The organism is Oerskovia rustica (assembly GCF_014836555.1).
Lineage (GTDB): Bacteria > Actinomycetota > Actinomycetes > Actinomycetales > Cellulomonadaceae > Oerskovia > Oerskovia rustica.
Genome location: NZ_JACSQQ010000001.1, coordinates 186,842 through 238,634 on the forward strand (window position 1 = coordinate 186,842; position 51,793 = coordinate 238,634).

The 51,793-nt window shown below is 72.9% G+C and carries 46 protein-coding genes; 21 read left to right on the forward strand and 25 right to left on the reverse strand.

Going from position 1 to position 51,793, the window contains the following annotated elements; translation table 11 throughout:
- Positions 1-76: 76 nt before the first annotated feature.
- The 4 genes from H9652_RS00770 to H9652_RS00785 are packed head-to-tail and all read left to right on the forward strand — an operon-like array spanning position 77 to position 4,652.
- On the forward strand, positions 77-1,204 hold the full coding sequence (locus H9652_RS00770) for a carbohydrate ABC transporter permease (RefSeq protein ID WP_191794195.1): 1,128 nt from the start codon (positions 77-79) through the stop codon (positions 1,202-1,204).
- Positions 1,201-2,130 carry a carbohydrate ABC transporter permease gene (locus tag H9652_RS00775; protein WP_138823337.1) on the forward strand — a complete coding sequence of 310 codons (930 nt, stop codon included), beginning with the start codon at positions 1,201-1,203 and terminating at the stop codon, positions 2,128-2,130. Before H9652_RS00770 ends, H9652_RS00775 begins: the two co-directional genes overlap by 4 nt.
- Positions 2,127-3,578 carry a GH1 family beta-glucosidase gene (locus H9652_RS00780; RefSeq protein ID WP_191794196.1) on the forward strand — a complete coding sequence of 484 codons (1,452 nt, stop codon included), beginning with the start codon at positions 2,127-2,129 and terminating at the stop codon, positions 3,576-3,578. The genes H9652_RS00775 and H9652_RS00780 overlap by 4 nt, the downstream gene beginning before the upstream one ends.
- 57 nt (positions 3,579-3,635) lie before the next feature.
- Entirely contained in the window at positions 3,636-4,652 is a 1,017-nt protein-coding gene (locus H9652_RS00785) for a LacI family DNA-binding transcriptional regulator (RefSeq protein ID WP_191794197.1), read from the forward strand.
- A 10-nt stretch (positions 4,653-4,662) separates the two neighbouring features.
- Here the strand turns inward: H9652_RS00785 and H9652_RS00790 are convergent, their stop codons facing one another.
- A complete protein-coding gene (locus tag H9652_RS00790) occupies positions 4,663-5,037 on the reverse strand; it encodes an SdpI family protein (RefSeq protein WP_191794198.1) in 375 nt (124 codons plus the stop codon).
- Positions 5,038-5,315: 278 nt separating this feature from the next.
- On the opposite strand from H9652_RS00790, the gene H9652_RS00795 reads away from it, so the two are divergent.
- A complete protein-coding gene (locus H9652_RS00795) occupies positions 5,316-6,044 on the forward strand; it encodes an anaerobic ribonucleoside-triphosphate reductase activating protein (RefSeq protein ID WP_191794199.1) in 729 nt (242 codons plus the stop codon).
- A gap of 73 nt (positions 6,045-6,117) precedes the next feature.
- Here the strand turns inward: H9652_RS00795 and H9652_RS00800 are convergent, their stop codons facing one another.
- The gene (locus H9652_RS00800) at positions 6,118-9,651 is read right to left on the reverse strand and encodes a bifunctional proline dehydrogenase/L-glutamate gamma-semialdehyde dehydrogenase (protein WP_191794200.1); all 3,534 of its coding nucleotides are present in this window, start codon (positions 9,649-9,651) and stop codon (positions 6,118-6,120) included.
- Positions 9,652-9,704: 53 nt separating this feature from the next.
- Here H9652_RS00800 and H9652_RS00805 point away from each other — a divergent pair, with 53 nt between their 5' ends.
- The 3 genes from H9652_RS00805 (at position 9,705) to H9652_RS00815 (ending at position 12,710) form a co-directional block, all read left to right on the forward strand.
- The gene (locus H9652_RS00805; RefSeq protein ID WP_191794201.1) at positions 9,705-10,472 is read left to right on the forward strand and encodes an AraC family transcriptional regulator; all 768 of its coding nucleotides are present in this window, start codon (positions 9,705-9,707) and stop codon (positions 10,470-10,472) included.
- Positions 10,473-10,523: 51 nt separating this feature from the next.
- Positions 10,524-11,294: an aldo/keto reductase gene (locus H9652_RS00810; protein ID WP_191794202.1), complete on the forward strand. Its 771-nt coding sequence runs from the start codon at positions 10,524-10,526 to the stop codon at positions 11,292-11,294.
- A 102-nt stretch (positions 11,295-11,396) separates the two neighbouring features.
- The gene (locus tag H9652_RS00815; protein ID WP_191794203.1) at positions 11,397-12,710 is read left to right on the forward strand and encodes a Glu/Leu/Phe/Val family dehydrogenase; all 1,314 of its coding nucleotides are present in this window, start codon (positions 11,397-11,399) and stop codon (positions 12,708-12,710) included.
- A gap of 115 nt (positions 12,711-12,825) precedes the next feature.
- On the opposite strand, the gene H9652_RS00820 is transcribed toward H9652_RS00815, so the two are convergent.
- Positions 12,826-13,662, reverse strand: coding sequence for a tryptophan-rich sensory protein (locus tag H9652_RS00820; protein ID WP_191794204.1), 837 nt, complete (start codon positions 13,660-13,662; stop codon positions 12,826-12,828).
- 128 nt (positions 13,663-13,790) lie between these two features.
- On the opposite strand from H9652_RS00820, the gene H9652_RS00825 reads away from it, so the two are divergent.
- On the forward strand, positions 13,791-14,081 hold the full coding sequence (locus H9652_RS00825) for a hypothetical protein (RefSeq protein WP_191794205.1): 291 nt from the start codon (positions 13,791-13,793) through the stop codon (positions 14,079-14,081).
- Here H9652_RS00825 and hemQ read toward each other — a convergent pair.
- The 8 genes from hemQ to H9652_RS00865 form a co-directional block, all read right to left on the reverse strand.
- Positions 14,066-14,800 (reverse strand): hydrogen peroxide-dependent heme synthase, encoded by a 735-nt coding sequence (hemQ, locus tag H9652_RS00830; protein ID WP_191794206.1) that lies wholly within the window; start codon positions 14,798-14,800, stop codon positions 14,066-14,068. The genes H9652_RS00825 and hemQ overlap by 16 nt on opposite strands.
- Positions 14,801-14,867: 67 nt before the next feature.
- On the reverse strand, positions 14,868-16,064 hold the full coding sequence (locus H9652_RS00835) for a ferrochelatase (protein WP_191794207.1): 1,197 nt from the start codon (positions 16,062-16,064) through the stop codon (positions 14,868-14,870).
- A gap of 128 nt (positions 16,065-16,192) precedes the next feature.
- Positions 16,193-17,080, reverse strand: a complete 888-nt coding sequence (locus H9652_RS00840; RefSeq protein WP_225227556.1) for a carbohydrate ABC transporter permease — start codon at positions 17,078-17,080, stop codon at positions 16,193-16,195.
- 221 nt (positions 17,081-17,301) lie between these two features.
- Positions 17,302-18,258: a carbohydrate ABC transporter permease gene (locus tag H9652_RS00845; RefSeq protein WP_318243920.1), complete on the reverse strand. Its 957-nt coding sequence runs from the start codon at positions 18,256-18,258 to the stop codon at positions 17,302-17,304.
- Between the two features lie 260 nt (positions 18,259-18,518).
- A complete protein-coding gene (locus H9652_RS00850; protein ID WP_191794208.1) occupies positions 18,519-19,904 on the reverse strand; it encodes an extracellular solute-binding protein in 1,386 nt (461 codons plus the stop codon).
- A gap of 50 nt (positions 19,905-19,954) precedes the next feature.
- Complete coding sequence (locus tag H9652_RS00855) at positions 19,955-21,658, reverse strand: glycoside hydrolase family 13 protein (protein ID WP_191794209.1); 1,704 nt, start codon at positions 21,656-21,658, stop codon at positions 19,955-19,957.
- Positions 21,659-21,964: 306 nt separating this feature from the next.
- Positions 21,965-22,984 carry a LacI family DNA-binding transcriptional regulator gene (locus tag H9652_RS00860; RefSeq protein ID WP_191794210.1) on the reverse strand — a complete coding sequence of 340 codons (1,020 nt, stop codon included), beginning with the start codon at positions 22,982-22,984 and terminating at the stop codon, positions 21,965-21,967.
- Positions 22,985-23,078: 94 nt separating this feature from the next.
- Complete coding sequence (locus H9652_RS00865) at positions 23,079-23,444, reverse strand: ACT domain-containing protein (protein ID WP_191794211.1); 366 nt, start codon at positions 23,442-23,444, stop codon at positions 23,079-23,081.
- 119 nt (positions 23,445-23,563) lie between these two features.
- Here H9652_RS00865 and H9652_RS00870 point away from each other — a divergent pair, with 119 nt between their 5' ends.
- The 6 genes from H9652_RS00870 (at position 23,564) to H9652_RS00895 (ending at position 30,987) form a co-directional block, all read left to right on the forward strand.
- Positions 23,564-25,327 carry a beta-N-acetylhexosaminidase gene (locus H9652_RS00870; protein ID WP_191794212.1) on the forward strand — a complete coding sequence of 588 codons (1,764 nt, stop codon included), beginning with the start codon at positions 23,564-23,566 and terminating at the stop codon, positions 25,325-25,327.
- Entirely contained in the window at positions 25,324-26,937 is a 1,614-nt protein-coding gene (locus H9652_RS00875; protein ID WP_191794213.1) for an N-acyl-D-amino-acid deacylase family protein, read from the forward strand. The genes H9652_RS00870 and H9652_RS00875 overlap by 4 nt, the downstream gene beginning before the upstream one ends.
- Positions 26,934-27,779 carry an IclR family transcriptional regulator gene (locus tag H9652_RS00880; RefSeq protein ID WP_191794214.1) on the forward strand — a complete coding sequence of 282 codons (846 nt, stop codon included), beginning with the start codon at positions 26,934-26,936 and terminating at the stop codon, positions 27,777-27,779. Before H9652_RS00875 ends, H9652_RS00880 begins: the two co-directional genes overlap by 4 nt.
- Positions 27,776-29,176: a type III PLP-dependent enzyme domain-containing protein gene (locus H9652_RS00885; protein ID WP_191794215.1), complete on the forward strand. Its 1,401-nt coding sequence runs from the start codon at positions 27,776-27,778 to the stop codon at positions 29,174-29,176. The genes H9652_RS00880 and H9652_RS00885 overlap by 4 nt, the downstream gene beginning before the upstream one ends.
- A 45-nt stretch (positions 29,177-29,221) precedes the next feature.
- Positions 29,222-29,629 carry a RidA family protein gene (locus H9652_RS00890; protein ID WP_138823291.1) on the forward strand — a complete coding sequence of 136 codons (408 nt, stop codon included), beginning with the start codon at positions 29,222-29,224 and terminating at the stop codon, positions 29,627-29,629.
- A gap of 113 nt (positions 29,630-29,742) precedes the next feature.
- Positions 29,743-30,987: an AAA family ATPase gene (locus H9652_RS00895; protein ID WP_191794216.1), complete on the forward strand. Its 1,245-nt coding sequence runs from the start codon at positions 29,743-29,745 to the stop codon at positions 30,985-30,987.
- 64 nt (positions 30,988-31,051) lie between these two features.
- On the opposite strand, the gene H9652_RS00900 is transcribed toward H9652_RS00895, so the two are convergent.
- From H9652_RS00900 to H9652_RS00925, 6 genes are all read right to left on the reverse strand, one after another.
- The gene (locus tag H9652_RS00900; protein WP_191794217.1) at positions 31,052-32,296 is read right to left on the reverse strand and encodes a glycerate kinase; all 1,245 of its coding nucleotides are present in this window, start codon (positions 32,294-32,296) and stop codon (positions 31,052-31,054) included.
- Positions 32,297-32,345: 49 nt separating this feature from the next.
- Positions 32,346-33,443, reverse strand: a complete 1,098-nt coding sequence (locus H9652_RS00905; protein WP_191794218.1) for a COG1470 family protein — start codon at positions 33,441-33,443, stop codon at positions 32,346-32,348.
- 179 nt (positions 33,444-33,622) lie between these two features.
- Entirely contained in the window at positions 33,623-35,521 is a 1,899-nt protein-coding gene (locus H9652_RS00910) for an alkaline phosphatase (RefSeq protein WP_191794219.1), read from the reverse strand.
- Between the two features lie 196 nt (positions 35,522-35,717).
- The gene (locus H9652_RS00915) at positions 35,718-36,314 is read right to left on the reverse strand and encodes a CE1759 family FMN reductase (protein ID WP_191794220.1); all 597 of its coding nucleotides are present in this window, start codon (positions 36,312-36,314) and stop codon (positions 35,718-35,720) included.
- Positions 36,311-36,817 (reverse strand): MarR family winged helix-turn-helix transcriptional regulator, encoded by a 507-nt coding sequence (locus H9652_RS00920; protein WP_191794221.1) that lies wholly within the window; start codon positions 36,815-36,817, stop codon positions 36,311-36,313. Before H9652_RS00920 ends, H9652_RS00915 begins: the two co-directional genes overlap by 4 nt.
- Positions 36,818-36,969: 152 nt before the next feature.
- Entirely contained in the window at positions 36,970-37,731 is a 762-nt protein-coding gene (locus H9652_RS00925) for an isoprenyl transferase (RefSeq protein WP_191794222.1), read from the reverse strand.
- Positions 37,732-38,053: 322 nt separating this feature from the next.
- Here H9652_RS00925 and trhA point away from each other — a divergent pair, with 322 nt between their 5' ends.
- Positions 38,054-38,791, forward strand: a complete 738-nt coding sequence (gene trhA / locus H9652_RS00930; RefSeq protein ID WP_191794223.1) for a PAQR family membrane homeostasis protein TrhA — start codon at positions 38,054-38,056, stop codon at positions 38,789-38,791.
- Between the two features lie 70 nt (positions 38,792-38,861).
- Here trhA and H9652_RS00935 read toward each other — a convergent pair whose 3' ends face one another.
- Genes H9652_RS00935 through mca form a run of 3 tightly spaced genes read right to left on the reverse strand, consistent with a single transcriptional unit; the run spans position 38,862 to position 40,985 of the window.
- The gene (locus H9652_RS00935; RefSeq protein WP_191794224.1) at positions 38,862-39,716 is read right to left on the reverse strand and encodes a carbon-nitrogen hydrolase family protein; all 855 of its coding nucleotides are present in this window, start codon (positions 39,714-39,716) and stop codon (positions 38,862-38,864) included.
- A 1-nt stretch (position 39,717) separates the two neighbouring features.
- The gene (locus H9652_RS00940) at positions 39,718-40,119 is read right to left on the reverse strand and encodes a hypothetical protein (protein ID WP_191794225.1); all 402 of its coding nucleotides are present in this window, start codon (positions 40,117-40,119) and stop codon (positions 39,718-39,720) included.
- On the reverse strand, positions 40,116-40,985 hold the full coding sequence (gene mca / locus H9652_RS00945; protein WP_191794275.1) for a mycothiol conjugate amidase Mca: 870 nt from the start codon (positions 40,983-40,985) through the stop codon (positions 40,116-40,118). The genes H9652_RS00940 and mca overlap by 4 nt, the downstream gene beginning before the upstream one ends.
- A gap of 166 nt (positions 40,986-41,151) precedes the next feature.
- On the opposite strand from mca, the gene H9652_RS00950 reads away from it, so the two are divergent.
- From H9652_RS00950 to H9652_RS00960, 3 genes are all read left to right on the forward strand, one after another.
- Positions 41,152-41,643, forward strand: a complete 492-nt coding sequence (locus H9652_RS00950; RefSeq protein ID WP_191794226.1) for a DUF4307 domain-containing protein — start codon at positions 41,152-41,154, stop codon at positions 41,641-41,643.
- A gap of 227 nt (positions 41,644-41,870) precedes the next feature.
- The gene (gene greA / locus H9652_RS00955) at positions 41,871-42,353 is read left to right on the forward strand and encodes a transcription elongation factor GreA (RefSeq protein ID WP_030150112.1); all 483 of its coding nucleotides are present in this window, start codon (positions 41,871-41,873) and stop codon (positions 42,351-42,353) included.
- 569 nt (positions 42,354-42,922) lie between these two features.
- Positions 42,923-43,828 carry an endonuclease domain-containing protein gene (locus H9652_RS00960; protein ID WP_191794227.1) on the forward strand — a complete coding sequence of 302 codons (906 nt, stop codon included), beginning with the start codon at positions 42,923-42,925 and terminating at the stop codon, positions 43,826-43,828.
- 162 nt (positions 43,829-43,990) lie between these two features.
- On the opposite strand, the gene ilvA is transcribed toward H9652_RS00960, so the two are convergent.
- From ilvA to H9652_RS00975, 3 genes are read right to left on the reverse strand one after another with little or no spacing between them, the layout of a single operon-like run.
- The gene (ilvA, locus tag H9652_RS00965) at positions 43,991-45,157 is read right to left on the reverse strand and encodes a threonine ammonia-lyase (protein ID WP_191794276.1); all 1,167 of its coding nucleotides are present in this window, start codon (positions 45,155-45,157) and stop codon (positions 43,991-43,993) included.
- A 50-nt stretch (positions 45,158-45,207) separates the two neighbouring features.
- Entirely contained in the window at positions 45,208-46,587 is a 1,380-nt protein-coding gene (locus H9652_RS00970) for an AI-2E family transporter (protein WP_318243921.1), read from the reverse strand.
- On the reverse strand, positions 46,584-47,816 hold the full coding sequence (locus H9652_RS00975) for a cystathionine gamma-synthase (protein ID WP_191794228.1): 1,233 nt from the start codon (positions 47,814-47,816) through the stop codon (positions 46,584-46,586). The genes H9652_RS00970 and H9652_RS00975 overlap by 4 nt, the downstream gene beginning before the upstream one ends.
- Positions 47,817-47,989: 173 nt before the next feature.
- On the opposite strand from H9652_RS00975, the gene msrA reads away from it, so the two are divergent.
- Positions 47,990-48,652 carry a peptide-methionine (S)-S-oxide reductase MsrA gene (msrA, locus tag H9652_RS00980; protein ID WP_191794229.1) on the forward strand — a complete coding sequence of 221 codons (663 nt, stop codon included), beginning with the start codon at positions 47,990-47,992 and terminating at the stop codon, positions 48,650-48,652.
- Positions 48,653-48,703: 51 nt separating this feature from the next.
- Here msrA and H9652_RS00985 read toward each other — a convergent pair whose 3' ends face one another.
- Both H9652_RS00985 and H9652_RS00990 read right to left on the reverse strand, forming a co-directional pair.
- The gene (locus tag H9652_RS00985) at positions 48,704-49,594 is read right to left on the reverse strand and encodes a glycoside hydrolase family 19 protein (RefSeq protein WP_318243922.1); all 891 of its coding nucleotides are present in this window, start codon (positions 49,592-49,594) and stop codon (positions 48,704-48,706) included.
- A gap of 332 nt (positions 49,595-49,926) precedes the next feature.
- On the reverse strand, positions 49,927-50,700 hold the full coding sequence (locus tag H9652_RS00990; protein ID WP_191794231.1) for a phosphatase PAP2 family protein: 774 nt from the start codon (positions 50,698-50,700) through the stop codon (positions 49,927-49,929).
- A gap of 126 nt (positions 50,701-50,826) precedes the next feature.
- Here H9652_RS00990 and H9652_RS00995 point away from each other — a divergent pair, with 126 nt between their 5' ends.
- Entirely contained in the window at positions 50,827-51,663 is an 837-nt protein-coding gene (locus H9652_RS00995; RefSeq protein ID WP_318243923.1) for a type II CAAX endopeptidase family protein, read from the forward strand.
- The last annotated feature ends 130 nt before the right edge of the window (positions 51,664-51,793 follow it).

The window sequence follows — 51,793 nt, forward strand, 5'->3', positions numbered from 1 at the left end:
CCCCCCCCCCCCGCTCCCCCGTCCCAGCCCGCCGTCGGGCATCGCGTCCCCGCTCGACCCAGCACAGGAAAGTCGGATGAGCGTCCTCACTCCCACCCAGCCCAACCAGGGCCTCGACGGACCGGCACCACGCCCCCAGCGGCGCGTCGGCTTCTCCCAGCGCCTCGGCCGCTGGGACGTCAAGCTCTCCCCCTACCTCTACATCTCCCCGTTCTTCATCCTCTTCGCGATCACCGGGCTCTTCCCCCTCGTCTACACGGCCTTCGTGTCGGTCCACGAGTGGAACCTGCTGGGCGGACAGGGGGACTTCGTCGGTCTCCAGAACTTCTCCGACGTGCTCGCGCAGCCCACCTTCTGGAAGTCGCTGCGCAACACCTTCTCGATCTTCCTGCTCTCCTCCGTGCCCCAGGTCATGTGCGCGATCATCATCGCGGCGCTGCTCGACCAGAACCTGCGCGCGGCGACCTTCTGGCGCATGGGCGTCCTGCTCCCCTACGTCGTGGCCCCCGTCGCGGTCGGCCTCATCTTCGGCCGCCTCTTCGCCGACCAGTACGGCCTCATCAACGGGCTCCTCGGCGTGATCGGGATCGAGCCGATCCGCTGGCACGCCGACGCCCTCGCGAGCCACGTCGCGATCGCCTCGATGGTCAACTTCCGCTGGACCGGCTACAACGCGCTGATCTTCCTCGCCGCGATGCAGGCCGTCCCGCGCGAGCTCTACGAGGCCGCGATCATCGACGGTGCGGGCCGCGTGCGGCAGTTCTTCTCCGTGACCGTGCCCCAGATCCGCGCCACGATCATCTTCGTCATCATCACCTCGACCATCGGCGGGCTACAGATCTTCGACGAGCCGCGCACCTACGACGCGCAGGGCCTCGGTGGCGCCGACCGCCAGTGGATGACGACGGTCCTCTACCTGTACGACGTCGCGTGGGGCAACCAGAAGAACTTCGGCCGTGCGGCCGCGATCGCCTGGATCCTGTTCATCATCATCCTGCTCATCGGGCTCGTGAACTTCGCGATCACGCGCAGCATCTCGACGTCGGGCCCCAGCAAGAAGGCGCCACGAGCCGTCCAGCGCGCACGCCGCAAGGCCGCTGCCGCCGCCCTGCGCGCCCAGAACGCGACCAGCCCGCGCGGAGGCTCCTCCGCCCGTCGACCCAGCGCGCCCACGAGCGCACCCAACGATCGGAAGAAGCGATGAGCTCGATCCCCGTCGTCGCGCAGACCGCCGGAGCGGGTGCCGCCCGCGCCGCCGCCCGACGCCCGAACCGCCGCCCCGTCCGCAAGGGCACGGGCGGTCACACCCGCCGACCGGGCTGGGTCACCTACACGTTCCTCGGCCTCGTGCTGCTGATCTCGATCTTCCCGCTGTACTTCACGCTGATCCTGGGCTCCTCGACCCCGGCCGAGATCTCCAAGGCCGCGCTGCCGCAGCTCCTGCCCGACGCGAGCCTGTTCACGCAGTTCGCCGAGGTCATCGGGTCGAGCGCGATCAACTTCTGGAAGGCGTTCGCGAACTCGGTGATCATCGCGGTCATCACGTCGCTGTCCGTGGTCCTGTTCTCCACGCTCGCGGGCTACTCGTTCGCCAAGCTCCGGTTCCGTGGCCGCGGCCCCCTGCTGGTCTTCGTCATCGCCACCATGGCCGTGCCGACCCAGCTCGGCGTGATCCCCATGTTCATCCTCATGTCCGACCTCGGGTGGATCGGGAAGCTGCAGGCCGTGATCGTGCCCGCGCTCGTCACCGCGTTCGGCGTGTTCTGGATGACGCAGTACCTGTCGGAGTCGCTGCCGTACGAGCTCATCGAGGCCGCACGCGTCGACGGCGCCTCGATGTTCCGGACCTTCTGGTCGATCGCCCTGCCCGCGGCCCGGCCCGCGGCCGCGATGCTCGGCCTGTTCACGTTCGTCCAGCAGTGGACGAACTTCTTCTGGCCGTCCATCGTGTTGAACCAGGAGAACCCGACGCTGCCGCTCGTGGTGCGGTCGCTGCAGGCGAACTACTTCGTGGACTACTCGCTCGTCATGGCGGGCGTGTTCCTCGTGACGCTGCCGCTGATCGTGCTGTTCATCTTCACCGGTCGCCAGCTGGTCGCCGGCATCATGCAAGGAGCTGTCAAGGGATGACCGAGATCATCACCCCCCGCCACCTGGGCGCCACCGACCGCGTCGAGTTCCCCCAGGGTTTCCTCTGGGGCGCCGCGACCGCCGCGTTCCAGATCGAGGGGGCCGCGCACACCGACGGCCGCGAGGACTCCGTCTGGGACACGTTCTGCCGCGTCCCGGGTGCGGTCCTGGGCGGCGACGACGGCGAGGTCGCGTGCGACCACTACCACCGCTACCGCGAGGACGTCGCGCTCCTGTCCGACCTGAACCTGGGCACCTACCGGTTCTCGTCGTCGTGGGCCCGCGTCCAGCCGGGCGGCGGAGCCGTCAACCAGAAGGGGCTGGACTTCTACTCCCGCCTCGTCGACGAGCTGCTCGCCAAGGACCTCCTGCCCTGGATCACGCTCTACCACTGGGACCTGCCGCAGGCGATCGAGGACCAGGGCGGGTGGACGAACCGCGACACGGCCTACCGCTTCGCGGACTACGCGGTGACGATGCACGAGGCGCTCGGCGACCGTGTCGGGGTCTGGACGACCCTCAACGAGCCCTGGTGCTCGGCGTTCCTCGGGTACACGGGCGGCGTCCACGCCCCCGGCCGCCAGAGCCGTCCGGACGGTCTCGCCGCGGCGCACCACCTCCTGCTCGGCCACGGTCTCGCGGTCCAGGCGCTGCGCGAGCGGGCCCCCGAGGCGAACCTCGGGATCACGCTCAACTTCACGGTCGCCGACCCGCTCGACCCGGACGACGCGGGCGACGTCGACGCGGCCCGCCGCATCGACGGCCAGTTCAACCGGATCTTCCTGGACCCCGTCATCAAGGGCGAGTACCCGGCCGACGTCCTGGCGGACGTCGAGGAGTACGGCTTCGCGGAGCACGTCCAGGACGGTGACCTCGCGATCATCTCGTCGCCCATCGACGCGCTCGGCGTGAACTACTACCACGGTGAGCTGGTCTCCTCGCGGCCCGCGTCGACCACGCTGGACGGCTCTGCGCCGGTCGAGCGCCCGTCGTCGAGCCCGTACCCCGCGGCCGACGGCGTGTTCAACCACCCGCGCGGGCTGCCCGTCACGGACCAGAACTGGGAGGTCCAGCCCGAGGGGCTCACGCGCCTGCTCAACCGTCTCCAGGCGGACTACACGGGCCCCGCGGGGGTGCCGCTCTACATCACCGAGAACGGCTGCGCCTACGACGACGTCGTGGAGAAGGACGGGTCGGTCGACGACCAGAACCGTCTCGAGTTCTTCGACGCCCACCTGCGGGCCGTCAAGGACGCGATCGACGACGGCGCCGACGTCCGCGGCTACTTCGCGTGGTCGCTCCTGGACAACTTCGAGTGGTCCTGGGGCTACTCGAAGCGCTTCGGGATCGTCCGGGTCGACTACGAGACCCAGGAGCGCACCGTCAAGGCGAGCGGGCACTGGTTCGCCCAGGTCGCGTCCCAGAACGCGGTCCCGGCCCGCCCCTGAGGGCGAGCCTGCGAACGTGGCAGTTCTCTCATCCAGGCCTGGCAGGATACTGAGACCATGAGCACCCTGAGTTCCGCGCCGACCCTGGACGAGGTCGCACAGACGGCCGGCGTGTCCCGCTCGACGGCGTCCCGTGCCATCAACGGCGGCCTGCGCGTCTCCCCCGAGGCGCAGGCCGCCGTGGACGCAGCCGTCGCCCAGCTCGGGTACACCCCGAACAGGGCGGCACGGTCACTCGTGACACGACGTACCGACTCGATCGCGCTCGTCGTCCCCGAGCCCGACGAGCGCATCCTCACGGACCCGTTCCTGTCGGGGACGCTGCGCGGGGTCAGCGCGGCGCTCGCGCCCACGGACCTGCAGCTGGTGCTGCTCATCGCCCGGCCCGACGAGCACGCGGGACGCATCGTGCGGTACCTGCGTAGCGGTCACGTGGACGGCGCGATCATCACGTCGCACCACCGCGAGGACGACCTCGAGGGCGCGGTGCTCGCCTCCCCGCTCCCCGCGGTCTTCGTCGGCCGCCCCTTCACCGCGATGGACGACCTGGTCTACGTGGACGTCGACAACGTCGAGGGCGGGCGCATCGCGACCCAGCGCCTGATCGACGGCGGCTACCGGCGCATCGCGACGATCACCGGCCCCCAGGACATGACGGCAGGCGTGGACCGCCTCGCGGGGTGGCGCAAGGCGCTGCGCGCGGCGGGCCTGCCCGACGACGCGATCGCCTCGGGCGACTTCGCCGCGGCCGGCGGGGCGGCGGCCATGGAGGAGCTCCTGGACCGCCACCCCGACATCGACGCGGTCTTCGCCGCCTCGGACCTCATGGCCGAGGGCGCGCTGCGCGTCCTGCGCGCACGGGGCAAGTCCGTGCCGGGCGACGTGGCCGTCGTCGGCTTCGACAACCTCGGCGTCGCCGGGGCGACCAGCCCGGCGCTGACGACCGTGCAGAACCCCGTCGTGGAGATGGTCAAGGCCGCGACGGGGATGCTGCTCGACCTCATCGCCGGCCACCCCGTCTCGCGGTCGCCGCGCGTCTTCTCCCCCGAGCTCATCCGCGGGGCGTCGGACTGACCGTGCGCCGCTAGTCGACGTCCCACTGGCCGGGGTGCTCGTCCCCCTGAACGGCGTCCGCACCCCGCGCCGCGACCTCGGCGACCACCGCCGCCGCGATCCCCTCGGTGAGGAGCGCCCCGGCGACGGCGAAGAACACGACGTCCGTGGCGCCGTCGGGACCCATGACGCTGCCGACGACCGCGAGCGCCGTCACGAGCGCCGCCCCCGGCAGCACCACCTTGAGCGCGGCCCGGTGCCCCGCGATCCACCCCGCGTCGCTGGCTTGGGTCGCGGGGGTGCGGATCCCGATCAGACTGTTGCGCGTCATCCGGTCGGTCGCCCCGAGCCAGGCGAGCCACGCGACGAGGAGCGCCACGACGACGATGATCCAGACAGCCAGCACGGGGGCCTCCTCGGCGAGGTCGGTAGTGCGTCGCGGTCGGCGGGCGAGGCCGCGGGTGCACGGCACGAGCCTAGGCCGCACCGCTCGGAGGACGTACGCGCCCGCGCCCGGCGAGACGCTCATGACATACTGACAACCGCTTGTGAAGGTTCTCACAAAGTGGCTCGGTGAGTCGAGCGTCCCCTCCCCGTACCGTCGAGGCACGTCGTGCCGACGCTGACCCGAGCCTGCCCGGGGACCGTTCCACGACCCCTGACGACCGGCCGGAAGGACACGACATGACCGCCACCGCGGGCTCGTCCGCGGAGCGTGCGCTCCCGCCCCTCGTGGTGGCGGGCCTGACCACGCTCTCGACCGTCGACTGGCCCGGCCGGCACGTGGCGACGGTCTTCCTCCAGGGATGCCCGTGGCGCTGCACGTACTGCCACAACCCGGACCTCGTCACCGCCGCGCCGCGCAGCGCGCAGCGAGCGATCCCCTGGACCGACGTCCTGGCGTTCCTCGCGACGCGGCAGGGGCTCCTCGACGGCGTCGTCTTCTCGGGCGGCGAACCGACCCTCCAGGCCGCGCTCCCGTCGGCGATCGCCGACGTGCGCGCCCTGGGCTTCGGCGTCGGGCTGCACACCGGGGGCGCGTGGCCCGCACGCCTCGAGCACGTCCTGCCTCTCGTCGACTGGGTCGGGCTCGACATCAAGGACCTGCCCGACCAGTACGCACGGGTCACGGGCGCTGCTCCCTCGGGCGAGGCCGCGTACCGGTCCCTCGCGACCTTGCAACGCTCGGGCGTCCCTCACGAGGTGCGGACCACGGTCGACCCGACCGTGCACTCGCGCGCCGACGTCCTCGAGCTCTGCGGGCAGCTCTCCGCCATGGGAGTCAGGGGTCACGTGCTCCAGGAGGCGCGCGACCTCGGGACGACCCCCGAGTACGCGGCCGCCCTCGCCGGTCGACGGCTGTCCGACGTCCTGCACGACGACGACCTGCCCCTGACCCGGCGGCGCACCTGACGTGCCTCGGGGCGGCCTCGTGCCAGGACCAGCGTGACCCCTGGGTCACACTGGTCCTGACACGTCCGGAGGGTCAGCGCGTCACGTGCCCGAACCGGTGCATCGTCCGGCTGATCGCCTGCTCGCGCAGGACCGTGAGCAGCTCGCGCCGCCCGCTCGCGAGGACCGGGTGGTCCAGCACCGTCACGTCGCCCACGTGGCCCGCCGCAGCCTCGCGCAGCCCGGGCGCCGAGCCCACGACGCGGACGCGACCCGTGACCTCTCCACGCGCGACGGCCGCGGCGAACGCCTCGTGGCTCACGGCCGACTGCCCGTCGGCGCGGCTCACGACGACCGGCACCCCGGCCGTGCGCGCCGCGGACAGCACGCGCTCGACCTCGACCGGCGCGGCCCCGTCCCCGACGCGGACCGTCAGGACGTCGATCGGCCGGTACCGGAACACGTTCGACTCGACGTGGAGCGCCGACGGGTCGTGCTCGACCGCGAACTCGTGCGCCCACCAGCGGGCGTCGTCGGCCCGGGCCCACGCGAGCCACGCCTCGGGCGAGGTCTCGCGCGCGGGGACGGCTCCGGCGTCCGGCGCCCCGCCTTCCGCACCCGCGGCGACGGCGTCGCTCCACGTGCCCAGCTCGGCCACGTAGTTGGGCCCGCCCGCCTTGGCGCCCGGACCCACGGCCGAGCGCTTCCAGCCGCCGAACGACTGGCGCTGCACGATCGCGCCCGTGATGACGCGGTTGACGTAGGCGTTGCCGACCTGGACGCGGTCGAGCCAGGTGTCGACCTCGGTGTCGTCGAGGCTGTGGATGCCGCCCGTGAGTCCGAACGAGACCGCGTTCTGGAGCTCGATGGCCTCGTCGAGGGTCGCGGCCGTCATGACCCCGAGCACCGGGCCGAACGCCTCGGTGAGGTGGAAGAACGAGCCCGGCGCGACGCCCGAGCGCAGCCCCGGGGTCCACGAGCGACCCGCGGCGTCGAGGCGGCGCGGCGCGACGAGCCACTGCTCGCCCGGTTCGAGCGTCGTCAGGGCGCGCAGCAGCTTGTCGCCGGGCGCCTCGGTGAGCGGGCCCATGGTCGTCGAGACGTCCGTGGCCGGGCCGACCGCGAGCGAACGCACCGCGTCGACGAGCTGCACCGAGAACCGGCGCCCCGTCTCGGTCCGCTGGTCACCGACCGAGCCCACGAGGATCACGAGCGAGGCCGCCGAGCACTTCTGGCCCGCGTGCCCGAACGCAGAGCGCACGACGTCGGCCGCCGCGAGGTCGAGGTCCGCCGAGGGCGTCACGACGATCGCGTTCTTGCCCGACGTCTCGGCGAGCACGTCGAGCCCCGGCCGCCAGGACGCGAACATCTGCGCGGTCTCGATGGCCCCCGTGAGGATGACGCGGGCCACTCCCTCGTGCGTCACGAGGTGGCGACCGAGGTCGCCGTCGGGCACGCGCGAGAGCTGCACGACGTCCCGGACGGACTCCGCGGTCAGGGTGCTCCCGGCGGCTGCATCCGCGACGGCGTCCGCGAGCCCCGCGTGGATCGCGTCGACCGCGACCTCCAGGCAGCGCGGCGTGGCCGGGGCCGGCTTCGCGATCACGGCCGAGCCGGCCGCGAGCGCCGCGACGATCCCGCCCACGGGGATCGCGACGGGGAAGTTCCACGGCGGGGTCACGAGGGTCACGCCGTGGGGCGTGAAGCTCGCGCCGGGGACCTGGTCGAGCGCCTCGGCCGACTGCGCGTAGTAGCTCGCGAAGTCGACGGCCTCGCTGACCTCGGGGTCGGCCTCGCCGACGGTCTTGCCGGGCTCGTGCACCATGGCGGTCACGAGGTCGGTGCGGGCCTCCTCGAGCCGGGCGGCCACGGCGCGCAGCGCACGGGCGCGATCCGCGGGGGCGACCTGCGCCCAGGCCGCGGTGGCCCTGCCGGCGCGCGCGACGACGTCGTCCACCTGGTCCGTGCTCGCCACCTCGGGCGACTGCGCGGGGACGAACCCGGAGTCGGGTCCGACGATCCGCGCGGCCCAGGCGCGGCTGGCGGCGACGGCCGGGTCGGTGTCGGCGGCGTTGGTGAAACGCTCCCCGGCCACATGCCCGACGGCGTCGCGCGCCTGGCGACGCGGCGTCACGTCCGCGGCGGAGTAGCGGGTGCCGAGCTCGACCGAGGCGCGGTAGGCGGCCTCCTGGCGGTCCATCGCGGTGTCCGAGGAGTGGTCCGACGGGTGGTCCGACGGAGCGAACATGGCGTGCAGGAAGTTCTGCTCGGCCGCGTTCTCCTCGAGACGTCGCACGAGGTAGGAGATCGCGACGTCGAAGTCCTCGCGAGCCACGACGGGGGTGTAGAGGACGACGCGGCCCGCGTCCCGAGCGACCTCGTCCCGCACCGCCCGCGCCTCGCCCGGCGCCATGCCCTGCAGCATCTCGACGTCGAGCGCGTGAGCGACCCCGCGCGCACGTGCGACGAGGATCGCGAGCGCGACGTGGAACAGGTTGTGGCTCGCGACGCCGATCCGCACCGCGTCGGTGCGGGGGGCGCGCAGCGCGTGGTCGACGAGGCGCACGTAGTTCGCGTCGACGTCGGGCTTGGTCGGGTAGGGAGCCTGGGCCCAGCCGTGGAGCTCGGCCTCGACCTTCTCCATCGCGAGGTTCGCACCCTTGACGAGGCGCACCTTGACGGGGGCACCGCCCGCCGCGACGCGCTCGGTCGCGAACGCCGTGATGCCGTCGAGCGCGCCGAGCGCGTCGGGCAGGTACGCCTGGAGCACGATCCCGGCCTCCAGACCACGGAACTCCTCTCGCCCCAGGACCGCCCGGAAGACCTCGGTCGTCAGGGCCAGGTCGCGGTACTCCTCCATGTCGAGGTTGAGGAACACCCCGTGGTCGCGCGCGGCGCGGTACAGCGGCAGGAGCCGCTCGACGACGCGGTCGCGCGAGCCCTCGAGGTCCCACGTGACGAGCTGGGACGCGACCGAGGACACCTTGACCGAGACATAGTCGACGTCGGGACGCTCGACGAGCGCGATGGTCCGCGCGAGCCGGGCCTGCGCCTCGTCCTCGCCGAGCACGGCCTCGCCGAGGAGGTTGACGTTGAGCGCGTACCCCTCGGCACGCGTGCGCGCGAGGTGCCTGCCGAGCCCCGGGCCGGCGTCGGCCACGAGGTGACCGACGAGCTGGCGCAGGCGGATCCGCGCGGCGGGCACGACGACCTTCGGCAGGACCGGGGCCATGCGGGCGCCGAGACGCAGCAGCGCGGTGTCGACCGGGCCGAGGAAGCCCTTCGCGCCGCCGGCGAGGTCGCCCAGGAGCCCGAGCTCGTGCGCGGCGACCTGGACGTCCTGGGGGCGGGCGACGTTGTCGACGAAACGCACCGCGAGCTCGAGGCCCGCAGGGTCGGACACGAGGGCGCCGAGGCGCTCGGCGGTCCTGCGCTCGCGCGCCCCCTCCGAGGCCGCGGCCGCGGCGGCGATCCAGCTGCGGGCGAGGCGCGCGGCGTCGTCGGCCAGGGCCTCGATCGGGGTGTCGGTCTGGACGTCGACGCTGGTCAGGGGCGAGGAGGCACCGGCTCGTGACCGGTCGTCCGCGCGTGGAGCACCCGCTGGGGCGCTCGAGTCGTGGCTGCTCATCCTCCTAGCGTGCCTCCGTTGCTGACGCTTCGTCTTGTACGATCCGGGCTGTCATGGCATCGCTTCCGGACAAGTCCACCCCACCACGCACCTGGCCAGACGGCGAGGCGCTGCTCGCTGCCCTCAGCCCCGCGATGGTCGACCTCATGGACGAGCTCTCGTCGACCATGTTCTGCGCCAAGGACGTCACGGGCCGGTACGTGCTGGTCAACCGGGTCTTCGTGGCCCGCACCAACGAGCGCTCGCGCCGCGCGGTCCTCGGCAAGCGCGCCACCGACCTGTTCGTGCCACAGCTCGCCGAGCGCTACGACCAGCAGGACGCCGAAGTCCTGCGCACGGGCCGTCCGCTGCGCAACGAGCTCGAGCTCATCCGCCGCCTGGGCGGCACGCCCGGCTGGTTCCTCACGTCCAAGCTCCCCGTGCACGACGCCGCAGGACACCTCGTGGGGCTCGTCTCGGTCTCGCAGGACCTGCGCGAGGACGACGCCGACGACGCCTCGATGGACTCGATGGCGCGGCTCGTCGCGGGCATCGAGGAGCGCCTGGGGCAGGCGCTCACGGTCGCGGACCTCGCAGCGCTCGCGGGGTGCACGCCCGCGGTGCTCGACCGCCGCGTGCGGCGCGTGTTCTCGCTCAGCCCGCGCCAGCTCGTGCTCCGCGCCCGGGTCGACCGGGCGGCCGAGCTGCTCGTGGGCTCCGACTCCCCCATCGCCGAGATCGCGGTCGTCACGGGCTTCTACGACCAGCCCGCGTTCACCCGGACCTTCGCGCGCCTGACGGGCGAGACGCCGTCGTCGTTCCGGCGCAGGGCTCGGCGGTAGGTCGGCTTTCCGGCTCGCGCTCCCGCGCCGCCCGTGCCAAGACTGGGAACCATGACCTCGATCCCCACCGCCGCCCTGCCCGGCGGCGACATCCCCCTGCTCGGCCTCGGCACCTGGCAGTCCGAGGGCGACGACTGCTACCGCGCGGTGCGCCACGCGCTCGACGTCGGGTACCGGCACATCGACACCGCGACCATGTACGGCAACGAGGAGCAGGTGGGCCGGGCGCTCGCCGCGTCCGGCGTGCCGCGCGGGGACGTGTTCCTCACGACCAAGCTGCGCCCCGCGGACGTCGGGCGTGAGCACGAGACCCTCGCGCAGTCGTTGCGCCTGCTCGGCACCGACTACCTGGACCTGTGGCTGATCCACTGGCCACCGTCGGGCGACGCCTCCCCCTGGGTGTGGGCCGAGATGCTCGGGGCGCGCAACGTGGGACTCGTGCGGTCGGTCGGGGTGTCGAACTACTCGGTGGACCAGCTCGACGTCCTGTCCGAGCAGACGGGCGAGACGCCCGCGGTCAACCAGATCCCCTGGGGCCCGGACGACTACGACGCGCAGGTCGTCGAGCAGCACGCCAAGCGCGGCGTGGTGCTCGAGGGGTACAGCCCGTTCAAGCGCACGAACCTCGACTCACCCGCCCTGCAGGCGGTCGCGAGGGCCCACGGGGTCAGCACCGCACAGGTCGTCGTGCGCTGGCACCTGGACCACGGATTCGTCGTGATCCCCAAGTCGGTGACCCCGGCCCGGATCGAGGCGAACTTCGACGTCACGGGCTTCTCGCTGAGCCCCGACGAGCTCGCGAGCATCGACACGCTCGGGTGACGATCCGGCGGGCGACGTGAAACGGGCCCCGACCTGGCGGTACGTTGGACGGGCACGGTCCCTCACCTCGGGACCGGAAAACCCTCATCACCCGGAGGAAGAGTGACGACGACGTCAACGCCGCCCACCAGCGGTCCCACCCAGGCCGGATCCACCGCCGAGCCCCCCCACCAGAAGGCCTCGGCCCTCGCGACGGCCCACAGCCAGCTCGCGAACGCGGTCGAGATCCTCGGGTACGACCCGGGCCTGCACGAGATGCTCGCGACCCCGCGCCGCGAGGTCAACGTCTCGGTCCCGCTGCGTCGCGACAGCGGCGAGATCGTGCTGTTCCGCGGCTACCGCGTGCAGCACAACGTCTCGCGCGGCCCCGGCAAGGGCGGGCTGCGGTACCACCCGAGCGTCGACATCGACGAGGTGCGCGCGCTCGCCATGTGGATGACCTGGAAGTGTGCCGTCGTGGACCTGCCGTACGGCGGCGCCAAGGGGGGCGTGTCGATCGACCCGCGCCAGTACACGCAGGCCGAGCTCGAGCGCGTGACCCGCCGGTACACGAGCGAGATCATGCCCGTGATCGGCCCCGAGCGGGACATCATGGCCCCCGACATGGGGACCAACGAGCAGACCATGGCATGGGTCATGGACACCTACTCGGTCAACCAGGGGTACACGATCCCGGGCGTCGTGACGGGCAAGCCGATCCCCGTGGGCGGCTCGCTCGGGCGCACCACGGCGACGTCGCAGGGCGTGGTCCACACGACCAAGGCCGCGCTCGCCGAGGCGGGGCTCGAGCTCTCGGACGCGTCGGTCGCGGTCCAGGGCTTCGGCAAGGTGGGCTCGCACGCCGCCGCGATCCTCGCGGGCCAGGGCGCCCGGGTGGTCGCGGTGAGCGACCAGTACGGCGGCATCCACGACGAGGACGGGCTCGACGTCGCCGCGCTGTTCCGGCACGTCGCCGAGACCGGGACGGTGGTCGGCTTCGAGGACGCCGAGCCGATCGACAACCACGCGCTGCTCGCGCTGCCCGTGGACGTCCTCATCCCCGCGGCCGTGGAGGGCGTGCTCGACGACGAGACCGCGCACACCGTCAAGGCCCGCTGGGTCGTCGAGGGGGCGAACGGCCCGACCACCGCTGCGGGCGACCGCATCCTCGCCAAGAACGGCGTGACCGTGGTGCCGGACATCCTCGCGAACGCGGGCGGCGTCGTCGTGTCCTACTTCGAGTGGGTCCAGGCGAACCAGGCGTACTGGTGGACCGAGCAGGAGATCGGCGAGAAGCTCGAGCACCGCATGCACGTGGCCTACCAGGGCGTGTCGTCGCTGGCTCGTCGCGAGGAGCTGAGCCTGCGCGACGCCGCGCTCGTCATCGGCATCCAGCGCACGGCCGAGGCGCACCAGATCCGCGGGCTCTACCCGTAACGTCGCCCTCGACCTGGGCAGGGCGGTCCCCGCGAGGCGAGGGCCGCCCTGTCGCACGTCCTGGCCCGGCACTCCGGGGCCCTGGGCGAGACCTGTCCTGCCCGACGGCGCCGCGTCAGCCCCGGCGCGCGCGCAGGGTGGTCACGACGGGGGCCAGGATCGCGACGCCCGCGGCGATGCCGGCCGCGACCGCGACGGTGCCGTCGACGAGGGGGCCGTTCGCACGGCCGTAGGCGATCCAGCCGAGCCCCCAGGCCATGGCCAGCCCGATCGTGATCGCGACCACGGGCCTGCGCGCCGCGAAGAGGGCGTAGGCGACGGCCAGGACCGCGCCGGCTGCGACGACGAGCACACCCCAGGCGGTCGCGCCGAGACCCGCCTCGCCCACGCCCGCGTCGGTGAGCGCGGCGGCGACGTTCGCGAGCGTGGCCACGCTGGCCCAGCCCAGGTAGAGGCCGACCGTGCCGTCCAGGACGACGGACTGGACGCCGCTCGTGGGCGGGGTGCGCACGAGCCGCACGAGGATCACGGCGAGCACCGCGACGAGCACGCCGATCACGACGACGCTTAGCGGCAGGACGCCCGTCTGGACCACGCCGATCCATGCGGCGTTGAGCAGCATCGAGGCCAGGACCCACCACGACACGGACCGCAGGCGGGGATCGGTGGCCTGGCGCGGGAGCGCCTGGTAGACCGCGAAGACCGCGAGCCCCAGGTAGATCACCGACCAGATGGAGAACGCGGGGCCGTCGGGCGCCACGGGGGTCGCGTCGGCGGCGAGGGCTCCCCCGGCGGCGTCCTGGATCGCCTGGCCGCCAAACGCTCCGGAGCCGAACGCTGCGCCGACGATCGCGACCGCCGCCCCGACGAGGACCGTGACCTGGCGGACCCGGTCGGCGGTCGCGGGGGCGGCGGCGGGCTGGGCTGACGTGGTTGCTCGGGTGCTGCTCATGGTCCCAGCATGCCAACCCTCAGCATGCTGAGCATCTCGTGCGCATCCCGCTGGCGCCGGGCGCCCTCGACCGGTTACGCTCCGGCGCCAGCAGATCGCCGCGACGCGGCCCGCCGTCGGAGAACCACATGAACAGCATGCTGCGAGCGGCGCTCGGCGCGCTCGTCCACGTCCTGGCCCCCGGGGCCGAGACGTCCGGCGACAGCGCGGGGTCGGCGGCATCGGCAACGGGATCGGCAGAGCCCACCGCGACGGCCGACCGGACCTTCGCCGAGCAGCAGTACCTCGCCCCGGCGTGGGAGCACGGCCACGTGCCGCTGTCGGTCGACCTGTTCGGGGCGCTGGGCCGCCTCCTCGACGCCCGCGCCCCCGGGGACGTCCGGGACGCCCCGGAGACGCGAGGTCAGGACAGCGGCTGACGCCCCGCCCACTCGATGAGCGTGGTCCGGGGACCGGTGAAGAACGGCGTCTCCTCGCGCACGTGGCGGCGCGCCTCGGTGGCCCGCAGGTCCCGCATGAGGTCCACGATGCGGTGCAGCTCCTGGGCCTCGAAGGCCAGCAGCCACTCGTAGTCACCGAGGGCGAACGACGCGACCGTGTTGGCCCGCACGTCCGCGTAGTCGCGAGCCGCCAGACCGTGGTCGCGCAGCATGGTGCGGCGCTCGGCGTCGGGCAGGAGGTACCAGTCGTACGACCGCACGAACGGGTACACGCACAGGTACGAGCCCGGCTCCTCGTGCATGAGGAACGCCGGGACGTGCCCGCGGTTGAACTCGGCCGGGCGGTGCAGGGCCGCGTTCGACCAGACCGGCTCGAGGTGGCGGCCGAGCTCGCTCGCCCGCAGGCGCTGGTAGGCGCCCTGGACGGACTCGATCGTCGGGCCGTGCCACCAGACCATGAGGTCGGCGTCGGAGCGCAGTCCGCCCAGGTCGTACCAGCCGCGGACCACGAGGTCGCCCTCGACGGCCGCCGGGTCGTCGCCGCCGCCGACCGCGGCGAGCGCGGCCTCGACCATCTCGGTGCGTTCGGCGGCGTCGGCCGGCAGGGACTCGGCCAGCGCGAAGACCGACCACATCGTGTAGCGGATCGAGTCGTTGATCTGTTCGTGGTCCACGGGGACGCGGTGCGCGTCGTTCATCGTCGTGCCTCTCTGGAGTGCGTGCTCCTGGGACGCCGACGTCCCGGGAGTCGTGCGGGTCGTCGGGTCAGCGGTGCAGGTCCGTGCTGCACAGCGCGGGGATGCCGCTGGGCTCCCCGTCGCGGCGCAGGCAGCAGTCCGGTGCGCAGACCGAGCGGAACGCGCCGAGCTCGCCGACCACGGCCTCGGTGAACTTCTCGTCGCGCGCGATGGCCGCACGCTCGAGGACCAGGTCCACCAGGCCCTTGACGAACGGGGCGCGGGTGCCGACGGTCCCGGCGCGCACGGCGGTGATCCCGAGGCGCGTCGCGGTCTCCATGGCCTCGGTGTCGAGGTCGTACGCGACCTCCATGTGGTCCGACACGAAGCCGATGGGCGAGAGCACGACGTTCGTGACGTCGTCGGCGGCCAGCGACTCGAGGTGGTCGTTGACGTCCGGCTCGAGCCACGGCTGCGCGGGCGGCCCCGAGCGCGAGCAGAACGTCAGGTTCCACTCGACCTCGTGGCCGAGGCGGGTCGAGACCTCCTCCGCGACGACGCGGGCCAGGTCGAGGTGCTGGCGCGAGTAGGTCGCGTGCGAGATGCGCGACGCGGCCTCCATGGTCAGCGGGATCGAGTGCGTGACGAACACCAGGCGAGCCTCGCGCACGTCGCCGCCCTTGGCCGCGAGCGCCTCGTACCCCTCGAGCACGGCGTCGATGTTCGCCTGCGCGAAGCCGGGGTGGTTGAAGTAGGAGCGCACCTTGTCGAACTGGATGCCGGTCGAGCCGTCGGCTCCGAGCTCGCCTCGGGCGTCGAGCGTGAGCGCGAGGTCCTCGCGGTACTGGCGGCACCCGGAGTAGGACGAGAAGGCCGAGGTCACGAGGGCGACCACGCGCTGGGCGCCCGTGCCGGCGAGCTGCTCGACGGCGTCACGCGTGTAGGGCTCCCAGTTGCGGTTGCCCCACACGACGGGCAGGTCGATCCCGCGGTCCGCGAGCTCTTCCTCGAGCGCGGCCTTGAGGGCGAGGTTCTGCTCGTTGATGGGGCTCTTGCCGCCGAACCCGTAGTAGTGCTCGCCGACCTCCTCGAGACGTTCGTCGGGGATCCCCTTGCCGACCGTGACGTTGCGCAGGAACGGCACGACGTCCTCGGGCTTGTTGGGTCCTCCGAACGAGTAGAGGAGGAGGGCGTCGTAAGGGCGGACTTCTGCGGCAGCGGCAGGAGCGGTGCTGGTCCGTGCACCGGTTCCGGCGGCCGTCGTCTGAGGCGAGAACGAGGGCATGTCCGCATCATCTCAGCCGCACCTGGGGGTTCTTCCCCGGAGGGCTGCGACGCGGACGTGACATTGACGGGACAGTTCGTCAGAACGACCCTCGCCCTCGCCCGGAGCATGGAACCGCTCCCCCGTGACTACCCCTTGACCGCTCCCCCGAGCCCCGCGCCCTGCAGGAACGTGCGCTGGAACACGAGGAACAGCAGCACCGGGATGATGGTCGAGATCGCGAGCGCCGCGAGGAACACGCCCTTGTCGGTCGTTGCCGCGATCGCGGGCAGGCGCACCGACAGCGGCTGGATCAGGGGGTCCTTGAGGACCAGGAGCGGCCACAGGAAGTCCTTCCAGCTCGCGATGATCGCGAACACCGACACCACGCCCAGGATGGGCTTGGACATGGGCAGCACGATCGACCAGAACAGCCGGTAGGGGCCGGCCCCGTCGACGCGCGCGGCCTCGAAGACCTCGCGCGGCAGGTTGTCGAAGAACCGCTGCACGAGCAGCACGTTGAACGCGCTCGCCCCCGCGGGCAGCCACACGGCCCAGAAGCTGTTGATGAGCGAGGTGCCCAGCAGCGGCGGGTCCAGGATCGTCAGGTAGAGCGGCACGAGCAGCACGACGGCCGGGATGAACATGGTCGACAGCACGGCTGCCTGGACCGCCTTGCCGTAGCGCGGGCGCAGCACCGACAGCGCGTAGCCCGCGGTCGTCGCGACGACCATCTGCACGGCCCACGAGCCCAGCGCGAGCCAGATCGTGTTGAAGAAGTACTTGCTGACCTGCACCTCGTTCCACGCCTTGTCGAGGTTGTCCCACGCGATGCCGTTCGGGAAGATCGCCATGGGCGTGCGCAGGATGTCCTGCGTGGGCGTGACCGCGAACTTCGCGAGCAGCAGCATGGGCCCGAGCCCCGCGACCACGAGCAGCACGAGCAGCAGGACGTGCGTCCCGCCCATCCCGAACCGCACCGAGGGGCGCCGCCAGTCCGCGACGGATACCGCGCCGCGGTCGGCCACGCCGTCCATGGCCCGACGACGCCGCCTGCGTTCGCGCGCCGCGTCGCCCTCGCGACGGGTCAGGTAGGCCCTCTCGGCGAGCCCCGCCATGGAGCCGCCGCCCTGGGCCGAGACCTCCAGCGGAGAGGGGTACTCGCCGGGGCGGGCTGCGCCGTCGGGCCCGGCGAGGTCGGGCGTGCTGCCGGGCGTTCCGGGCGGGACGGCGGCGGGACGGTCGGTGCGCGGGGTCGTCATGAGGTGCTCCAGGACCGGGTCAGGCGGAAGTACAGGGCGGAGAAGGCCGCGAGGGCGAGCGCGAGCATGAGCGAGAGCGCGGTCGCCGCGCCGTAGTTGCCGCCCAGGCTGTTCGCGAACGCGTAGTTGTAGATGAGCAGCAGGATCGTGATGGTCGAGTTCGCGGGGCCGCCGCCCGTGAACAGGTATGGCTCGAGGAACACCTGCGCGGTCCCGATGATCTGCAGGATCAGCGTGATGAACAGGACCCCGCGAAGCTGGGGCATGGTCACGTGCCACACCTTGCGCCACACGCCCGCGCCGTCCACCTCGGCGGCGTCGTAGAGCTCGGGCGGGACGCTCGTGAGGGCAGCGAGGTAGATGATGATCGTGCCGCCTGCCCCGGCCCACGTGGCCGCGAGCACGAGCGACGGCATGGCGGTGGTGGCGTCCTGCAGCCAGGGGTAGGGGCCCAGTCCCACCCAGCCGAGGATCGTGTTGAACACGCCGTTGGGACCGGCGTCGTAGAAGAACTTCCACAGCAGCACGGCCACGACGGGCGGGACGACGACCGGCAGGTACGCGAGCGCCGAGTACAGGCCCTTGTACCTGCGCACCTCGCTCATCAGCACCGCGGCCACGAGCGGGATCGGGTACCCGAACAGCAGCGCGAGGAACGCGAAGTACGCCGTGTTCCTGACCGCGGTCCACAGCAGCGGGTCGGCGAGCACGTACCGGAAGTTGTCGAGCCCCACGAACCGGGTGTCGACGAGGTTCGTCTCCTGCACGCTCATGAGGAGCGCGCGCACGATCGGGAACCAGGAGAAGACCCCGAAGATCACGATCACGGGCAGCATGAAGATCAGGTTGCTGAGCCCGCCGCCGCGCACCCACGTCGCGGGCGACCGTCGTCGGGCGGGCTTGTCGGCCGGCGCTTCGTGGCGTCTGCGCGCCGGTGCACTGGTGGCGGTCACGGAAGGTCCTTCGGGGTCGAGGAGAAGAGGAGGTTCCCGGTCGGTCGGAGGGGGCGCCCGCGACCGACCGGGAGTTCTTGAGACCGGGCGGGGCCGGGCCACCCCGGCCCCGCTCTCACGAGCACCGGGTGAGGCCCCGGCGAGAGCAGCGGTGAGGTCCCGGGGTGAGGGGTGTGGCGCGACCGTGGTCGGGCCTGGCGGGAGCGCGAGGCACGAGCGCGGAGGGAAGGTCGCGCGACACCCCTCACCTCGGGCCGGCGTCACCCCTGGTCGAGCAGCGCCTGGGCCTGCTTGTTGGCGTCCGCCAGCAGCTTGTCGATGTCGGCGTTCTGGTCGGTCAGCACGGCCTGGACGACGGGGTCCATGAGCGCGTAGATCTCCTGCGTCTTCTGCGACGGCTCACCGACGAGGGGCAGGTCGAACATGGTGTCGGTGTAACCGGTCATCTGGTTCAGCGGGACGTTGATGTAGTCCTTGATCCATTCCTGGTTCTCGAGGTACTGCTCCTTGCTGAACATGGGGAGCACGGGCGTGCCGACGGGCTGGTCGCTCGCGACGAGCGTCTGGGCGTCCTTGACGGCGGCGTCCTGGTCGACGAGCTTGTTGAGATAGAAGAAGTCGATCCACTTGACGGCGGCGGCCTTCTTCTCGTCGGTGGCCTTGGCGGGCATGGCCGCGAGGGTGCCGCCCGTGAGGACGCCGGCGTCGCCGCCGTCGAGGGGCAGCGCGGTGAGGCCGTAGGTCGCGGGGTCGAGCCCGTTGGACTGGACCATCGAGGTGTAGACGTCGGAGCCCGACGTGTACATGCCGACCTGTCCGGCGGCGAAGGCCTCGTTCATGGTGCCCCAGTCGAGGAGGAAGTTGCTGCCCATGGAGTTGTCCTCCCAGCGCAGCGTCTTGAGGAACTCGAGGGCTTCCTTGGTGCCGTCGTTGTCGAGCGACTCGGTGGCCGTGCCGTCGTCGGCGACGTCCTGGACACGACCGCCGCGCGAGTAGGTGTTGACGGTGAGCTGCCAGCCGCCGGTGTTGTTCTGCGTCATCTGGGCGTAGCCCGCGACGCCGGGGTTGGCGTCGGCGATCTTCTTGGCGTACTCGCGGACCTGGTCCCAGGTGGTGGGCGGGGAGTCGGGGTCGAGGCCGGCGGACTCGAACAGGGCACGGTTGTAGTGGAGGCCGACGCCGTAGACGTTCTTGGCGGGGATGGCGTAGACGTGGCCGTCGGGTCCGGTGCCGGCGTCGATGATGGCGGGGTTGAACTTGTCGGCGTAGGGCAGGGTGCGGAACTGGGTGTCGAGGTCGGCGATCTGCTTGTTCTCGACGAGGGTCTTGGCGTCGGTGAACGGGATCTCGAACACGTCGGGCAGGGTGCCGCCGGCGAGCTGGGCGGCGAACGTCGTCGCCTTCCACTCGTACTCCTCGGGCACGACGTCGATGTCGGGGTTGGCGTCCTCGAACTGCTTGACCTGCTCGTTGAAGGCGTCGATGGCTTCGGGCTCGGAGCCGGGCAGGAGGGAGACGACCTTGAGGGTGGTCCTCCCGTCGGCGGACTCGTCGTCGCCCGAGCCGGAGCTCGAGCAGGCGGCGAGGGCGGTGGCGGTGAGGGCCCCCACGAGGGTGAGGGCGATCGCGCGGCGTGTGGACTTCATTGTCTCTGCTCCTTGTCGGGCGGGTGTGCGGGTGGTGCGTGTCGGTGCTGTCAGGCGGGGGTGGTGCCGGTCGCGTGGCCGGGCGGGGTGCGCCGGAGCCATGCGGCCGTGTCGGTGGGGAGCCGGGTGCCTGCGGCGCCTGGCTCGAGGTCGGCGCTCGCCAGGAGCACGTCGTACCCGGCGGGCAGCGGGACGGCGGGCCCGAGGTTGACGACGCACAGCAGGTCTCCCCGCGTGAAGGCGAGCACCTGGTCGCCCGTCGCGTCGCCGGGCAGGAGGTCGTCGGCCCACGCGAAGTCGGCGCGGAACGCGGGTTCGGTGTGCCGCAGCGCGAGGACGCGGCGGTAGAGGCTGAGCATCGACGCGTCGTCGCCGGCCTGCGCCTCGACGGACACCTCGCCCCACCCGGCGGGCTGGGGCAACCAGGGGTGAGCACCGCCGTCGGGCCCGAACCCGTGGCTGGTGCCGCCGCGCGTCCACGGCAGGGGGACGCGACAGCCGTCGCGGCCGGGGTCCACTCCCCCGGACCGGAAGTGCATGGGGTCGTTGATGACGTCGAGCGGGAGGTCCTCGACCTCGGGCAGGCCGAGCTCGTCGCCCTGGTAGACGTACAGCGAGCCGGGCAGGGCGGCGGACAGGAGGGCGGCGGCGCGCGCCCGACGGCGTCCGGCGGCGAGGTCGGTCGGCGTCCCGAACCGCTTGGCGCCGAACGCGAACGCGCTGTCCTCGCGGCCGTAGCGCGTCACGGGGCGGGTCACGTCGTGGTTGGACAGGACCCACGTGGCGGGGGCGCCGACGGGGGCGTGCGCGTCGAGCGTGGTCTGGACGGACTCGCGCAGGGCCTTGGCGTCCCAGGGGCGGGCCATGAAGTCGAAGTTGAACGCGGTGTGCATCTCGTCGGGGCGCAGGTACTGCGCGAACCGCGCGCGGTCGGCGAGCCAGACCTCCCCGACGAGGACGCGCGGCTCGTCGTAGGACTCGGCGACGGCACGCCAGCCGCGGTAGACGTCGTGGATCTCGTCGCGGTCGACGTGCGGGTGCTCGCCGGGGCCGGGGTGGGCCGGGACCTCGGGCAGCGTGGCGTCCTTGACGAGCAGTGCCGCGGAGTCGATCCGGATGCCCGCGGCGCCGCGGTCGAACCAGAACCGCAGGATGTCCTCGTGCTCGCGCCGGACGTCGGGGTGGTTCCAGTTGAGGTCCGGCTGCTCGGGCGTGAACAGGTGCAGGTACCACTCGCCGGGCGTGCCGTCGGGGTTCGTGGTGCGGGTCCAGGTGGTGCCCTGGAAGTCGGAGACCCAGTGCGTGGGCATCTCGTCGCCGCCCGGGCCCTTGCCGGGGTGGAACCAGAAGCGCTCGCGCTCGGGCGAGCCGGGGCCTGCGGCGAGCGCGGCCTGGAACCAGCGGTGCGCGGCCGAGACGTGGTTGGGCACGACGTCGACGATGGTGCGGATGCCCAGGTCACGGGCCTCGGCGATGAGCTGCTCGGCCTCGGCGAGCGTGCCGAACTGCGGGTCGATCTCGCGGTAGTCCGCGACGTCGTACCCGCCGTCGGCGAGCGGGGACAGGTACCAGGGCGTGAACCAGATGGCGTCGACGCCCAGGTCCCGCAGGTACGGCAGGTGCTGCCGGACGCCGGCCAGGTCGCCGGTGCCGTCGCCGTCGCCGTCCGCGAAGCTGCGTACGTACACCTGGTAGATGACCGCGTCGCGCCACCAGGTGGCGTCGGTCCCTCGGGTCGAGTCGTCCTCGCGCACCGTGTCCTCGTCTTCCGTCCGTCCCGTTCAGCCGTGAACGGGTGCTCCTCGTCGAGCGCGGCGTCCCGGGTGGGTGGGCCGCTGGACTCCTGATCCGTGGATCCGTCGTCTTGAGCATCAACGTAATCACTCGACAGCAATCACGCAAGAACTCGACAGGAGCGTTATCAAAACGCGACCTTCTCGATGGAGCCAGGCTCAAGAGGGCAGACGCAGGGCAGGCCGGACAGGCGGGGCGGGCGCGGGCAGCACGGAGGGCGCCGCCCCGGGAGTCCCGGGACGGCGCCCTCGTCGGCAACGGCGCGGCTAGTCGCTCCCGGTGCTCCGCAGCGGCGCGGTCGAGCCGCGCACCACGAGCTCGGGCTCGAACAGCAGCTCGTCGCGCGACACGTCGGCCCCCGCGATCATGCTCGCGAGCAGGTCGACGGCCGCGCGCCCCATGGGCTCGATGGGCTGGCGGACGGTCGTGAGCGCGGGGTCTGTCGAGTTCATGAGCGCCGAGTCGTCGTAACCGACGACCGAGACGTCGGTCGGCACCTGCTTGCCGGCCCGGCGCACCGCGCGGATCGCGCCGAGCGCGAGCGGGTCGCTCGCGCAGACGATCGCCGTCGCCCCGGCGTCGAGGAGCCGCACCGAGGCGGCCTGGCCGCTCTCGAGCGAGTACTGGCTGTGCTGGACGAGCGCGGGGTCGATGGTCACGCCGTGGCGGGCTGCGAGCGCATGGGCCGCGGCGAGCTTGCGCTCGGACGGGATGTGGTCGGTCGGCCCGAGGAGCAGCCCGATCCGGCGGTGCCCCAGCGACAGCAGGTGCCCGAGCGCCTGGTTCATGGCGACGACGTCGTCGCACGAGACCCGCGGGAAGTCGAGCGACTCGATCGAGGCGTTCATGAGGACCACGGGCAGGTTGCGCTCGGCGAGGCGCCGGTACGGCTCGTGGTCGGCCTCGCGCTGGGCGTAGAACCCGCCCGCGAAGAGCACGCCCGAGACCTGCTGGCCGAGCAGCAGGTCGATGTACTCGGACTCGGTGATGCCGCCCGCGGTGCGCGTGCAGAGCACGGGCGTGAACCCCTGCTGCGCGAGCGCCCCGCCGATGACCTCGGCGAACGCCGGGAAGATGGGGTTGGCGAGCTCGGGGAGCACGAGGCCGACGAGCCGTCCGCGCTCACCGCGCAGCTTGGTGGGGCGCTCGTACCCGAGCACGTCGAGGGCCGTGAGGACGGAGTCGCGCGTCGCCTGGGAGACCCCGGGCTTGCCGTTGAGCACGCGGCTGACCGTGGCCTCGCTGACGCCGACCTTCTTGGCCACCTCGGCAAGTCGTCTGGACATGCTCCTGACTATACGCAGAGCGCAAGCGGCTTGCGTTCGCTTGCGCAATCTTGAGTGGCCCCGTCGGCGCTCGTCGGGCTGCCCGTCAGCGCCGTCACCGTCCCCGCGTGACCGTGTGTCCCGCGTCGGTAAGCACGTCCGCGGCGGACTCGACCGAGTCCTCGGGGACCAGCACCAGGTCGGCGTGGAACGTCGACGCGACGAAGACCGCGATCCCCGCGTCGGCGAGCGGGCCGACGATCGCCGCGAGCATGCCGGGCTTGCCGAGCCCGTGGGGGTCGCCGTAGAAACCGGCCCACCGGTCGCCGCCCCCGCCGAAGGGCGAGGCCTCGCGCAGGACGGTCAGGCCTTCGGGTGCGCGGACGAGCGCGACCCACTCGTCGTCGTCGGGGAAGGACGCGTGGGGCTCGTGCGCGAGCGTGAAGAACGAGTCGAGGAGGCGGAGCTTCTGCGCGGACATGCCCGCGAGCCTAGGGCGCACCACCGACACGCGAATCACCCCCGAGAGGTGTCGTGCAGTGCACAACAACCCGTGTGCGCGGCACACTCCGAGCGCCGGGCCGTGGTTAGGCTCGACGCGTGAGCGCCCCCACCCCCACACCCGGGCTCCTGCCCGCACCCGTGAGCCTGCACCCTGCCGCCGGCTCGTTCCCGCTGGCCGACGGCACGCCGGTCCGCACGGACCCTGCACTGGTCGCCGCCGCGCGCTGGTGGCGACGGGTCACCGAGGACGCGTTCGGCCTCGACCTGCCGTTCACCGTCAGCCCCGCCGGTCCGTCGTCGGGCGGCACGTCCCTGCCCGACGCCGCCGCTCCCGCGGGCGTGACCCTCGCCCTCGACGCGGCGCGCCCCGCAGGCGGCTACCGCCTCGAGGTCACCCCCGAGTCCGTGCTGCTCACGGCCGCCGACGCGGCCGGTGCCCACGCGGGCGTCCAGACGCTGCGCCAGCTCGCGGGACCGCAGGCCTACCGCGCGGCGCCGGTCGCCGGCGTCCCGGCGGACGCCGCCCAGCTGCCCGCCCTCACGATCGAGGACCACCCGCGCTTCGGCTGGCGCGGCGTGCTGCTCGACGTCGCCCGGCACTTCCTGCCCACGCGCGAGGTCCTGCGGTTCGTCGACCTCGCGGCGGCGCACAAGCTCAACGTGGTCCAGCTCCACCTCACGGACGACCAGGGCTGGCGCATGCAGGTCCACCGCTACCCGCTCCTCACGGAGGTCGGCGGCTGGCGCACCGAGTCGAACGTCGGGACGTGGCGCACGGGGGTCTTCGACGGACGGCCGCACGGTGGCTTCTACTCCCAGGACGACCTGCGCGAGATCGTCGCCTACGCCCGCGAGCGTGGCGTCGTCGTCGTGCCCGAGATCGACGCCCCCGGGCACGTCGAGGCGGCCGTCGCGGCCTACCCGTTCCTCGGGACCCGCAAGGCGCCGCACGCGGTGCGCACCACGTGGGGTGTGAGCACCGAGGTCCTCGACCCCTCGGACGAGGCGCTCGAGTTCTTCACGAACGTGCTGGACGAGGTCCTCGACGTCTTCGACTCCCCCTGGATCGCGATCGGCGGCGACGAGGTCCCCACGACCCTGTGGCGCGAGAACCCCGCGATCGTGGCCCGCGCCGAGGAGCGCGGCCTCGCGGACGTCGCCGACCTCGCGGGCTGGTTCCTGGCCCGCCTGAGCGAGCACGTCACGGCCAAGGGGCGTCGGGCGGTCGTGTGGGACGAGGGCTTCGGCGAGCAGCTCCCGCGCGACGTCGTCGTGACCGCGTGGCGCGGCTTCACGGTCGGCGCGGACGCGCTCGAGGCGGGCAACGACGTCGTCATGGCCCCCGAGCAGGTCGTGTACCTCGACCACCGCGCGGGCGACGGCGAGGACGAGCCCGTGCCCGTCGGCTTCCTGCGCACGGTCGAGGACGTCTACGCGTTCGACCCGTTCCCGCCCGAGGTCCTCGCGCAGTACCCGGGGCTCGACGCCGCGCCCGGCCGCCTGCTGGGCGCACAGGCCGAGGTCTGGTCCGAGCACCTCGACTCCCCGCGCCGCGTCGACTACGCGGCGTTCCCGCGCCTCGCGGCGTTCGCGGAGGTCGTCTGGAGCCCGACGGCGGAGCGCGCCCCGGGCGGGTCGGCCTCGGCCGAGTTCCTCGCGCGGCTCGGGCACGACCACCTGCCGCGCCTCGACGCGGCAGGGGTCGAGTACCGCCCGCTCGACGGGCCGAAGCCCTGGCAGCAGCGCCCCGGCGTGCACGGCTTCCTGCGCCACCTCGACCAGGAGATGGCGGCGGGCGGCTGGGCGGGCGTGGGCGGCTGGGTCGAGGGCCGCGACGAGCACTCGGAGGGACAGGCATGAGCACCACGGACCAGCCGGTGACGCTCGTCGTCCGCGGCGCACGGCTCACGACCCCGGAGGGGCTGTCGGAGCCCGTCGACGTGCTGGTCGCGGGCGACACGATCGACGACGTCGTCCCGGCGGGCACCGTGCCCGTGCCCGCGGGGGCGCACGTGGTCGAGGCCGCGGGGCGCATCGCGTTCCCCGGCTTCATCGACTCCCACGTGCACGGCGAGGCCGCGGTCCTGGACCCCGACGTGCAGCTCGCGATGCTGCGCCAGGGCGTCACGAGCATCGTCACCGGGCAGGACGGCGTCTCCTACGCCCCCTCGGCGCCGCTGCCCGTCGCGGACGGAGCCCCCGACGCGCACACCTGGGCCACGGGCTACTTCAGCGCGATCAACGGCGAGCACCCCACGTTCCGGGGCGGCTCGGTCGCGGACCTGCTCGCGACCTACGAGGGCACGACGCCGCTCAACGTCGCCTACCTCGTGCCGCACGGCACGCTGCGCTACGGCGTCCTGGGCGGCGCGGCCCGCCCCGCGACGCCCGAGGAGACCGGTCGCATGGTCGCCCTGCTGCGCGAGGCGCTCGACGACGGCGCGTGCGGCATGTCCACGGGCCTCGAGTACGCCCCGGCCTCGAACGCGACCGACGACGAGCTCGTCGCCCTGGCCCGCGTCCTCGCCGAGCACGACCTGCCCCACGTGAGCCACATGCGCGGCTACGAGGACAAGGCCGGGACCGCGATGGCCGAGCTCGTCCGGGTCGCCCGGGCGTCGGGCGTCGCGACCCACGTCTCGCACTACCACGGCCCCGCGGCCGAGCTCGTGGGCTACGTCGAGGACGCCCACGCGGCCGGGCTCGACGTCACGTTCGACTCCTACCCGTACCTGCGCGGCGCCTCGATCCTCTCGATGGTCTCGCTGCCCACGTGGCTGCCCGTCGCGGACCCGGACGCCACGGTCGCGATGCTCCAGGACCCCGGCGTCGTCGCGCGCCTCAAGGCCGAGCACTTTCCCGGCCTCGCCGCCCTCTGGGGCCGCGTGACCATGGCCGCCGTCCCCGGCGAGCTGCGCTGGAGCGAGGGCATGGCCCTGCTCGACGTGGCCGACCGGCTCGGCCTCGACCCGGTCGACACGACGCTGCGCATCCTCGTCTCGACGCACCTGCGTGCGGGCTGCGTGTTCGCGCAGCCGCCGACCAACTCCCCCGGGTCCGTCCGCACGCTCCTGCGCCACCCTGCGCAGATGGCCGGGTCGGACGCCATCTACCAGGGCGGGCGCCCCCACCCGCGTGGCTGGGGCGCGTTCGCGCGGTTCCTCGCGGAACACGTGCGCACGCTCGGGGACTGGACGTGGCACGAGGCCGAGCGGCACCTGTCGACCGCGGCCGCCGAGCGCTTCGGGTTCACCGACCGGGGCCGCCTGGTGCCCGGCGCGCGCGCGGACGTCGCACTGCTCGACCCGGAGACCGTGCAGGACGTCGCGACGTACGAGGACCCGCGCCGGCCCGCGACCGGGATCGACGACGTACTCGTCGCCGGCGTCCCCGTGCTCGCGGGCGGCCTGCCCACCGGGGCCACCCCCGGGCGTGCGCTGCGACCGACCGTCCCGGCGGTCCGCGCGTGAGCGTCGGCCCGCGGGCCACCGCGACCACCGCCGTCACGACCACCGACGCCGCGAGCAGGAACTCGTCCCAGTCGCTGCGGCGCGCGCTCGGGATCCTCGACGCGCTGCGCCACGACGCGGCGCGCGGACTGAGCCTCGTCGAGCTCGCGGACGTCCTCGGAACGCACAAGAGCACGGTCTCGCGCCTGCTCGCGCCTCTCGTCGAGGTCCACCTCGTCCGGCGCACCCCGACCGGGCGCTTCGTGCTGGGGGCTGGCACGCTGCGGCTCGGCCAGGCGTACCTCGAAGGGCTCGACCTGCGCACGGTCGCCGAACCGCACCTCGCGGCGCTCATGCGCGCCTCGGGGGCCACGTGCCACCTCGTCGTGCACGACGGCCTCGACGTCGTCTACATCGACAAGAAGGAGAACACCGCGGTCGTACGCATGGCCTCGCGCATCGGGCGCCGCATGCCGCTGTACTGCACGGGCGTCGGCAAGGCGATCCTCGCTGCGAGCGACGTCGAGCTCCTCGACGCCGTGCTCGAGCACCCCATGCCCGCCGTCACCGCGCGCACCGTCACGAGCCCCGAGCACCTGCGGGCCGAGATCCGCACGGTCGCCCAGCGCGGCTACGCGATCGACGACCGCGAGAACGAGGCCGAGGTGCGCTGCGTCGCGGCCGCCGTCGTCGACCACACGGAGACCGCGATCGGCGCGCTCTCCGTCTCCGCCCTCGCCTCGCACATGCCGCCCGCACGGGTGCGCGAGCTGGGCCCGCTCGTCGTGCAGGCCGCCCGCGCGGTCTCCGCCGGGATGGGCTCCGTGCGCTGCGGCTACGAACCCACCGGGAGGAACGCATGACCCACCCCACCCAGCCACCCGCACACGCGACCGGGCCGGCGGCGGCGAGCGCCGTCGTCGGGCCGGCGACCAAGGGCCTGCGGCTCGACGCCGAGCGGACCGTCGCCGACGTGCTCGCCGACTCGCCCCGCATCACCGACGACGCCTTCTCCTGGCCGCTCCTGACGCTCGACGACGCGGCGCTCGACCACAACGTCGCGCTCATGGCGCGACTGTGCGCCGAGCACGGCGTCGAGCACGCACCGCACGTCAAGACCGCGATGTCCCGCTCGCTCTACGCGCGCCAGGCACGCGCCGGGGCGTGGGGCGCGACCGTCGCGACCCCGTCCCAGCTGCGCGTCGTGCGCACGTGGGGGGTCGAGCGGGTGTTCCTCGCGAACGAGCTCATGGACCCGCGCGACATCGCGTGGCTGCGCCGCGAGCTCGAGGCCTCGGTCGCCCCGGGCGGTGCGCCGTTCGAGGCGTGGGTGTACGTCGACTCGATCGAGGGCGTCGGGCTCCTCACGCGCGGCTTCGCGGGGGCGACCCCCGAGGTCGTCGCGGGGCTCGGCGTGCTCGTCGAGGTCGGCGTCCCGGGCGGGCGCACGGGTGTGCGCAGCACGGCCGACGCGCTGGGCCTGGCCCGCGCCGTGCGCGCCGCAGGCCTGCGCGTGCCGGGCGTCGCCGGGTACGAGGGGTCGGCCGCGGGCGGCACCACGCCCGAGGACCTCGCCAAGGTCACCGCCTACTGCCGGGGCCTGCGCGACGTCGCGGCCGCGTTCGTCCGCGAGGGCCTCGTGCCCGACGACGAGCCCGTGGTCGTGACCGCGGGCGGCAGCTCGTTCCTCGACGTCGTGCTCGCCGAGCTCCCCGGCCCGCTCACCATCCCGGGCAGCGCCGGGACCGACGGCCCCGACGGGTCCTCGGTCACGCGCGACGTGCGCGTCGTCGTGCGCTCGGGCGCGTACGTCACCCACGACCACGGCTTCTGCGCGCGCATGGACCCGTGGGACCGCATCCCGGGCGGCGAGCCGATGCACGCGGCCGCGGTCGTGTGGGGGCAGGTGCTCTCGGTCCCCGAGCCAGGGCTCGTGCTGTGCGGCGTGGGCCGGCGCGACGTGTCGTACGACATCGACCTGCCGACGGCCCTGTGGCTGCGCACGCTCGACGAGAACGGCGGGCTGCGCCCGGCGCAGGACCTCGCGGGGGCGCGCGTCACGGGACTCAACGACCAGCACCTGTACCTCACGATCGACCCCACGCCCGCGGGCAGCGCCCCGGTCACGACGCAGATCCGGCCCGGCGACGTCGTCGGTCTCGGGATCTCGCACCCGTGCACGCTGTTCGACAAGTGGCGCGTGGCCGTCGTCGTGAGCGACGACGACCAGGTCGTCGACATCGTCGGCACCGAGTTCTGACCCCGGTCGCGGAGCACCCGGACCACCCCGAGAGAAAGAGACACGATGAGCACCCCCAAGACCCCGATCAGCACCCCGCACGCACCGGCACCGGCCCACACCTTCCACCAGGGTGTGCGCAAGGGCCCGTTCGTCCAGGTCTCGGGTCAGGGCCCGGTCGACCCCGCGACGAGCGAGTACCTGTACCCCGGGGACGTCGCGGCGCAGACCACGCGCACCCTGGAGAACGTCAAGGCCATCGTCGAGGGCGCGGGCGCCACGTTCGACGACGTCGTGATGCTGCGCGTCTACCTCACCAAGCGCGAGGACTTCCCGATCATGAACGACGCGTACGGCGCGTTCGTCGAGGCCAACTGCCCGGGCGGCGTCCTGCCGGCCCGCACCACGGTCTTCACGGGCCTGCCCCGCGAGGAGATGCTGGTCGAGATCGACGGGCTCGCGATCACGGACTGACGCTCCCTCCGCCGCTGAGTGCGTGATTCGGCTGCGACTCGCCGGGCGTGTCGCAGCCGAACCATGCACTCAGCGGAACGCGCGCCGTGGGTGGCCGCGCCTAGCCTGGCGGGATGATCGAGACGCTCGCCATCGAGGGCTACCGCTCGCTGCGGCACCTCGTCCTGCCCCTGGGCCGCCTCACGGTCGTGACGGGCGCCAACGGCGTGGGCAAGTCGAGCCTGTACCGCTCGCTGCGTCTGCTCGCCGAGTGCGCGCTGGGCGGCGCGGTCGGGGCGCTGGCCCGCGAGGGCGGCCTGCCCTCGACGCTGTGGGCCGGGCCGGAGGTCGTCGGGCGCTCGGTGCGCGAGGGCGTGCACCCCGTGCAGGGCACGGTGCGCGGTGGCCCGGTCGCGCTGCGGCTGGGCTTCGCGAGCGGCCCGGACCCCCTGCCCGACGGCGCGGCGTCCGCAGGTGCGTCGCTCACCGGCGCGTACGGGTACGCGATCGACCTGGGGCTGCCGCAGGACGGCGGCGCGTCGTTCGGCCTGGACCCCGAGATCAAGACCGAGGTCGTCTGGTCGGGACCTGTCCTGCGCCCCGCGACGCTCGTCGCCGACCGGCACGGCCCCTCGGTCCGGCTGCGCGACGAGGACGGGGTGTGGCAGGCGTCAGGGCGCCGGCTGCGGTCCTTCGACAGCATGCTCTCGGAGGTCGTGGACCCGGTCGGCGCCCCCGAGCTCGTGCTGGTGCGCGAGCGCCTGCGCTCCTGGCGCTTCTACGACCAGTTCCGCACCGACGCCCTGGCCCCGGCTCGCGCCTCGCACGTCGGCACCCGCACCCCGGTCCTCGCGCACGACGGCGCCGACCTCGCCGCGGCCCTCGAGACGATCCGCGAGCTGGGCCTGGCCGACGACCTGGACGCCGCTGTCGAGGACGCGTTCCCCGGGTCGAGCGTGCGCGTGCGGGTGACGGACGACGGCCGGTTCTCGCTCGAGCTGCGCCAGCACGGCCTGCTGCGCCCGCTGGGCAGCGCCGAGCTGTCCGACGGCACGCTGCGCTACCTGCTGTGGGTCGCCGCCCTGCTCACCCCCCGGCCGCCCGAGCTGCTCGTGCTCAACGAGCCCGAGACGAGCCTGCACCCCGAGCTGCTGCCCGCGCTCGGAGCCCTGGTCGCCGGGGCCGCGCGACGCACGCAGGTCGTGGTCGTGACGCACTCACAGGCGTTGGTCCGGGCCATGGAGGACGCGGCGGTCGGCTCGCGAACGGCCTCCCCGGCGCTCGTGCACGTCGAGCTCGTCAAGGAGCTCGGCGAGACGACGGTCGCGGGCCGCGAGGGACCGCTCGACGAGCCGCAGTGGCACTGGCCCAAACGCTGAGTGCATGGTCCGGCCGCGACTCGCCGGGCGCGTCGCGGCCGGATCATGCACTTAGCGGCCGGGATCAGCGACGCACGGACCCCAGGTACAGGCTCGTGACCGACGCCGCGACCTCGGTCAACCGGCTCGCGGTGCGCGCCACGAGCTCCTCGAGGTCGGTCGGTCCGGGAGCGATCGAGAACGCCGCCGTGATCCCCGCGGCACGCGACTGCCGCGCGGGCAGGAGCACCTGCCCGGCGATCACCACGACGGGCGGCCGGCCCGGCGCGGCCGCGGCGAGCGCCCCGATCCCGTCGGCGACCTTGCCGTTGACGGACTGCGAGTCGAACGAGCCCTCGCCGGTGAGCACCAGGTCGGCGTCCGCGACGGCCGCGGGCAGCCCGATCGCCTGCGCGACCAGGGTCGCGCCGTGCTCGAGCTCGGCGCCGAGGACCGCGACGAGGGCCGCCGGCACCCCACCGGCAGCGCCCGCCCCCGAGAGGTCGTGCGTGCGGACGCCGGTCTCGCGCTCGAGCAGGTCGGCCCAGCGCACGAGCGCCGTGTCCAGGAACGCGACGTCCGCCTCGCTCGCCCCCTTCTGCGGCCCGAACACCGCGGCCGCCCCGCGCTCGCCCACGAGCGGGTTCGTCACGTCGACGGCCAGCCGCCACCGCACCTCGCGGGCCCGCGGGTGCAGTCCCCCGAGGTCGAGGCCGACGACCCGAGCGAGCCCCTCGCCGCCGTCGGGCACGAGGGTCCCGGCGAGCTCCCCGTCCGCCGACGAGGCGACCGTCGCGACCGAGTGCGCGAGGAGCCGGGCGCCGAGACCGGTGAGGACTCCTGCGCCGCCGTCCGTCGAGGCGGAACCGCCGAGGCACAGGACGACCTCCTCGACCCCGGCGTCCAGGACCGCCGCGCACGCCTCTCCCGTGCCGCGCGTGTGCGCGTGGAGCGGCTGGAGGACGACGTCGCTCACAGCCGGCAGGCCGCTCGCCGCGGCGAGCTCGACCACGCCGATGCGGCGGTCGGCCGACACCCCGTAGCGTGCCCGGCGCGGGCGCCCGATCGCGTCGACCGTCTCGACCTCGCGCGCCTCGACCCCCCACACGGACAGGAGCGCGTCGAGCGTGCCCTCGCCGCCGTCGGCCATGGGCAGGAGCCTGACCTCGGAGTCCGGTGCCGCGGCCAGGACGCCGTCGGCGAGGTGCCGGGCCACGTCCGTGGCCGTCGCGGAGCCCTTGAACGAGTCGGGCGCGATCACGACGCGCAGCGGTCGCGGGCCGGTGCGCGCGGGGTCGACGGTCGGTGCGGCGTTCGTCGTCGGAGGCACGCCCCGATCGTAGCCAGCGGGTCCGGCCCGCGCCGTGTGGGGGACCTGGTCAGGAGGGTGCCGTCGCGCTCGTGGGATCCGCGGCACCGGCCGTCCCTGTCCGTGCCGCGACCGCAGCGTCGATCCGCGCCTGCGTGCGCGCCTCGCGACGCCGGCGTGCGCGCAGGACCGCGAGCACCGCACCGACGAGGACGAGCAGCGTCCCGAGCTGGACCCACGGCAGGGTCCACGCCGCGTAGGTACCGGTCACGGGGGCGAGCGCGACCTCGACCACGTCGTCGCCCACGACGAGCGGGGTCGTGGTCAGGTCGCCCGAGACCTTGCCCAGCGGCCAGACGCCGTCGAGCACGACGCTCCCGCTCGCCTCCTGGCCGGGCAGCACCTCGCGCTGGGCGGGGGCCACGACGTCGCGGGCGTTCCAGCCGAAGAGACCGGATCCCACGACCTGGGTGTCCGCGCCGAGCCGGACGTTGCCCTCGTTCGCGACCGTGTAGTCGACGCGCACCGCGCCGGGCGCGAAAGGGTTCCAGCTCGGCTCGTAGGTCGCACGGACGTCCGTGAGCGCGAGCGCCGGGGCCAGGTCGCCCCCTACGCGCAGGTGCACGCGGGCGCCCACGCGCGTGTCGAACGTGACGGCCGACCCGTCGCCCTCGGGGCGAGCCAGGGCTGCGACGACCCCGGCCGGGTGGTCCCCGGGCGTCGCGTCGGCGGGGACCGAGACCGTGAACGGCACGGTCACCGACGACTCCGCGGCGACCTCGACGCGCTGGGTCGGCCCGGCGGCCTCTCCCTCACCGAGGGTGATCCACGCGCCGCCGTCGACCGGGGCAGTGCCCGCGGGGAGCAGGTCGAACTGCCCGTCCGCGGTCACGACGCCGTCGCTCGCGTACACGTCGAACGTCGCGGGGTGGGCGCTGAAGTTGGTCACGGTCACGTGGTCGCTCGCCTGCCCGCCGGGGTCGACGGTCAGGCGGAACGAGACGCGCCCGTCGGGCCCGTCGGCCGTCGCGGGCTCGACGGCCCACGTGGTCCTCGCGGGGCCCGGGTCGGACGCCGCGGTCGCGGACGGGCCGGGTAGTCCGGACAGTGACGCAAGAGCGAGCGCGAGGACGGCTACGGGCCGGACGGCGCGAGAGAGGACGTTCATCGATGGGCTCCGAGCGGGGGAAGGTGCACGACCCGCTCCGGTCGGCGACCCGCACGCACGGGCGCGCGACGCCGTCGGGCGGACGGACGGGGGGCGGACGGGTGCGCCGCCGGGAGACGACCCGCCGGGCCCCGGCGCCACGAGAGCGCACCGGGGCCCGAGGGTTCGTCAGGCGACGGTCAGTCGACCGGGAAGAGCGAGACCGTCAGGGCGCCCGCGTAGTCGCCCGCGCGGGTGTCGACCGGGACCTCGAGCGCCAGGTCGGCCGAGACCGTCGTGGTGCCCAGACGCCCGTCCGCCGTCGCGGTCGCGAGCGTGGCCGGTGCCGCGAGGCCCGTGCCGCCACCCAGGAGCGACGCGACGGGCGAGCCTGCGCTCACGCCGTCCTTGGCCGAGACCAGGCCCGGGGTCCAGCCGAGGTTCTGGGCGCGCAGCGTGCGCGGGCCCGACGTCAGGTCGCTCGACTGGCCCGAGACGGTCCAGCCGCCCGCGCCGACCGTGGCGGCCGCGCGCGAGTCGGTCACCGAGACCTCGGGAAGCCGTCCCGCGAAGCGCAGGCGGTCCCCCACGTTCTCGCCGCCCGTGAGCGCGACGCCCGCACCAGCGTCCGAGACCGACAGCGTGAGCTTGCCGCCCACCTCGCCGGCCTCGGGCACGGTCGCGACCAGCGGGATGCCGTCCGCGTCGTTCGCGGCCCACAGCTCGTTCGAGACGCGGCCCACGTCGGCGTTGTCGAGGTACGCGCCGCGCACCGGGTCGGTGCCCGTCGCGGCGGCCGCGAGCAGCTCGGAGCCCGGGCCCTTGGCGTACACGGGCACGAGGTGGTTGGTGTGGCCGCCGCTGTTCCAGCTGACCTGCGGGGCGCCGCCCTGCACGCCCTGGACCGGGGTCCAGGCCGGGTTCGCCGCGGGACCGGAGAGGTAGCCGCACTCGTGGTCGGCGGTGATGACGACGAGGGTCTCGTCCCAGCTCGAGTTCTCCTCGACCCAGTCGACGACCGTCTCGATGGTCCGGTTGAAGTCGACCTGCTCCTCGACCGCGCCCGCGGTGTTGTTGTCGTGCGAGGCCCAGTCGATCGCGCCGCCCTCGATCATGACGAAGAAGCCCTCGTCGGAGGCGTTGGACAGCACGTTGAGCGCGGCGTCCGTCATCTGCGGGAGCGAGGGGACGTTGTCGTTCTGCGGGGCGGTGAACGGTACGCCGCCCGGCTTCAGGGACGTGCGGTCGGCCTGGAGCGTGCCCGCGACCTGCGCGGTGCCCAGCACGTGCGTGGGCGTGTCGCCCTCGGCGAGCGCGAGGAAGTCGTCCTTCGACTCGACCAGGTCGAACGCCGACTGGCCGTCGACCAGCGTGTTCCACTCGGTCTCGCCGATGTAGTCGTACTTCGGGGTCGAGCGCTTGTCGCCGTTGTCGTCGTACCAAGGGTTGCCCGCACCGAAGATCACGTTGGCGCCCGAGTCCATCATGTCGGCCGCGATGTCGTGGTAGTTGTTGCGGTGCTCGTTGTGCGCCAGGTAGGACGCGGGCGTCGCGTGGGTCCACGGCACCGACGTGACGACGCCCGTGGCCTTGCCCAGCTCGAGCGCGCGCTCGGCGACCGTCCTGAGGTCCTCGTGGTTCTCGTCCTGGCCGATCACGTTGTTGAGCGTCTTGACGCCCGTCGCGAGGGTCGTGGCCGCCGCTGCGGAGTCGGTCGAGTTCTTCAGCGGCGCCGCGAAGCTGCTCCAGTTCTGGGCAGGGTCGTACGTGTTGCCGAACTGGTACGTGGACATCGCGAGGGCGACCGGGAACTCCTGGTACACCTGCGTGCCGGCCTGACCGGGGACCGGCGTCGAGACGCCGCCGGGCTTCACGGTGGTCTGGTAGGCCGTGCGGCCGTGCTCGAACTGGCTGCCGAGGTCGACCTGGTTGAACCCCATCCCGTCACCGATGAGGTGGATGATGTTCTTCGGTCCCGGCGCCCCCGGGTCGGCGGACGGCGCGGCGAGCGCCGGCGTGGTCGAGGAGATCGCGATACCCGCCGCGAGGACGCCCGTGCCGGCGACCCGCAGCCACTTCATCGGTACACGTGAAGTCATGGTCTCTTCCCTGTCGAGGTCTGGTCCGGTCCGGAGTCGAGTCCCGGCCGGCACGTCAGAGCCAAGCGGTCAGAGGTGGCGAGGGGGTGAACGGCGAAGGGCCGCGCGGGGACGGATGGGGTAAATGTCCGTCCCGCCCGGCGAGTCGCGGGAAGGCGCGCGGGAGGCGGAGCGCGCCGCGGGCGGGCGCGCCGCCTCAGCCCGGCGCGGGGAGGTCCGCGAACCGCACGAGCTGCCCCGCGGCCCGCTCGGCGCGCTCGTCGAGCCACGGCATGGGGAAGAGCTCGATCGTCCAGTCCTCCTTGGACGCGAACACGCCCGTGGGCACGATCAGGTCGCCCATGAACGCGAACAGGGGTCGCAGCGCCTGGTCGATCACGAGGGTGTGCCGGGCCGTGCCGCCCGTCGCGGCGAGCAGCACGGGCTTGTCAGCCATCGGGAGCGAGTCGACGAGGTCGAAGAAGGCCTTGAAGATCCCGGAGTAGGAGCCGCGGAACACGGGGGTCGCGACGATCAGCAGGTCGGCCTCCTCGACGGTCTTGAGCGCGAGCTCGAGCTCCTCGCTGCGCATCCCGATCACGGTCGCGGTCGCGACGTCCTGCGCGTGGTCGCGGACCTCGATCGTGCGGGCGTCGACCTGGGTGCCGCTGGCCGCAAGCCGTGCGACGGTCTTGTCGAGCAGGAGGTCGGTCAGGGCGCGCGTGGTCGAGGGGAAGCTCACCCCGCCGGTCACGGCGACGACGCTCAGCGGGCGGGGTGCGGACGCTCCGGCGTCCCGGGGTCCGGCGCTCACGCCTTGCTCCCGTCGCGTGCGGGGATGTCGCCCTGGGCGCCGCGGAGCTTGTCGAGCAGGCCCTTGAGGGTCGCCAGCTCGTCGGCGTCGAGCGCGCCACCCACGTAGGCGCCGATGGTGCGGACGTGCTTGCGCCCGATCTCCTTCTGGAGGCGCGCCCCCTCGGGGGTGAGGCGGACGATCGTGCCGCGTGCGTCGTCGGGCGCGGGGACGCGTTCGACGAGGCCGCGCTGCTCGAGGCGCTCGGCCATGCGGCTGAGCGAGGGCTGGCTGATGAGGACGTACTCGTTGAGGTCGCGCAGGCGGGTGCCGCCCTCGGGGCAGCCGGCGAGCGTGAAGAGCACGTCGTACTCGCGCATCGTCAGCTCTTCCCAGATGTCGTCGGCCTGGAAGCGGCGCATGAGGGCGACCTGGGTGCGGAAGAGCGACTCCCACGTCTCGGCGGCCTCTCGCGTGGTGGCTCGGTCGTGGACGGTGGGGGGCGCGGCGGTGCTGCTGGTCATGTGTCTCTCGATCCTGCGGGGTGCACCGGCCCGACGGCGGTGCTCGCCTCGTCGGCGCACGTCCCCCGGGTAGATGCGTTCGTATGAACTCGAGCGGTACAACCGACGGGGCGAGAGGTGTATTCCGGACGCGCTGGAGCGCGAGGAGCGGCCTACCTGCCGAGCCGCCGTTCGCGCTGCGAGTACGACCGCAGGGCACGCAGGTAGTCGACCCGGCGGAAGCTCGGCCAGTACGCCTCGCAGAAGTAGAACTCGGCGTGCGCGCTCTGCCACAGCAGGAACCCGCCCAGGCGCTGCTCGCCCGACGTGCGGATCACGAGCTCGGGGTCCGGCTGGCCCTTGGTGTAGAGGTGCTCCTCGATGTGCTCGACGTCGAGGTTCTCGGCGAGGTCCTGGAGCGAGGCGCCGCTCGCGGCCTGCTCGCTCAGGTAGGAGCGCACGGCGTCGGCGATCTCGTGCCGGCCGCCGTACCCGATCGCGACGTTGACCTGGAGCCCGTCGACCCCAGCGGTCTGGTCCTCCGCGTCGCGCAGCGCCTTGGCGAGGCGCTCGGGCAGGAGGTCGAGTCGGCCCATGACGCGCAGGCGCCAGCGGCCCGTCTCGGCGAGGTCGCACACGGCGTCCTCGATGATGTCGAGCAGCGCGCTGAGCTCCTCGCGCGAGCGCGAGAGGTTGTCCGTGGAGAGCATCCAGAGCGTGACGACCTCGATCCCGAGGTCCTCGCTCCAGGTGAGGAACTCGGCGATCTTGTCGGCACCGCGACGGTGACCGGTCGCGGCGGTCTCGCCGAAGGACTTCGCCCAGCGCCGGTTCCCGTCGAGGATGACGCCGACGTGACGTGGCATCGCCTCACGGGGCAGGGAGCTCGCGAGCCGTCGTTCGTACAGCCCGTAGAGCAGGTGGGGCATGCGCACGTGGGGTCCTTCGCGGTGTGTAATGGATGAGCGGCGACGGGGCCGGGCAGGGCCCGGGAGCGTCGCACGGACGACACGGGCACCGAGGAGCGCTCGGGGGCGTCGCTCGCCAAACGGTACCGGAGGCAACAGTCGATATGTCCCGAGGTCCGGCCCGGGAGACGCCTTTGCGCAGGATCTTCACAGTCCCCCGCAGCAACCTACGGTGACGTAACTTACGATGGCGTAGGTTGTTCCTGAGCCACGCACGTCGACTCACGCGCAGTCCCCCCGGGCCAGGGACGCATCGTCCCCCGCCCGCCGAACGAGTAGGAGCACCTCCGTGGCACGACCCTCCGACCGCCCGACCTCGGGCGACACCGTCGAGAACGCCCTCGACTCGGCAGCAGACGCCGTGTCGAGCGCGAGCGCGAAGGTCGCGGAAGCCATCAAGCCCCGGCTACGGGGCTGGATCCACGCCGGCACGTTCCCCGTCGCCCTCGTCGCGAGCATCGTCCTCGTGATCCTCGCGCCCCCCGTCGCGGGCAAGGTCTCGTGCGCCGTCTTCGGCCTGAGCGCGTGCCTGCTGTTCGGCACGAGCGCCGTCTACCACCGCGGCACCTGGTCACCGAAGGTCGCGGGGATCCTGCGCCGGGCCGACCACTCGAACATCTTCCTCATCATCGCGGGCACGTACACACCGCTCGCGGTGCTGCTCCTGCCGCAGAGGACCGCGACGATCCTGCTCGTCATCGTGTGGGCGGGCGCCCTGCTGGGGCTCGCCGCGCGCATCATCTGGCTCAACGCCCCGCGCTGGGTCTACGTGCCGATCTACGTCGCGCTCGGCTGGGTCGCGGTCGGGTACATGCCCCAGTTCTGGACGACGCCGTCCGGCCCGGCGATCGTGTGGCTCGTCGCGATCGGCGGCCTGGCGTACACGCTCGGCGCGGTCGTCTACGGGCTCAAGCGCCCCAACCCGAGCCCGCGCTGGTTCGGCTTCCACGAGATCTTCCACGTGCTGACGGTCGTGGGTTTCGGGTGCCACTACGCGGCGATCATGATCGCGGCGCTCAACGCCTGAGCCTTCCTGCACCCGCTGAGTGCGGAGCAGCTGTCGCGGACGGCCTCGATCTGCGACGACCACTTCGCACTCAGCGTTGCTGCTGGTCCTTGGGCACGACGGCGTAGCGCCGGTTCACGAGCGACGGGTTCGCCTCCCGCACGGCCCCCAGGGCGCCGGGGTCGACGTCCGCGGTCCGCAGGCCCGCGCGCTCGTCGAGCTCGAGCCCGACCTGCCCGTCGGGCCCCACGAGCAGCGACCTCCCGGTCACGCCCTTCCCCGCCTGCCCGACGGCGAGCACCACCGAGGTGTTCTCGATCGCCCGGGCACGGGCCAGGGTGCGCCAGTGGTCGGCCTTGAGGTCGCCCGCGGCCCAGGCAGCGGGCACGACCAGGACGTCGGCGCCGGCGTCGACCAGCCGGCGCGCCGACTCGGGAAACCGCAGGTCGTAGCACGTCATGACGCCGAACGTCAGGCCGCCCACGGTCATCGTGGTCGGGGCCGCGTCGACCGGGCCCGGCTCCAGCCGGTCCGACTCACGGTGCCCGAACGCGTCGTAGAGGTGCACCTTGCGGTACACCCCGACCAGGTGCCCGCCCCCGTCGATCGCGACGACGGCGTTGACGGCACGGGTCGTGCCGCTGCCGCTGCCGCTGCCGCTGCCGCTGCCCGGGAGCGTCGTGCCCGCGATCACCGCGACCCCGGTCTCCGCCGCCCAGCGCTGGAGAGTCGTGACGAACGGGCCGTCGAGCGGCTCGGCGTGCTCGATCCCGACCCCTCGCGGATCGAAGCCCGAGGCGTACTCGGGGAGCACCAGGAGGTCGGCCTGGAGCCGCTGAGCCTCCGTGAAGGCCGAGCGCACCACGAGCAGGTTCGCCGCGTGGTCGTTCGAGACCTCGATCTGGGCGATCGTGACCCGCACCGGACCACGCGACGTCCGTGCCATGTCAGTCGCCGCCGCCACCGGAGTCGCCGCCCGAGCTGCCCGAGTCGCTCGAGCTGTCGCTCGGACCGTCGTTCGAGCGCGAGCCGCCGCCCGAGGAACCGCCGTCCGAAGACGCACCAGCCCCGCCGCCGTCGCCGGAACGGACCGACCGCTCGTCGTGCCGGACCTTGCGGAGCTGCTTGTTCATCGACAGGAACAGCGCGACGCACGCGAGCGCGACCGCGAAGATCGTGAGGAACCCCGGCAGGCCGGGAGACACGTCGGTCGGCTCGAGGCCCGGGCGCAGCTCACCGCCCGTCGGGGCGGGGGACGGCGTGGTCTCGGCCGTCACGCCGACGGCCCAACCGGGCCCTCCCGCGAGGTGGGACGACAGGTCGACCGCGAGCTGCGGCGTCGGGCTCATGCGTGGCCTTCCTCGGTGCGGATACCGGCGAACAGGTCGTCCTCCGGAAGCGTGGTCGGGACGCGCGACTCGGCGAGCTCGAACTCCTCGATCGGCCACACCGCGACCTCGAGGTCGCGCGGGATCGCGAAGAAGAAGCCGTCCGGGTCGATCTGCGTCGCGTGCGCGATGAGCGCCGCGTCGCGCTGCGGGAAGTACGGGGCGACCTCGACGCGCGTCGTGACCTCGCGCTCGGGGATCTCGCGCGCCGCCCGCGACTCGACCCAGTCGCTGAACGGCGACTCGAGACCGGCGTCCACGACGGCCTCGTGGATCGTGCGGATGCGGTTCATCGAGAAGTCGTGGTTGTAGTACAGCTTGAGCGGCTCCCACACGGGCGCGCCGCCCTCGACCTGGTAGCGCTCCGGGTCGCCTGCGGCGTGGAACGCCTCGAACGCGACCCTGTGGCACATGATGTGGTCCGGGTGCGGGTAGCCCCCGCTCGGGTCGTACGTCGTGATGACGTGCGGGCGGAACTCACGCACCAGCTCGACGAGCGGCGCCGCCGCCTCCTCGAGCGGGACGAGCGCGAAGCAGCCCTCCGGCAGCGGAGGCAGCGGGTCGCCCTCGGGCAGCCCCGAGTCGACGAACCCCAGCCAGCGGTGGCTCACACCGAGCGCCCTGGCCGCCGCCGCCATCTCCGCGCGGCGCAGCTCGGCCATGCCCTCGGGGGTCGAGGGGACCTCACCGAAGCTCGGGTTGAGCACGTCGCCGCGCTCACCGCCCGTGCAGCTCACGACGAGCACCTCGACGCCCTCCGCGGCGTAGCGGGCCGACGTCGCGGCGCCCTTGCTCGACTCGTCGTCAGGGTGCGCATGGACGGCCATGAGGCGCAACGGTGCGCCGTCGACCGTCCCGGGCGCCGTTGCAGTCCGCGGGCGCGCCGTCGATTCGGTCACAGGTCCTCCAGGGGGTACTCCGGGGCGAAGAAGTTCAGAGACAATGATGTCTCATGAGCAGGTAGTCCACCCAACCCCTGGACCTCGATTCACCATGACGAACAGCACTCCCCCGTCGGGAACAACCCCGCAGGTCGGCCCCGACGCGCTCGACGAGCACGAGAACCCGATCGGGCTCGCGCCGCGGACCCCGGGACCGCAGCCGCCCGCAGGGCGCTACGGACCCCCGTCGACGCCCGCCCGCCGCCGCCTCACGATCGCGGGCATCGTCGCCGCCGCGGTCGTCGGCGTCGGGATCACGATCTGGATCGGGCTCGGGCAGGCCTCGACCCCGGTGCGCTACGACGACTTCGGGTTCAAGGTCATCAGCTCCGAGCAGATCGACGTGACGTTCCAGGTCTCGATGAAGCCCGGCACCCAGGCCGAGTGCACGATCGACGCCCTCGCGGAGAGCTACGCGCAGGTCGGGACGGTCGACGTCGTCGTCGGACCGAGCGACCAGCTCGAGGGGCGCTACACCGTGAGCGTCGCGACGTCCGAGCTCGCCACGACCGGCATCGTCGAGAGCTGCCGCGCACTGCCCTGACGGGGGAACGGCGGTGTGATGCAGCGGACATTTGGTATCCTGAGGGATTCACGCTGCCCCAGAAGCATCAGGTCCAGCGAAACCCGCCACGCGGCGTCGGCGACCGGCCGACGTCACCACCCCGGGCAGGCAGCGGAGTCGCTCTCACCCGCACCCACTGCCTCACCCTGTGCGGTCGCGTCCACCGACGTCGACCGCAGGAACGCAAGGAAAGGAAGGAGCGAACCGTGACCGAGACCAGCGTCACCTGGCTGACCCAGGAGGCACACGACAGGCTTCAGGCCGAGTTGGCTCACCTGTCCGGTGCCGGCCGCACCGACATCGCCGAGCGCATCGCTGCTGCCCGCGACGAGGGTGACCTCAAGGAGAACGGCGGCTACCACGCCGCCCGCGAGGAGCAGGCCAAGAACGAGGCGCGCATCCGCGAGCTGACCGCGAAGCTCCGCAACGTGCAGATCGGCACGCCGCCGGACGACGGCAAGGTCGAGCCCGGCATGGTCGTCACGGCCCTCGTGGCCGGCGAGGAGATGGCGTTCCTGCTCGGCTCGCGCGAGATCGCCGGCGGCACGGACATCCGCGTCTACTCCCCGACGTCCCCGCTCGGCGAGGCCATCAACGGCACCTCGATCGGCGACAAGGTCTCGTACGCCGCCCCCAACGGGAACCAGATCCAGGTGGAGATCCTCGCGGCCAAGCCGTTCGAGGCGTGACCCACCGCTGACGCGCCGAGCCACCACCGACGGTGGCCGCCCCAGGGCACGCGCATCGCGACCACGCAGGCCCGGGGAACCTCAGGGTTCCTGGGCCTGCGTGCGTCCGGGTGCCTGCCGGGCGGCCGGTCGGGCCAGCCTGGACTCTTCAGCCCGCTCGCGACGGTCGGCGAGATGCTGCCGGTTGTCGGGTCCCCCGCGCGTGGTGCGACAACGAGCAGCATCTCGCCGCCGGGGCGGAAGGGCGCGGCTCACACGACGTCGGCGTCTGTCCACAGGCCGCCCCAGACCCGCCACGCACCCGGTCGCTCTCAGGCAGGATCACGCCATGACGGACGACTCCCCGAGCCCTCCCCTGTCCCAGCGGTCACCCGCACCCGCGCCCGAGATGCTCGCGGTTGTCGGGTGCCCACCTCTCGGGGCGACAACAGGCAGCATCTCGTGATCCCCCTCCCACCCGCACCGTTCCTCGTCACCGACGCGATCGCGGCCGGATGCACCCGACGGCAGGTACGGTCCACGAAGCTCCACACACGCCGTTGCCCGGGATCCGGATGGACAGGTCCCGGATGCACGACCTCGGAGCGCTCTGCGAAGCCGTCGAGCTCACGTTCTCCGACGGTGATGCCTGGTCGCACACGACGGCCGCGGCCCTGTGGGGTCTTCCGCTCCCGTCCGGAATCGACCTCACCGCGACCCTGCACGTCTCCCGGGGCCCCGGGAAGTTCCCGAGCGAGGCCGCGGGGATCACGGGACACGTCCGCCCCCGGACCAACCACGTCACCCGTCACCGTGGGCGCCCCGTCACGACCCTCGCCCGGACGTGGCTCGACCTCGCCGGCCTCGTCCGACCCGCCGCGCTGACCGGTCCCGACCAGGGGCGGGTCGACGCTCGTCGCGCCACGATGCCGTCGCTCTCGTCCACGCACGAGCTGTCGTTCATGGATCTCGTCTGCGTCACCGACGCGATCGTCGGCAGACGCTGGCCCGCGGTTCCCCGGGAGGAGCTCGCCAGAGCCCTGGCCTGGCACGGCTCCCGGCGCGGGGCTCGTGCGCTCCGGAGAGCGTTGGCCGCCACCCGGGCGTTCGTCGACTCGCCCATGGAGACCCGGCTCCGGCTCATGCTGGTTGCGTCCGGGTTCCCGTGCCCTGTCGTCGGAGCCGACGTGTACGACCGGGACCGCTGGGTCGCACGCCCCGACCTGTGCTGGCCCGGGCTACGCATCGCGATCGAGTACGACGGGATCCACCACCTCACGGACAGGCAGCAGATGCTCGACGACGTCGCGCGCCGAGAGGAGCTGGAGCGCCTGGGTTGGCGGGTCCTCGTGCTGTACGCGGACGACGTCCTGCGCCGCTGGCCCGCCACGACGGGACGGGTCATGCAGGCCTTTGCCGACCGTGGGGTGGACCCGGGCAACCTCGCAGACGCACCGGACGTCGTAGTCCGGCCCCGCATCGTCGAGGTCGCATGACGCCGACCGGAGGGGCCCCTCCGTCCGCCCCGTTCACCTACCGAGATGCTGCAAGTTGTCGTCCCACGCACCCCGGAAGCGACAACGGGCAGCATCTCGCGTCCGACTCCGCTCGTCGAGACGGCCGACGGCCGGGCCGCAGAGCGGCAGCCCGTCAGCCCGTCAGCCCGTCAGGACCCGGTACCCCGCGCCCCGTAGCTGCGCGACGAGCGCCTCGCAGTGCTCCTGCCCCTTGGTCTCGACCTGCATGCGCACCCACGCCTCGCCGATCGCGAGGTGCACGTCCGTGCGGTCGTGGTCGATGTGCATGATCGAGCCGCCGACCCCCGCGATGACGTCGAGCATCTGCGCGAGCGCCCCGGGCCGGTCGTCGAGCAGGACCTGCATCTGCATGTACCGGCCCGCAGCCGCGAGCCCGTGCCGCAGCACGCGCAGCAGCACCAGGGGGTCGATGTTCCCCCCGGACAGGATCACCACGACCGGGCCTTCCCACCCGGTCGGGGCGGCGAGCAGCGCCGCGACCCCGGCGGCCCCCGCCGGCTCGACGACGAGCTTGGCCCGCTCGGTGATCATCAGGAGCGCGCGCGACAGCTCGTCCTCGGTCACCGTCCGCACCTCGGCGCCCAGCTCGGACACGATCGAGAACGGCACGGGGCCCGGGGTGCCCACCGCGATGCCGTCGGCCATGGTCGAGCGGGCGAGCGACGTCGTCGGGACGCCTGCGGCGAGCGAGCCCGGGTACGCCGCAGCCCGCGCGGCCTGGACCCCGACGACCTTGACGTGCGGCGCGACCTCGGCCATGGCCGCCGCGACCCCCGCGACCAGGCCGCCGCCGCCGAGCGGCATGACGACCGTGCGGACGTCGGGGACCTGCTCGAGGATCTCGAGCGCGATCGTGCCCTGGCCCGCGACGACGTCAGGGTGGTCGAACGGGTGGATGAACACCGCGCCCGTGCGCTCGGCCTCGGCCTTCGCAGCCGCGAGCGTCTCGTCGACGTCGACGCCGACCAGGCGCACCTCGGCCCCGTACTCCCGGGTCGCGGCGACCTTGGGCAGCGCGGCGTCGACCGGCATGTAGACGACGGCCTGGATACCGAGCAGCCCCGCCGCGAACGCGACGCCCTGGGCGTGGTTCCCGGCGCTCGCCGCGACGACGCCGCGCGCCTTCTCCTCGGCCGAGAGCCGGGCCATGCGGATGTACGCGCCGCGGATCTTGAACGACCCGGCGCGCTGGAGGTTCTCGCACTTGAGCGCCACGGGCACGCCCGTGACCTGGCTGAGCGCGCGGCTCGTCTGGACGGGGGTCCGGTAGGCGACGCCGTCGAGCATGCGGGCGGCGTCGCGGATGCTGTCGAGCGTCACGCCGGGCTGAGCGAGGGTCACGCGTCCTCGCCCGCGCTCGCCCCGGCGCCCGACGACGGCGCTCCCGCTCGGCGCGACGCCCTGCGCCCGGCGGTGCGCGCCGAGGCGGGCACCTTCTCGTCGTCGGCGAGGTCTTCCTCGGCACGCCGGACCATGACCGGGAGCGCGGGCTTGCCGCGTATCACGAGGGTGTCGTCGGTGCCGAGGTCGGGGAACTTGTCGTGCCCGTTGAAGTAGAGCACCACGGTGTTGATCAGGGCGGCGAGCGGCACCGCGAACAGGGCCCCCACGATGCCGGCAGCGAACCCGCCGGCCGCGACCACGAGCAGCACCGCGACGGGGTGCAGCGAGACCGCGTGCCCCATGAGGAACGGCTGGAGCGCGTGGCTCTCGATCTGCTGGACCGCGAGCACGATGCCCAGCATGATGAGCGCCGCGACCCACCCGTTCGCGACCAGCACGACGAGCACCGCGACCGCGCCCGTGACGACGGCACCCACGATCGGGATGAACGACCCCACGAACACCAGGATGCCGAGGGGCAGCGCGAGCGACGGCACGAAGAACGCGGCACCGACACCGATACCGACCGCGTCGACGAGCGCCACGAGGATCTGGGTGCGCGTGTAGGCGGACAGCGTGACGATGCCGCGACGCCCCGCCTGGTGGATCGTGTCGCGCGACCGCGCCGGGAACAGGCCCACGCACCAGGACCAGATGGTCCGGCCGTCGAGCAGGAAGAAGAACGTGCAGAACAGCGCGATCACGGCGCCCGCGGCCACGTGGCCCACGGTCGTCGCCGCGCCCAGCGCCCCGGACACGATGCTGTCCTGGCTCGAGCTGATGAACTTCTCGAGCTCCTTGAGGTAGCCGTCGACCTGCTCGACGCCGATCCCGAACGGACCGGCCTGCAGCCAGTCCATGAACTCGTTGAAGCCGTCGATCGCCTTCTCCCGGAGCTCCGAGATCCCGCTCACGATCGTGCTGCCCGCCACCGTGATGAGCCCGCCCACGACCAGGAGAAGCCCCAGCAGCGCCGAGATGGAGGCCAGGCCGCGGGAGAACCGCAGCCGCTTCTCGAGGAAGCGTCGAACCGGTGTCAGCAGCACCGTGAGGAGCAGCGCGATCGCGACCGGGACCACGATGACCTTGAACAGCGCCGTGACGTACAGGCTCGCCGTGACGAGCGCGCCGATCAGGAGCAGGCGCCACGACCAGGCCGCGGCGGTCTGGATCGAGGGCGGGACGGCGTCGGCACCGTGCGGCCTGCCGGCTCGTACCTTCGTGGTCGCCGCGGACGTGGGGACCACTGCGGTGGCGACCGTTCCTGCCGAGGCGGGCGCCGTCGTCGGGCCCTGTGCCTTCTGGGCGCGGCCCTTGCGCGGTGCCGCGCTCACGCGAGAGCCCGCGTGAGGTCCGCGATCAGGTCCGCCGCGTCCTCGATGCCGACCGACAGTCGCACGAGGTCGTCCGGGACCTCGAGCGCAGAACCCGCGACCGACGCGTGCGTCATGCGCCCCGGGTGCTCGATCAACGACTCGACCCCGCCGAGCGACTCGGCGAGCGTGAACACCTGGGTGCGCGCGCAGACCGCGAGCGCCTTCTCCTCGCTCCCCGCGCGGAAGGACACCATGCCGCCGAAGCCGCGCATCTGGCGCTTCGCGAGCTCGTGACCGGGGTGCGACGCGAGGCCCGGGTAGACGACCTCGGTCACCGCGGGGTGCGACGCGAGGAACTCCGCGACCGCGGCCGCGTTGGCCGAGTGCCGGTCCATGCGCACCGCGAGCGTCTTGAGACCGCGCAGCGTGAGCCACGCGTCGAACGGCCCCGCGACCGCACCCGAGGAGTTCTGGTGGAAGCCGACCGCGTCAGCCAGGCCGCGCGTCCCCGCGGGCGAGACGAGGTCGCCCGGGAGCTCCGCGCCGTCGGCCACGACGAGCGCTCCCCCGACGACGTCGCTGTGCCCGCCGATGTACTTGGTCGTCGAGTGCACGACGACGTCGGCGCCCAGGCCGATCGGCTGCTGCAGGTAGGGCGTCGCGAACGTGTTGTCGACCACGAGGGTCGCGCCGTGCTCGTGCGCGATCCGCGCGAGGGCGGCGATGTCGCTCACGCCCAGCAGCGGGTTGGTCGGGGTCTCGACCCACAGGACCCTCGTGCGGCCCGGCTGGACCGCTGCCCGCGCGGCGTCCAGGTCCGTCAGGTCCACGGCCGTGTGCTCGATGCCCCATGGCCCGAACACCCGCGCCACCAGGCGGTACGTGCCTCCGTACGCGTCGTCGGGCACCAGGACGTGGTCGCCCGGGCGCAGCGTCGCGCGCAGCAGCGTGTCCTCCGCCGCGAGGCCCGAGGAGAACGCGAACCCGCGCGCCTGCGCGGCCCCGGCAGGCGTCTCGACGGCGCCGAGCGCCTCCTCGAGCGCCGTGCGGGTGGGGTTCGCGGACCGGGAGTACTCGTACCCCCCGCGCAGACCGCCGACGCCGTCCTGCTTGTAGGTGGAGACCTGGTAGATCGGGGGCACGACGGCCCCCGTCGTCGCGTCCGGGTCCTGTCCCGCGTGGATGGCGCGGGTCGCGAAGCCGGTGCTCGACCAGTCGGGGTGGGAGGGAGTGCTCGCGCTGCTCATCCTGTGAGCCTACGTGCCCGGGGGCCGCGTGTTCCTGCGGAACACGACGGTTCTCGCAGAGCGGATGTGGACATTTCGCGCGGACCGTCGGGACGGGACGGTTCCGAGGCGTCCGGGGAACAGGCGACGACGACGAGGTGTTGCCCAGGTGTCGGCTACAGGTGGAGGTAAAGATGTTCGAGTCGTTGTTCGGGTCCTCGATGAAGACCCAGATGGTCGCGCCCGAGAAGGCGCTCGCCGGGCGGGACCAGCCCGTGCTCCCCACCGCCCGCCCGCACACCGTGCTGGGGACGCCGATCACCGGTCCCTGGCCCGAGGGCACGCGCGTGCTGTACCTCGCGATGGGCTGTTTCTGGGGCGCCGAGGAGATCTTCTGGCAGGTGCCGGGAGTGATCTCGACCGCCGTCGGCTACATGGGCGGCACCACCCCCAACCCCACGTACGAGGAGGTCTGCACCGCGCGGACCGGGCACACCGAGACCGCGCTCGTCGCGTACGACCCGTCGGTCGTGAGCGAGGAGGAGCTGCTCAAGATCTTCTGGGAGCGCCACGACCCGACCCAGGGCTACCGACAGGGCAACGACGTCGGCACCCAGTACCGCTCGGCGGTCTACTGGACGACGCCCGAGCAGGAGGCCGCGGTCCGCGAGACCGAGGAGCGGTACCAGAAGGTCCTGACCGCACGTGGCCTGGACCCCATCACCACCGAGGTCGCACCGGCCGAGGGGCGCACGTTCTACTACGCCGAGGACTACCACCAGCAGTACCTCGACAAGAACCCCAACGGGTACCGCTGCCACGCGACGACGGGGATCCCGTTCCCCGACGCGGCGTGATGCCGGGCTGAGCGTCGGTGCAGAACCCCAGGTTCGGCACGTCTCAGCTGCTCAGCAGGTCAGGCCCGAGCCCGGCGCGACGCCCAGGATCGCCGTGATCTTCTGGTAGCGGTCGACCCTGCTCTGGACCGAGGCCGGGTTGCCGCCGTCGCACTCGAGCGCCCCGTTGAGCGAGTTGATCGTCTGACCGAATCCGGCGCCGCCGATCATCGCCTCGTGCGACGTCATGACGCCCGGACCGTTCTGCGTGTTCCAGTACCAGAGGGCCGTCTGCCAGGCGATCGACGGGTCCTGCTCGACGAGCCACGGGTTGTTGAGCAGGTCGATGCCGAGCGCGTCACCGGCCGCCTTGTAGTTGAAGTTCCAGCTGAACATGATCGGGCCGCGGCCGTAGTAGGCCTTCTGCCCGGCCGGGCAGCCGAACGGCTGCGAGTAGTCGCACTTGATCCAGTAGTTCGCCTCGTTGATCTCCTTGACGTACCGCAGACCGACCGACTCGAAGTCGGCGTGGGTCAGGAAGGCCGCAGCCTCCTGGGTCCGGGTCGTCTCGGTCCCCGTGTTCGCGAACCTCGGGTACGCCGCGAGGGCGTCGACGAGGCCCTGGTAGGTGTAGAACGCGTTGCGCTTCGGGAAGATCGCGTCGAACTCGGCCTCGCTGATCACGAAGTCGGACGCGCCACCCTGGCAGGCCCCCTTGTCCGCCCAGACGGTGGTGGCCCCCGGGTTCTCGCGCTGCGTCCACCACTTCGCGGTGAAGTTGCGGCCGTGGTGCGAGACCGTGGCCCCGCCCTGGTACGCGGTGGTCTCGCTCCACGTCGCGGCGCAGGGGTTCGCGGGCGCCGCGGTGGCGACCGTGAGCGGTGCCGTGGCCGGTGCATCGACCGCGGTCGCCGGCGCGGCGGCGGCGGTCGCGACGACCGCGCTCACGAGGCCGGCAGCCACGATCGCGGCTCCTCGGCGCATGCCGGTGACAGTTCTCTTGCCAAACATCGAGCCCCCATTTGCTCATCGTTGAACAATCCTTGTGAACGGCTGGCGCCGCGGTCACAAGGTAGCGATGCGCACAAATGTCAGCAACTCGAACAAACCACCTGATTGCGCTGCGCCTCCCCCGCGGGCATACCTGGGCATGCCTGGGCGCGCCTAGGCACTCCGAGTGGACGCGGGCCCGCCGAGGGTGCCCGACTCGACCCCCGAGGGTGACGCGCGCGACTACCGACGGTGACGCCGTCGACGACTGAAGGAGTCACCCGCGGCAGGTCGTCGCGTCACTCTCAGCGCCGGACCAGCGTCCTGTCATCGGCCCCGGCCCGCACCTCCGGCGCGAGCAGCAGCCGGCCCACGGCCTCGTTGCGGCACAACGTCGCCAGGACCGCGGCGACCGGCCCGCGCAGCGCCAGGACGAGCGCCACCACGACGCACACACCGACCGTCGCGCCCGCGACGACGTCGTGCGGGAAGTGGACCCCCTGCACCAGGCGCGCCGCGCCCGTCACGATCGCGAGGACCGCGGGCGCGACGACCATGACCCGGTAGGGCGGGAGGCGACGTGCGCGCCGGAACCGGAGCGCCGTCGTCGTGCCGAGGGAGTCCCGCGGGCGGCCCGTGGCGAGCGCCGTGAGCACCACGGACGTCGCGAGCGCGAACGCGATGGTCGTGTGGTTGCTCGGGAAGGACCAGTCCCCCGCCGCGGGGCAGTGCGCGATCTCGATGAGGTCCCAGCACCCGCGGGGCTGCTGGACGATCGTCTTGGCGACCTCGGACGTCGCGTAGGCCAGCACGGCGCCCGCGCCCCCGACGACCGCGGTCGCGACGGCCACGAGCCCCGCCCCGCGCGCCTGCCAGGCCGCGAGCACCCACAGCAGGGCGAGCACGATCACGCCTGCCTCGGCGACCAGCTCGACGCCGGGCAGGTCCGCGGTCCGGGCCGTCACGGCGAGGTAGAGCTCGGTGCTGGGCCCGCGCAGGAGCAGCAGCGACGGCACGACCACGGCGGCCGCGAGCAGCCAGAGCAGGGCCAGGAGCAGGGGCGATCTGGGGGACTTCACCCCGGAATGGTACGGAGGTGAACGGCCGATGAACATCAGACCGCGGTCGGACCCGGACACCTCCTGCCGTCCCCCTCGCGGCCCACACCCCGCCTTCACGTCCGTGCCCGTGGCATCGTGGGGCGCGTGACCGACGCCCGCACCGCCGCGACGCCCGACACCGCCCTGCTCACCGCCGCACGCCTGCTCGCCGCGGCGCTGGTCTGCGGGTCGGCGGTGCTCCTGTTCGCGGTGCACGTCCGGCCGCTCGGGTACGTGCCGCTCGTCGCGGGCGTCCTGCTGGGGCTACTCGTCGACCGGCGGCTCGGGCGCGACCTGCTGCTGATCGCGCTCGGCATGGGCATCATCAGCACCATCCCGCTCGCGGCGGACCTGAGCGATGCCGGGATCGCCCGGTTCGCCGTCGTGCTCTCGCTGGCGGTGCTGGTCCCGTGGGCCGTCTCGCGCTATGTCTACCGCGACGACGCGATCCGGTTCCCGGTCCGCACGGGCAGACGGTGGAACCGCACCCAGATCGTGTACCTGCTGGTCGTGCTCGTCGCGGGCTACCTGATCCTGCCCGCGTACTTCATCGGGTCCGGCTCGTACCAGAACTGGCCCGCGATCGAGACACCGCAGGAGATCGCGCGACTCTTCGTGGGCGTCAACGCCGTGGGGATCTGGGACGAGCTGTTCTTCGTGTGCGTCGTGTTCGCGCTGCTGCGCCGCCACTTCGCGCTGTGGCCTGCGAACCTCCTGCAGGCGACGGTGTTCGTGTCGTTCCTGTGGGAGCTCGGCTACCGGAGCTGGGGGCCGCTCCTGACGATCCCGTTCGCGCTGGTCCAGGGGTGGATCTTCGCGCGCACCAAGTCGCTCACGTACGTGGTGTGCGTGCACCTGCTGTTCGACGCGATCGTGTTCGCGGTCCTGGTGCACGCGCACCATCCCGAGCTGTTCGACGTGTTCGTCACGGGCGGGCGCTGAGGCACCCACGGCGGGGTCGTCACCCACCCGCGACGCGGGCAGCCCCAGCCCGCCCGACGTCGCGCGGGTCAGGGTGTCGCGTCCCCGTCGAGCGGCGGGACGTAGAACGCGGTCGTCGCGGGGGGGGGCC

Excerpts from the sequence above, each read along its gene's own strand:
- H9652_RS00785 (WP_191794197.1), top strand. The coding sequence starts at position 3,636 with ATGAGCACCCTGAGTTCCGCGCCGACCCTGGACGAGGTCGCACAGACG.
- H9652_RS00825 (WP_191794205.1), top strand. The coding sequence starts at position 13,791 with ATGAACAGCATGCTGCGAGCGGCGCTCGGCGCGCTCGTCCACGTCCTG.
- hemQ (WP_191794206.1), bottom strand. The coding sequence starts at position 14,800 with ATGAACGACGCGCACCGCGTCCCCGTGGACCACGAACAGATCAACGAC.
- H9652_RS00910 (WP_191794219.1), bottom strand. The coding sequence starts at position 35,521 with ATGACTTCACGTGTACCGATGAAGTGGCTGCGGGTCGCCGGCACGGGC.
- H9652_RS00805 (WP_191794201.1), top strand. The coding sequence starts at position 9,705 with ATGGCATCGCTTCCGGACAAGTCCACCCCACCACGCACCTGGCCAGAC.
- H9652_RS00975 (WP_191794228.1), bottom strand. The coding sequence starts at position 47,816 with ATGAGCAGCGCGAGCACTCCCTCCCACCCCGACTGGTCGAGCACCGGC.
- H9652_RS00800 (WP_191794200.1), bottom strand. The coding sequence starts at position 9,651 with ATGAGCAGCCACGACTCGAGCGCCCCAGCGGGTGCTCCACGCGCGGAC.
- H9652_RS00795 (WP_191794199.1), top strand. The coding sequence starts at position 5,316 with ATGACCGCCACCGCGGGCTCGTCCGCGGAGCGTGCGCTCCCGCCCCTC.
- H9652_RS00835 (WP_191794207.1), bottom strand. The coding sequence starts at position 16,064 with ATGCCCTCGTTCTCGCCTCAGACGACGGCCGCCGGAACCGGTGCACGG.
- mca (WP_191794275.1), bottom strand. The coding sequence starts at position 40,985 with ATGGCCGTCCATGCGCACCCTGACGACGAGTCGAGCAAGGGCGCCGCG.
- H9652_RS00840 (WP_225227556.1), bottom strand. The coding sequence starts at position 17,080 with ATGGACGGCGTGGCCGACCGCGGCGCGGTATCCGTCGCGGACTGGCGG.
- H9652_RS00890 (WP_138823291.1), top strand. The coding sequence starts at position 29,222 with ATGAGCACCCCCAAGACCCCGATCAGCACCCCGCACGCACCGGCACCG.
- H9652_RS00780 (WP_191794196.1), top strand. The coding sequence starts at position 2,127 with ATGACCGAGATCATCACCCCCCGCCACCTGGGCGCCACCGACCGCGTC.
- H9652_RS00940 (WP_191794225.1), bottom strand. The coding sequence starts at position 40,119 with ATGAGCCCGACGCCGCAGCTCGCGGTCGACCTGTCGTCCCACCTCGCG.
- ilvA (WP_191794276.1), bottom strand. The coding sequence starts at position 45,157 with ATGCTCGACGGCGTCGCCTACCGGACCCCCGTCCAGACGAGCCGCGCG.
- H9652_RS00820 (WP_191794204.1), bottom strand. The coding sequence starts at position 13,662 with ATGAGCAGCACCCGAGCAACCACGTCAGCCCAGCCCGCCGCCGCCCCC.
- msrA (WP_191794229.1), top strand. The coding sequence starts at position 47,990 with ATGTTCGAGTCGTTGTTCGGGTCCTCGATGAAGACCCAGATGGTCGCG.
- H9652_RS00950 (WP_191794226.1), top strand. The coding sequence starts at position 41,152 with ATGACGAACAGCACTCCCCCGTCGGGAACAACCCCGCAGGTCGGCCCC.
- H9652_RS00770 (WP_191794195.1), top strand. The coding sequence starts at position 77 with ATGAGCGTCCTCACTCCCACCCAGCCCAACCAGGGCCTCGACGGACCG.
- H9652_RS00960 (WP_191794227.1), top strand. The coding sequence starts at position 42,923 with ATGCACGACCTCGGAGCGCTCTGCGAAGCCGTCGAGCTCACGTTCTCC.
- H9652_RS00850 (WP_191794208.1), bottom strand. The coding sequence starts at position 19,904 with ATGAAGTCCACACGCCGCGCGATCGCCCTCACCCTCGTGGGGGCCCTC.
- H9652_RS00905 (WP_191794218.1), bottom strand. The coding sequence starts at position 33,443 with ATGAACGTCCTCTCTCGCGCCGTCCGGCCCGTAGCCGTCCTCGCGCTC.
- H9652_RS00875 (WP_191794213.1), top strand. The coding sequence starts at position 25,324 with ATGAGCACCACGGACCAGCCGGTGACGCTCGTCGTCCGCGGCGCACGG.
- H9652_RS00935 (WP_191794224.1), bottom strand. The coding sequence starts at position 39,716 with ATGGCACGGACGTCGCGTGGTCCGGTGCGGGTCACGATCGCCCAGATC.
- H9652_RS00865 (WP_191794211.1), bottom strand. The coding sequence starts at position 23,444 with ATGTCCGCGCAGAAGCTCCGCCTCCTCGACTCGTTCTTCACGCTCGCG.
- H9652_RS00885 (WP_191794215.1), top strand. The coding sequence starts at position 27,776 with ATGACCCACCCCACCCAGCCACCCGCACACGCGACCGGGCCGGCGGCG.
- H9652_RS00920 (WP_191794221.1), bottom strand. The coding sequence starts at position 36,817 with ATGACCAGCAGCACCGCCGCGCCCCCCACCGTCCACGACCGAGCCACC.
- H9652_RS00775 (WP_138823337.1), top strand. The coding sequence starts at position 1,201 with ATGAGCTCGATCCCCGTCGTCGCGCAGACCGCCGGAGCGGGTGCCGCC.
- H9652_RS00860 (WP_191794210.1), bottom strand. The coding sequence starts at position 22,984 with ATGTCCAGACGACTTGCCGAGGTGGCCAAGAAGGTCGGCGTCAGCGAG.
- H9652_RS00810 (WP_191794202.1), top strand. The coding sequence starts at position 10,524 with ATGACCTCGATCCCCACCGCCGCCCTGCCCGGCGGCGACATCCCCCTG.
- H9652_RS00895 (WP_191794216.1), top strand. The coding sequence starts at position 29,743 with ATGATCGAGACGCTCGCCATCGAGGGCTACCGCTCGCTGCGGCACCTC.